Here is a 56,591-nt window from a genome sequence, read left to right as displayed (position 1 = left end):
CATATACGGCAGTTTTTTCCAGATATACCCAAAATTCCGGGGAAAACCGCCGGATTTTCCTTAAAGATCCAGATTTTTGGGCAGCAGCGCATAAACCTTCCCTTCTATGCCCAAAATCTCCCGATTTTTTGGGTATTGGAGAAAAAAGCACCGTTTTATGCCCAAAAGCGCCATCTATACCCCGTATAGGTATGTACAGAATAAACTTTCATCCCTGGCAGCCTGTCTGCCCCTTAGTCCATCGCCTGGAGCTGGCAGGCAGCTGCCGCAGTCCTCATTGGAGACGGCATGGAGCTGCACACAGCATCCGGTATGTATCCCAATTAGGGAAGGCTTTTCCATATTGCAAATAAAAAAGCCCTTGATCTTCAAGGGCTTCAGCGGAGACGGTGGGATTCGAACCCACGTGCCGGGTATTAGCCGGCAAACGCATTTCGAGTGCGCCGCGTTACGACCGCTTCGCTACGTCTCCGTATACTTATGGAACAGACGGCCCGGGGGCTCCAGACCGCTGTTCCCTATTATACACGATATTTCTTCTTTTGTGTAGTGGAAAATCGAATTTTTTTCATTTTTTATTCTGCAGCTCCCCCGAAATACGAATCCACAGCCGCCGCGATCCCGGCCACCAGCTTATCCTGGTAGCTTTCGTCCTGAAGCCACCGGTCCTCGTCGGGATTGCTTAAAAATCCCGTTTCCACCACAGCCACCGGGATCTGGCTCCAGTTGATCTCGCCGGAATTGTCCACCTCCTGGACGCCGCGGTTTTTCGTTCCCGTCTGGGCACAGATATTATCGATGATGGACTTGGCCAGCCGGTAGCTCTGGTCGTGGAGCTCCGCGTTATAGGGGTTCTGGGCCGTCATGCACATCCCCAGAGCACCGTATACGCTGGAGTTTTCCATGGAATTGGCATGGAGCCGGATGAAGATCTCCGCCTCACTGTCGTTGGCCATGGCTGACCGCTGGGAATTGCTTAAGTTTACGTCATGTCCGGTACGGATCATCACCGTATGGTAGCCCCTGGCCTTCAGCTCCTTCTCCAGCTTTTTTGCCAGCGTCAGGGTCAGCTCATATTCCTTTACGCCGGATACGGCCCCCACGCCGCCCTGGGGCATTTTGGCCTTCATGGTTTCAGAGCCTGGGCCGATGGGCTCCTTTTCTGCATTGGGCTTGGCCTGGTGTCCGGCGTCAATGGCCACCGTATGGCCATTCCAGGGCACCTCTGCCTGGGCCTCAGCCGCCCGGCCGGATGCATCTGCCGGAACCGCTCCGGCTCCGTCCGCCGCCGGCTGGGGATCTTCCCCGGAGCTTCCGGGTGCGCCCTCCGGCCCCGCCTGGGGTTCCGCAGAACTGTCTTTTGCCGTCTGGGGTTCTGCTTCCGGGGCATCCGTCTCCTCCACCCATACCTCTACCAGATCCGAGGCCACATAGGCGGTCTTGCCGTCATACTCCACCTGGCTCCACTCTTCGTTATAGCCAATCCGCCGGAGCTTTTCCCCATTCTTTAACTGGACGTAGATCCTGGCGTCGGCCCGGTCCTCTTTTCTCACATTTAAAAGGTCCGCCTTTACCACCACGGTCTCATCCACAGGCTGGTACTTTTCCGTCTCCGGTTCTGCTGCTGCCGCTTCCTCCGGGCTGCTCTCCCCGGCCTCTGTCCCGTCCTCTTCTGCCGCTGTCTCTCCCATGGTGATGACGGTCATATCCTCTGTCCCGGAAGCCGCTTCCGTTTCTGTTTCCAGCTCCATGGTCTGGTACCGGTTCATGCCGCCGCAGCCGGAAAGAAGAGCCGTCCCCAGGGCGCACACAAGAAACAGGCGGAGGAGTTTCCGCCCTTTTATACGTTCTTTCACAGGATGGTCCCTCCTCCGAATATATGATCATTTTCATAAAATACCACGGCCTGTCCCGGGGTGATGGCCCGCTGGGGCGTTTCAAACTGGCATTCCACGGTCCCGTCCTCCCGTTCCCGGATCAGACAGGGCGCGCCCTTATGGCTGTAACGGATCTTGGCCATGACCCGGCGCTCCTCACCGTGAAGGCCGTCCTCCGCCATCCAGTTGAGCCCGCCGCAGACCAGGAAATCGGAAAACACATCGTCCCCTTCCCCGATGACCACCTCGTTGGTTTCCGGACGGATCCCGGTGACAAATACGGGATGGCCCATGGAAAGGTTCAGTCCCTTTCTCTGCCCCACCGTATAATGGGTGATCCCCTTGTGACGTCCCAGGATCTTCCCTTCCTTATCCACAAAGTTTCCGGCTCCCGGCACCTCTCCGGCTGACCGCTCGATGAAGGCCGCGTAGTCGTTATCCGGGATAAAGCATATCTCCATGCTGTCCTTTTTCTTTGCCACGGGAAGCCCCATGTCCTCTGCCATCTGGCGGATCTCCTCTTTTGTGAAGTCTCCCACCGGCATCAGAGTCCGCGCAAGCTGGTCCTGGGTCAGGTTATAAAGGGCATACGTCTGGTCCTTCTGGGCCGTCACGGAATTTCTCACCGTGTACCGGCCGTTGGGCAGCTTAAGGATCCGGGCATAATGGCCCGTGGCGATATAATCCGCCCCGATCTCCAGGCTCCTGGACAAAAGGGCCTCCCATTTCACATACCGGTTGCAGGCAATGCATGGATTGGGCGTCCTCCCGTGAAGATACTCATCCACAAAGTAATCCATCACAGCAGCCTTGAATTCCTTCCGGAAATTCATCACATAATACGGGATCCCCAGGCTCCAGGCCACCTTCCGGGCGTCCTCCACGGCGGTCAGGCCGCAGCAGCCCCCGTTTTCCGCTGTCTCCTCCGGATCCTCATCCTGCCAGATCTGCATGGTCACTCCGATCACATCGTAGCCCTGCTTCTTTAAAAGGCAGGCGGCGACCGAAGAATCGACGCCGCCGGACATGCCTACTACTACCTTTTTTCCCATTCCTTAATATTCCTCGTCCTCATCGTGCTCGCTGATATCAGACTTGGGCTTTTCCAGACCCTGGATCTTAATGTCATGCTTCTCCGCATAATCCCACAGGGCCGCATGGATCGCCTCCTCTGCCAGCAGGGAGCAGTGTACCTTCACCGGCGGAAGACCGTCCAGAGCCTCCATCACCGCCTTATTGGTCACCTGCATGGCCTCCTCAATGGTCTTTCCCTTTACCATTTCGGTGGCCATGCTGCTGGTGGCCACAGCCGCACCGCAGCCAAAGGTCTTGAATTTGCAGTCCCGGATCATATGGGTCGCATCGTCGATATCTAAGTAGATCCGCATGATATCTCCGCATTTGGCATTTCCCACAGTTCCCACGCCGCTGGCGTTTTCGATCTCTCCCACGTTTCTCGGGTGCTCAAAATGGTCCATTACTTTATCTGAATACATATATTTTCTCCTTTTCTCTCCTGTTTTACTGATTTTCCTTCTTTTCTCTGCTCTTTACAAAGTCCTCGTAAAGGGGTGACATGGAGCGGAGCCGCTCCACGATCCGTTTCAGCTGGTCCACCGTATAGTCGATATCCTCCATGGTGGTCTCTTCCCCTAAGGTCAGACGGAGGGAGCCGTGGGCGATCTCATGGGGCAGTCCGATGGCTAAAAGCACATGGGACGGATCCAGGGACCCGGAGGTGCATGCCGAACCGGAGGAGCCGCAGATCCCGGCCATGTCTAACATGATCAGAAGAGATTCTCCTTCAATAAACTGGAACGAAAAGTTGGCATTGTTGGACAGTCTCTGGGACGGGTGGCCGTTGAGCCGTACATAAGGGATCTCCGTCATGACCCTATGGATCAGATGATCCCGGAGCTCTGTCTCTTTTTTCTTATTTTCTTCCATGGAAGCCAGGGAAAGCTCCACAGCCTTTCCAAGCCCCACGATCCCCGGCACGTTTTCCGTACCGGCCCGGCGCTTTCTCTCCTGTGCGCCGCCGTGGATAAAGGATCGAAGCTTCAGCCCCTTCCGGATATAAAGGAAGCCCACGCCCTTGGGGCCGTTGAACTTGTGGGCGCTGGCGCTGAGCATGTCGATATGAAGCTCATCCACGTTGATGGGCTCGTGGCAGTAGGCCTGGACCGCGTCCGTATGGAACAGGATGCCGTGCTCCTTTGCCACTTCGCCGATCTCCCGGATGGGCTCGATGGTACCGATCTCATTATTGGCGAACATCACGGAGATCAGGATCGTATCCGGACGGACCGCCTTTTTTAACGCGTCCACGCTGACAACTCCGTTCTCATCCACCGGAAGATACGTTACCTCATATCCCAGCTTTTCCAGATACTGGCCGGTGTGGAGGACAGCATGGTGCTCGATCTGTGTTGTGATAATGTGTTTCCCCTTGGAAGCGTAGGCCTCAGCCGCCGCCTTTAACGCCCAGTTATCGGCTTCGGTGCCGCCGTTGGTGAAATAGATCTCATTTTCACTGGCACCCAGGGATCCTGCGATCACTTCTCTTGTGTGGGCCATTGCCTTTTTGCACGGTGTGGAAAAATCGTACACCGAAGAGGGATTTCCATAGTGCTCCGTAAAATACGGGAGCATCGCCTCCACGACCTCCGGGCGCACCCGGGTGGTGGCTGCGTTGTCAAGATAAATTACCTTCTTCATAAATCCGCCTTTCCGTAAATACAGGTTAAAAGCCTCATCTACTCTATATTTTTTATTTCTGCCCCCGTTTCCGGAGGCTATCCTACATTATATATGATACTCTCTGGTTTTTTCAACTGATATTGGCAGATTTAAGAAAAAAATAATAATATCGAGAATCATTTTCACATATACTGTGGCAAATCTTCTCCTCGCGGAGCGCCCCATGCACTCTTATTTCAAAAACCATACCCTGGCGGCCGGAGCCCTCCTCCTTACCCTGACCGGCATTGCCTCCAGGATCCTGGGATTCTTTTACCGTATCTTCCTGTCCCGCACCATCGGAGCCGAGGGCCTGGGCGTTTACCAGATGGTCTTTCCCATCTACGGCATCTGTTTTTCCATCTGCGCCGGTTCCATCCAGACGGCCATCTCCCGTTTCACCGCTGCCGACCGGGACCGGGCTGGAAGGACTCTCCTTGCCGGATTTATCATCTCCTTTTCACTGGCCCTGGGACTGGCTGCCGTCATCATCCGCTTCTCCGGCTTCCTGGCGTCCCAGGTGCTGATGGAGCCCCGGTGCGCGCCCCTGCTCCCGGCCATGGCCCTGGCCATTCCGTGCACGTCCGTCCATGCCTGCTTATGCGGCTGGTATTACGGAAAAGAAAAGGTACAGGTCCCGGCCCTTTCCCAGATGGTGGAGCAGTGCATCCGCATCTTCACCGTCTTTCTCATTGCCAGGATCTGGGAGGAACAGGGGAGGCCGGTGACGGTCCTGGCGGCTGTGGCCGGCCTGGTGGCCGGGGAGGCCGGCTCCGCCCTTTTTACGCTGCTTTCCTTTCTTCTTTTTGGAAACAGGAAAAAAGACGGGCCATCCGTTTCCGGACGCCCCGCCCCCTCTTCTGTCCTCACAGCCGCAGCCCCGCTCCTGGCCATGGCCCTGCCCCTCATGGGCAACCGGCTGGTCATGAACCTTCTCCAGAGCCTGGAGGCCATTCTGATCCCCGTCCGCCTAGAGCTTTCCGGCCTTTCCCGGTCCCAGGCCTTAAGCGTCTATGGTGTCCTCACAGGAATGGCCCTGCCCTTTGTCATGTTCCCCTCGGCCATCATAAACTCTCTGGCAGTGGTCCTCCTGCCTTCGGTGGCCCGTCACCAGTCCCTGGGAAACCGCTCCGGGATCCTGAAAAATATCGCCCTGTCCTTCCGGTACAGCTCCTATATGGGGATCCTGTGCATCGGGATCTTCACATCCTTTGGAGATTCCCTGGGACTCCAGGTGTTTAAGAGCGCCGAGGCCGGAAGCTTCATCTCCATCCTGGCCTGGCTCTGTCCCTTCCTTTATCTGTCCACCACCATGGGGAGCGTATTAAACGGCCTGGGAAAGACCTCCGTTACCTTTCTCCACAACCTGGTCTCCCTGCTGGTACGCCTGGCCTTTGTGTTTTTCGGGATCCCCCGGGCCGGGATCCGGGCCTGCCTCTGGGGGATGCTGGCCGGAGAGCTGGTCCTCTCCCTCCTTCATCTGTACTCCTTAAGAAGGCTGGTCCGGTATGCTCCCAACGCCTGGGCGGTGATCGTAAAGCCCTCGTTCTGCCTGGCGTCAGCCCTGGGGATCTTCTCCCTGTTCCCGGATCCGCTGCCCCTTCCCGGCAGCCTGCCTCCCTTTTTCGGCACCGTCCTCCAGATCGGGCTGGTCTGCACCGGATATCTTCTATTTTTGCTGCTGTTCCACAAAAGGCCGGATCACTCGTCAAATTCCACAGTCACATAGAAGCCGCGGTCGTTTTCCACGATCTTTTTTACCACGCCCTGGCGGCTTTTTAACCGCTCATTGAACTTAAAAAGCCCCGACATGGCCACCGCCGGCTCGATCATATAGTTGACGTTCACCGGCGACACCGACTCGCTCACCTCCACGGTCTGGCCCTCCTCCACCAGGCCGGGCCGTTCCATTTTAAAAACGATCTCCCGCATCCTTATCCTTCCTTTCCACGATGTCCCTTATGGGTACAGAATACGGGCCAGGGGCGCTTTCCTCCTGCGCTCCTCCAGCCCGTCCCGCTGCTTTTACACGTTATTTTCCTTCATAGATAATGGCTGATTCCACATCATAGCCAGCCAGCTTTTCCCGGCCCTTGAGGCCCGCTAACTCCATGATGAAGCAGATCTTCACCACCTGGCCGCCCAGCTTTTCCACCAGCTTTGCAATGGCCTCCACTGTGCCTCCGGTGGCGATCAGATCGTCGATGATGACCACCTTCTGGCCGGGTTTAATGGAATCTGCGTGCATCTCGATGGTCCCTGTGCCGTATTCCAGCTCATAATCCATAGAAACCGTCTCCCGCGGCAGCTTTCCCGGCTTTCTTGCCAGGATAAAGGGCTTGTGGAGCTCATAAGCCACGGGCATCCCGAAAATAAAGCCACGGGACTCGGCTCCCACGATCACATCAAAATCCACATCCTTTACCATTTCCAGGAGCTGGTCAATGGCCAGATGAAGGCCCTCTCCATCCTGTAAAATGGATGTCACATCCCTGAAAATGATCCCGGGACTGGGAAAATCCGGGATGCTGATCACATAATCTTCCAGTTTTTTCATTGTTCCTTCCGTCCTTTCCGGGAGTCCCGCGTTCCTGCCGCCGGTTCCTCCTGCTACGCCCTATCATAGCACAATTCATTTTTCCTGACAACCGGCATATTCTCCGGCCTGTCCCCATATAATGTCTGCGGGGCGTTCCCTCCCGTTCTGCATCAGGGCCGGGAACTCTGCCCCGCAAATCCCTGGAGGAGAGTGTATGCCATGAAACCGTTCCATATAACAAAAGCGTCTGTCATCATCGTGATACAGCTTCTGGTCCTGTCCTTTCTCACCCTTTCCCTGGGCTTAAAAAGCCGGGAAGCAGCCTCGGAGACGTATTTCCTTTCAGAACAGGACGACAGCGCGCCCCCTGGGGAAGAAAAGGAAAAGGACTTCATCCGCTGGGTGGATTTCACCGTCCCGGCAGAGGTCATGGAAAAGGCCTTCCGCCTGGATATCAACACCTGTCAGGCTCCGGTCCACCTGGACTGGATCCAGCTCCTGGCATTTTTAGGCGCGCGGTACGGCGGCGATTTTTCCAGGTTCCGCCAGGCCGATCTGGATTCCCTGGCCGAAGCCTTAAAAAACGGCACATCCATGGATACGCTGGCAGAGGGCCTGAAATATTATCCCTATTATAAAGAAGCCTACGGCGCAGTCCTGGGCGGCATGGTGGGATATTTTGATCAGGAGGCAGGACCGGAAGAGGCCGCGTCAGAAACAGCCGGACCGGAGCAGGCTTCCACGGAAGAGACTGGATCCGGGACCTGGGTCACAAAATACGGGCTCAAGGCCTTTTCCCCCATCGCCAGAGACTTCCCATACAGCGACTATGACGACTTCGGCGTTTCCCGCTCCTACGGCTACAAGCGCCGCCATCTGGGCCATGATATGATGGGCCAGGTGGGAACTCCCATCATCGCCGTGGAATCCGGCACCGTGGAGGCCCTGGGCTGGAACCAGTACGGCGGCTGGCGCATCGGCATCCGCAGCTTCGATAAAAAACGGTATTATTACTACGCCCATCTGAGAAAAAATTATCCCTACCAGAGCTGTCTCTCAGAAGGCAGCGTGGTCACTGCCGGAGATGTGATCGGCTATCTGGGCCGCACCGGATACAGCTCCACGGAAAACACCAACAACATCGACACGCCCCATCTCCATTTCGGCCTCCAGCTGATCTTCGACGAGTCCCAGAAGGAAGGGAACAACGAGATCTGGATCGATTGCTATGAGCTGGTAAAATTCCTGCGGATGAACCAGAGCCAGGTGGCAAAGGTGGAGGGGACAAAGGAATGGGAACGGGTCTATGACCAGCGGGAGCCGGAGGGATAAAGCCCCTTAGCAGTCTCCCCGCTTAATGGCCTCCACCTGCTCTACCACCAGCTTTACATAATCGCCCAGGGGCAGATCCTGGCAGCCCACCACAAAATGCTGGCACCGGTTCACCGGGATCAGCACCTTTTTCGCCTGGCTCTGGCCCAGGGCCACTGCCATGTTCGGCGTGATCTCCCCCATCAGGGAATCGGCGATGACGATGCCCATGGGCCCGATGATGATATCCGCCCTCCGGCTCCCCACAATGGCCGGGTTCTCTCCTGTGGCTCCGGCGTCCGCCCCGGCCTTCAGCATGGCGGCAGTAGCGATACTGTTGGTTCCGATGGCCAGGATCTCGTCCTCCGGAAACCGTTTCCGGATCTGCTCCACCACGCTTTTTCCCATGCGGCCGCCCTGGCCGTCCATTACCATGATCGTCATATCCCTGTTCCTCTCTTTCCTGCTTTTAAAATTTTCTGCTCCCGCCTCCATGGCTTCTTCCGCTGGAGGACCGGTGGGTGGTGCTGCGGCCGCCGGAGGAAAGGCTCCTGCCTCCGCCGCTCCTTCCGCTGCTGCGGTGGTCCTGGGAGGCGATGACCTGCTGGGTCACATAGCTTCCGATCAGAAGATCCGTCACCCGGCTCCCCATACGGAAGGCGCTGTCCTTCCGGTAGGAAAGCTTAAAATTGGCCTCCATCCGGCTTTCCTCATCCCGCATATTATACTCTCTCACAACGCCCAGGACGGCAAAGCCGCCGCAGGCAGCCGCAGCCGCCAGGGCAAACAGGGCCTCATACCAGCGCACCGACCGGTAGCGGCTGATCTTTCCGGTCTCCGGGTCGTAATTATACTGGTCCGCGGCGATCCCGTTGTCGTAGCAGACCTCCAGATCCTCCACAAACGCTCCGGCTGCCTGGTAATAGTCTCCGGCTGCGGCATAGCCGTACATGTCGTCCAGCACCGCTTCGATCCGGCTGTCCGTCAGATACCGCACCATCTTCCCTTCCGTGGAGATACACAGCTCCCGGTTGTCCATGTCGATCAGGAGAAGCGCCCCGTCGCGGCCGCTTCCCGTACCAAAGCCGTGGGCCTCATAAAAATCGTCCGCATAGGCCTGGGCAGAACCGGGATTTTCCTCTGCGGTCACCACCGCCGCATCCATATCCATCTTTTCCCGGAGGGCGTCGATGGCCTGCTGGAGCTCTTTTTCCTCTTCCTCCAGAAAAAGATCCGCCTGGTCAAAGACCCTGACGTTTCCTGCCATCTCCCCGGAGCCCGCGGCCTGGGCGGTCATACTCAGTCCGCTCCCGGCATTCCCAGGGATCCCAACGGCCATAAACGCCGCCATGCCCAGGACTCCCATCCATTTTTTCATCCTCACAGAAACCACCCTCCGATCATAAGCGCTGCAAACACCGGGAAAAATACGCCGAAGAACAGCCCCGCCAGCTTCCTTTTATCCACCGGCAGCCGTCCCCAGATCTTTCCGGTCTGGCCGTTCATGGCAAAATAGTACGTTTTTCCTCCGGCCCTATGGCCATAGGTCATGACCCATACCGGCAGAAGGGCGTACTGCCACCGGGGATCCCGGATCTCCATGGAGGAATCTTTTATACGCACGCTGCTGTATGTATCCATGGAGGACCGGAGCCGGTCCAGGGTATACTGCTTTACCTCCTGCTCCGCCTCGTCTGCAAAGCTCTCCCCGTCCATGTCCCGCCTTTCCGCCTGGAAACCGGAGAGATACCCCATCTGGAAGGGCAGGAGCTTTTCCATATCAAAGGGCAGGACTCCCTCCACCAGCTCCTTATTGCTCTTTTTTAAAGCATTTCTTGTTAAATTTTTAACTTCCAGTGTGCCCGCCCGTTCCACCTGGTACCTTTTATGCTCTGTGTACCGGGTCCTGCCGGAGACCCAGGTGCGCTGTTCTTCCGCTTCCGCCTCTGCCTGGCCGTCCACCTGGCAGCTGTATATGAGGTAAGGGAAGTAGATCCCCGACAGCTTTTCGATCTGGTCCCTGGAGAAAAAATCCCCCGGCACAAACTTCTTTTTTCCGATCCAGCTTAAGAAGCGGGATGTGGCCTCCTTTTTATCTATGGCAAAGGGGATGACAAAGTCCGGCATATGGTCTCCCGAAAGGCGGCCGGAAAAGACCACCGGGTTATGGCAGTAATAGCAGAAGGAAGCCGCCGTGGTGGCGTCCGTGACGATCTGGGCCCCGCAGCTGGGACAGGTGTAAACGGCCGCCTCCCCGGTTTCCGGAGACTGGGACGAGTCCCCTTCCTGGGGAGCCGTCCCTTCCTCTTCCAAAACAGCCTTCTCTTCCTCTGCGGGAGAAGCGGACGCCTCCTCCATCCGCTTCATTTCCTCCTCTGTGAACTCTGAAAGGCAGTATTCACATTGGAATTTCTGGGAATCCGGATCAAAGACCAGGCCGCCGCCGCAGTTGGGACATTTATAAGACATCAGCGCCATATGCTCTCATCCTCCGTCTCTACTGTCTTGGTCTTCCGCACTCAGAGCAGAATTTCCCCGTGTTCACAGCGCCGCAGGCACAGGTCCAGGCTGCGGGCGCAGGTCTGGGAGAACCGCATTCGGGACAGAATTTTCCCGTATTCACGCTGCCGCAGGCGCAGGTCCAGGTCTGCCCGGCAGGCCCGTTCTGGCCTCCTCCTGCATTGGGGCCGGCGCCTGGCATTCCTCCCTGGAAATTCCCGGCGTTCTGGCCGTACATCCCGTTTCTTCCCTGGTTCATCATCTCCATCTGTCTTGTGTTGGCTGCCGAGGCTGCGCCCATGAAGCTTCCACCGCTCTGCATTCCGATCCCCATGCCCATGAATCCGGCCAGACTGCCGTTGGGATTGGAGCCGGCCGCATTTAAGCCCTCAGCGATCTGTCCCTGGACGTATCCCTCCCGGATGGACGGATCGCTTAACATGGCGCCCCGGTTCCTTAAGTTGATCAGCTTCTGGGATTCCTCGTCGTAGGAGATGCTTCCGATGCCCACGGCCTGGATCTCCATGCCGCGCAGCTGGTTCCATTCCTCGTCCAGGACATTGGCCATGTACCGGCCCAGCTCCCGGCCTTTAGAGGCCACAAAGGAGATCCGGATCCCGTCGGCAGACATCTGGTTGATGGCCGTCTGGAAAGCCTCCATATATTCATTGAGATACTGCTCGTTGATCTCATCCATCTCCACATGATCCGTATTCTTCGGGATCACTTCCCCGTAAAATTTCAAGGGATCTGTGATCTTCACAGAGTACGTCCCATGGGCCCTGAGGAACAGCTCCGCGTTATAAAAGCTGTCGAAATAGTTCACCGGCGTCCTGGTACCGAACTTCAGGCCCTTGATCTCCTGGAGGTTGATATAATAGACCCTCTGCTCCCCATAGGTCTGGCCGCCGAAACGGATCCGGTCAAAGGATTCCTTTAAAGCCTCTCCAAACTGGCCGTTGAACAGGGACGGGGCCATGGAATTGTTGACCGTGTAATAGCCCTCTTCTGCCGTGTAATCCACGACCCGGCCGCCGTCCACCAGCATCATGAACTGGTTGGGGTATACCCGGATCCTGGAGCCGTTGGATACCACTCCCGGCGTCCCCTTTGTATTCTGGCCCCTGCGGGTGGGAACTCCAGCAGAAAAAACAGTCTGGTCCCCCATGTTTCCCGGCTCGATGACCTCCAGCCACTGGTCTGCAAAAGCGCCTCTTACGGCATCCGCCGCTGCTTTGATGATTCCCATAGATCTATTTTCTCCTTCCAATGGATTTTCTGCCGTCAGCCTTCCGTTCTCAGCGAACGCAGAAGCCCGATCTCTCTTTTATATCCCTCCAGGTCATTGGGCGTTTCCAGACAGAAGGGGAGCTCACGGAGCGCCGGATGGTTCACCACCCGCACCAGGGCATCCAGGCCGATGTGCCCCTCCCCGATCCTTGCATGGCGGTCCTTTCTGGCCCCCAGAGGGTTCATGCTGTCGTTTAAATGGACAGCCTTTAATCTGGATAAGCCCACGATCCGGTCAAATTCTGTTAAGACCCCGTCCAGATCGCCTGCGATATCATAGCCGCCGTCCCAGACATGGCAGGTATCCAGACAGACTCCCATTTTCTCCGAAAGCTCCACCCGGTCCAGGATCTCCCTGAGCTCCTCAAACCGGCTTCCCACCTCGCTGCCCTTTCCGGCCATGGTCTCCAGAAGGACTATGGTGGACTGCTCCGGCTTTAAGATCGCGTTCAGCGTTTCGGCGATCAGCCGGATCCCGGTTTCCGTTCCCTGCTTCACATGGCTTCCCGGATGGAAATTGTAAACGTTCCCAGGCGTATGCTCCAGTCTTGCCAGATCGTCGGCCATGGTATTCCTGGCAAACTCCCGGACCTTTTCATCGGCCGAGCAGGCGTTTAAGGTATAGGGCGCGTGGGCCACCAGGGTCCCCAGCCCCTTTTCTTCCTTTCTCTTTAAAAATTCCCGGATATCCTCCAGGTCCAGGGCCTTTACGCTGCTGCCCCTGGGATTTCTTGTGAAAAACTGGAACGTGGTGGCTCCGATCCGTTCCGCATCCCTTTCCATGGCTGTAAAGCCCTTGGAGCAGGATAAATGGCATCCGATATAAAACATAGCGCCCTCCTATTTCTTCTCATTTTTCAGAGGATTTAAAAAATACACGGCTCCCCGTACCAGCCCGGCAGAAAACACGGTCTGGACCAGTATGCTGACCGGGATCCAGTGACGGATCACAAAATTATCCGGTCCGTTTCCAAGGAACCGGCGGATGGACAGGTCCGCGATCCCTCCCGTCACCTGCTTTTCCATGATCTCCCCAAAGGTAGCCAGGGGGTTCAGCAGAAGAAGGTAGACTGCGCTGCCGGACGAAGCCGCCGGCCGCGTCTCTCCCAGCTGGTAGATCTCCTCTGCAATCTGCATCTGGGACATATTAAGAAGAAAAATATTTAACATATATGTGCCCACCACCACCAGCAGAAGGATCCCGTAGGTACACACATTGGAAAAGGTGGACCGGCGCATCAGCGATGAAGAAAAAATCCCGATACCGCCGCAGAAGACCGCCGTCACCAGAAAACATACCATTAAAAACGCCAGGTCCATCAGATCCATACTGCCGTATACAAAGGTCAGCAAAAGGATGGGGAAGCTGGATACGATCAGCACCATCAGCTGGCTCAAAGCAGAAAACAGTTTTCCCATCACAATATCCTTCGGCGTCATCCTGGTGGTAAACAGAAGCTCCAGTGTCTGCCGCTCCCGCTCTCCGCTGATGCTGCCGGAGGTCAGCGCCGGCATGATAAACATTAAAAGCAGGAATTCCAGGGTCGCCACAAAGGCGTAAAGCTGAAGGAAGCTGGAATACTGGACGGAGGCTGAGATCCGCACCTGGGCCACTGCCGAATACATATTTAGCAGCGCCACCACCGCCAGGATCCCGTTGAACACCAGGATGATCAGGGGCATCCGGAAGCTCCGTGCCCGGACCGTCACCTCTCTTTTATAAACGGGATTACTCTTCACTGCTGAGCACCACCTTTCCCTTATCATGGCTTGTGATCTGCATAAAGATACTTTCCAGGTCTCCCTGCTCTCTGATGAATCCGCTGACTGGGATCCCCGCCTCCATGAGGCTGTATAAAAGCTCTGCCTCTGCCTGCCGGTTTCCGTGGAAATTGACGATGATGTCCTCGTCCCGGATGGCGATGGTCTGGACCCTGGGATCCTTTTTTAAGATCCCGATGGCTGTCCGGCTCTCGCCGCAGATCCGGATCAGCAGCGGGTTGGAATCATTGACCTTCTGGAGGATCTCCGCCATGTTGCCGGAAAGGACGATCTTTCCGGCGTCGATGATCCCGATGTCTGTACACATCTGGGACAGCTCCGAAAGGATGTGGGAGCTGACCAGAATGGTCTTCCCCTCGGCGCACAGCTCCTTTAACATCTCCTTAAATTCCATCCGGGTCCTGGGATCCATGCCTGAGGTGGGCTCGTCCAGGATCAGAAGACCGGGATCGTGGATCAGGGCCCTGGCCAGGCAGAGTCTCTGCTTCATTCCCCGGGAAAGGCTGTCCACAAAAAAGTCCGCCCGGTCAGAAAGCTTCACCTGGTCTAAAAGCTCCTCGCACCGCTTTCTTCCCATGAGGCCGGAGAGGCCGTAGCAGGAGGCAAAAAACTCCATATATTCCCGCACCTTCAGATTGTCATACATGCCAAACTCATCGGGCACATAGCCAAACTGATCCTTTGCCTCCTCCCGGAACCTTAAAGCGTCCTTTCCGCAGATCTCCACCGATCCCTCGTCCGGCTTTAAAAGCCCCGCCATGATCTTGATGGCTGTGGTCTTTCCGGCTCCGTTGGGCCCCACAAAGCCGTAAAGGGCCCCCTCCTCCACTTCCATATCCAATCCCCTCAGGGCTTCAAAATTCCCAAATTTCTTTTTTAAGCCATGGATCTTTAACATCAGCGTTTCCTCCCTGTCACCACCGGCACCGGCAGCATCGAGGTAACTCCCGAAGTGTCCCCTTCCTCCGCCGTATATTTTACCACCAGGCTGTTCTCCGCAGACAGGTAAGGCGCCAGCACGCTTTCCGTAAATCCGCCGCCGGAAAGGTCTACCGGGTCGTAATTCTTCGTTTCATTATTGTAAAAACAAGCCTCGCCCTCAAACGGCCGGATATAATAAAAATCCTCGCCGCTGAAAAATTCCGGAGAGATAAAGGTGAAGGCCACCTTTTCCACGTCCAGGTCTGTTCCCAGGAAGTATTCCACCGTCACTGGCTCTGTTCCATAAAGGGAGAGGCCGTCGCTGCCGTATCCCATGTTCCCGGAGACCACCTGCTGGGGATTATAAAGACCGCTCCTCCAGACGCTCCCGCCCTTTTCTGTGGTCATCTCCAGCTCCTGCGTATAAAGGACCTGGCCGTCTGCCGCCTGGCCGTCGGGTGAGACCCACTCCCAGAGCCCCTGCTCCGGGCCCAGGGCAGAAAACCGCGCGCCGGAAACGTAGGCGCCGCCGTAGGTCTGATCCAGATACCAGCCGTAAAGGCTCCGCCGGTCCGTATTCCGCAGAAGCTCTTCATCGTCCAGCTCCTTCCCGGCCGAATCCCTCTCCACCAGCCACTGGGCAGCCAGATAGGTCATGTTCACCGGCCAGTTTAACACAGGCTCCTCTTTAAGCTCCCGTACCTCCCCGGGCTCCAGATCTCCCAGCGGGCAGACCTGTCCGTAAAAGAAGACGGCGCTGTCGGTCAGGGGAAAATCATAGCCATTTCTGATATAGCCGGAAAGCTTTCCCTCGAACAGCCTCAGATCTCCTTCGATCCTTCCGGGAAACGTCCGTTCTCCCCTGGATTCCAGCTTAAAATACCTGGGATCGAAGGCCCTGGACCGGCTGGCTGAAAGGACTGCCGCATCCTCCTCCCGGGCGATCCTCACATCTGCCGCCTGTTTTCCGTCAAAGGCCTGGACCGGCTGCTCCTCATACTGGCTGGATCTGGTCAGGGGAGTAATGGAATACTCCGCAGGCACCCGCAGGGAAAAGGGACGGCTGTCCGGCGTCCGCACATCTAAAAAGGTGGTCTCCTCCACCGTGTCCCCGGAGGTACCCAGTACCGTAGCCAGAGTATAAAATTCCGACGTGAACCGGGTCCCCGTTCCCAGCAGATAGATGACCGCTGAGGCCGCCGCCGAAGCTATGACCACAGAAATTCCGTAGTACCGGCTCAGGTCCTTCTTTTTCAGATACAGGTAAAGCCCCGGCCCTGCCGCCAGGATATAGACGGCTGTCACTGCCATATAAAGCGGGATCCTGGGCAGCCGGTCCACACTGCCGGTGCTCACCAGGCTCTGGGCGCTCCAGTAGTCGTCGTTCCTTCCATAGGAGCTGTAATAGTAAAGCTGGGAGACAGCCTCCTGGCCCAGGGTCTTTGTCAGGATCTCCGCCACATAGCCAGGGGTCTTTTCTGCAAACCCGCGGATCTCCCCCAGATCATAGGAAAAAAATCCCATTTTTCCCTTCCCGCGCCGGATCACCGTTAAAAGAGGGATATCGTCTCCTTCCATGACCACTCTTCCGCCGGGCACAGAAAGCTCAGCGCACATCAGCTCCACCTGGGCATCCTCCGGGGAATCCTGGGCGTATTCCACCCCCAGGCCCACTTTCTTTTTTTCATATCCCCGGATCCGGACTCCGCCCAGATCTTCGGAAAATCCCCCCAGGACCTTCTCTGCTTCCTGGCCTGTGCCCAGCAGGAGGGTCCCGCCCCGTTCCACCCACTGAAGGATGGCTGTCCTCTGGTCCTCGGTGAGACTTTCCGTAGAAAAGCCGTTGATCAGAAGGATATCCAGAAGCTCCAGTCCCCTGGCGTCGGAGGGCAGGGCCTTCTGGTCCAGGAGGATCAGCCGGGAATCCACCATGCCGTATTCCAGGTGGACGCCGTCAAAGTATGAGAGCTCCTCTTCCTCTCCTGCCAGGCCTCCGATCAGCAGCCTTCCCATGTCCCGGGACACATCAAAGGAAAGAGAACAGGAATCCACCTCTCTTCCCCCCTGGTCGCAGAGGGCCACATGGATCCCGCTGCTCTTCTGCCCCAGGGGGATATAGATCTCCTTTTTTTCCGTCTCCGCCAGCTTCACAGAAACCGGGAAGCTGTACTGATAGACCTCATCGCTGTTATCCGGCGTGCTCTCCAGGGTCTTTACGTTCACCGTACCGTTAAAGGGCGTCTCCGACTGGCCGTAAAAAGTAATAACAAGGGGGATATGGCTCCCAAACTTTCCCATATCCCCATAGACTGTGGAAACCTCCATGGATACCGGCGCTCCGTCTCCCGCCCATGCCGGGCTTCCTGGAAGCAGGAGCGCAAAAACCAGTGCAAGGAACACCCTGACGCTTCTTTTTCCCATATGATTCATCCTATCGCTCTGAAATTTTCTCTGTTCACATCAAAATCGATCTTCAGCTTTACCTGGAACACCGTACCGTTTAAGTCGCTGGTGACGGAAATGGTCCCTCCATGCATATCCACGATATTTTTTACAATGGCCAGCCCCAGGCCCGTTCCTCCCGTGGCTGTGGACCGGGACTGCTCCACCCGATAAAATTTATTGAAGATCAGATGCAGCTCTCCCTCCGGGATCACATAGCCGAAGTTTACCACAGAAACGGATACCACTTCTTCCTCCGCCTCAACCTTTACCAGTACCTTCTTTCCCTCGGCCCCGTATTTGATGGCATTGTTGATCAGGTTGTCAAACAGCCGGGCCAGGAGATTTCCATCGGCGGTGATCTCCAGGGACGGCACATTGCTGGTCAGCTCATAGGTAAGCCCCTTATCGGCAAAGCTGGGATAAAACTCCTCCAGAAGCTGTCCCAGGAGCTTTACGATGTCCACCCGGCCCACGTGCATGGCAATCTTGCCGCAGTTCATCTTCGTAAAGCCGAATAAGTCCTCGATGAGCTTTTCCAGGCGCTTGGCCTTTGTATAGGCGATGTCAATGTATTTCTGCCGCATCTCCTCCTCCATGGGCATGCCCCTGGAAAGCAGCTCCAGGTAGCCGATGATGGAGGTCAGCGGCGTCCGGAGGTCATGGGCCACGTTGGTGATCAGCTCATTTTTCGTCCGCTCCGATTCCCGTTCCTTATCCATCAGCTCCCGGATATCGGCCTCCATCCGGTTTAAGCTGGCCGCCATCATGGCAAACTCATCGTCTCCCTCCACCTCCACCTGGATATTCAGATCTCCCTCGGAGATGTTCTGGATGGCTGCTGCGATCTTTCCTATGTACCGGATGGACTTTCTCTGCAAAAGCAGGAAGGTCAGGGAAAAGATCCCGATGCCGGCGATCACATAAAGGATCGTGGTGGCAGTCCCCATCCGGAAGATCTTAAGGGCAGGGGAAAGGCTTCCCTGGGTCTTTTCCAGATAATTGACGATCATATCCACGTTGGCGATCAGAAAGATCTCCACCAGACATGCCACCAGGGTGCTGTACAGGATATTGACCAGGACCTGTCCGTAAAACCGTCTGCTGAAATCACTTTTCAATTTTATAACCCACCCCCCAGACTGTGGTGATGATCTTATTCTGTCTGGTATCCTCCTTCATTTTTCCGCGGAGACGGCGGATATGTACCATGACCGTATTATTGGCCTCGTATACCTTCTCATTCCATACCTTTTCAAAGATCTCGTCAGTGCTGAACACCCGGCCTGGATTGGAGGCCAGGAGATAAAGGATATCGAACTCGATGGGCGTCAGCTTGATCTCCTCTCCGTATACCACCACCTTGTGGTTGTCCTTATTGATGGAGAGACCCTTGATATTGATCTCGTTTTTGGCAGCCTGACCGGTATTCCGGTTGGGATTTAGCTGGGTATACCGTCTCAGCTGGGATTTTACCCTGGCCGTCAGTTCCAGCGGGTTAAAGGGCTTCACCACATAGTCGTCCGCCCCGGTCCCCAGGCCCAGGATCTTATCCAGATCCGTGGACTTGGCGCTCAGCATGATGATCGGGATATTGTTGGTCTCCCGGATCTTCCGGCACATCTCCAGTCCGTCCATCCCCGGCATCATGATATCCAGGAGCACCAGGTGGATCTCCTCCTTTTCCAGGATCTCCAGTCCGTCCAGGGCATTGTTGGCCTTAAATACTTTATATCCGTCGCTGACCAGGTAGATCTCCACCAGGTCCGCGATCTCTTTTTCATCATCCACAACGAGAATATTGATCTGATCCATGAAACATCCTCCTCTGTCCGTAATATATGTACCATCATACCATACTTTGCCCACTTTTGCCTTACTTTTTTATGGAAAAAAACGGGAAGGGGCCTATGGCTCCTTCCCATCTCCATGACGGATCTCCTCGATCTCCCTGGCCAGCTCCTTTACGCTGTTTATCAGGGAATCGAAGGCCCCGTATTCATAAAATTTAATAAAGATCAGTCCCACCGGAACGGCCAGGATCATACCGGCCAGTCCCCGGAGCCTGTATCCCAGGAACAGGAAAAACAGGGTGGTCAGAGGCGGAAGCCCCATGCTGTCCCCCACGATCTTGGGCTGGATGATCTGCCGGACCGCCTGGGACAGGACGTAAAGCAGTCCCAGGCCGGCCGCATAGGCAAAATCCCCGGTAAACAGCTTCACCGCAGCCCAGGGGATCAGCACCGTTCCTGTGCCGAACATGGGCAGGAAATCCAGAATGGCAATGGCCACCGCCAGGACCGCCCAGTAATGGACGCCCAGGAGCATAAGACCTCCCATGAGCACCAGGGCCACCACGAACATGATCTTGAACTGGGCCATGAAGTAGCCGCCGATGACCTTCCTGACGTCCTTCTTTATAAGTCCCGCATACCGCTTCACCGCCCCCGGCATCACTTCCTTTATCCTCTGGACGATCACATCATGCTCCGCCAGGAACAGATAGGAGGACAGAAGGACCACAATGGTATGGACCAGCACATCCGGCAGGGTCCTGGCCACAGCTCCTCCGGCAGAGGCCGCCAGGTCCTGGAGAAAGCCGCCGATGTACGCTCCCAGCTGCTCGATGACCTGACCGAAGGAGTCCTTCACCTCCGGAGGCAGGAACGTAAGGACCTGCTCCAGCTCCGCATAGGCTTCGGCCACATCCTCCTGGACCTCCGCATAAAGCCCCGGAAGGGCCCGCACGAACAGCACCATCTCCTTAAGCCCCCGGCTTCCCAGGAAATACAGGCCAAAGATCACCAGAGCCAGAACCCCCACGATCAGGACCATGGAGCTGTGCCGCCTGACGATCCGTATCTTTTTTTCCAGGAACCGCACCAGGGGATTGGCGATCATGGCCACCACCCAGCCGATCACAAACGGTATGAAGAAACCAAGAAGCCGCGGTCCCCAGACACAGATCAGGTAGATGGTCATAAGGGGAACCGCAATGTTTAAAAAGATCCTCGCATATTTTCTGATATCCATTTCCTCCTCCATGAGGACCTGCGTCTGCCCTCTACTTTAACAGACCATATTCCCTGGCGATCTCCCGGAACGCCGGAAGGGAGCGCTCGATCTGCTCATGGGATACGCAGTAAGCGATCCGCACATAGCCCGGGCAGGCAAAGGAGCTGCCGGGGACCATCAGGACGTGATGCTTCTTTGCGGTCTCACAGAATTCCTTTTCATCCGCTACCGGAGACTTGACAAACAGGTAAAACGCGCCGTCGGGCTTTGCGCAGGTAAAGCCGTCTTCCTTTAACGCATGGTACAAAAGATCCCGGTTCTTCTCGTAGGCCTCCACGTTGACGGTCACCTTGTGCCGGATACAGTAGTGGATCACCTTCTGGATCAGGGACGGGGCGTTGACGCAGCCCAGGACCCGGTTGGCGATGGAGGCGGCAGTGATCAGCTCCCCGCTCTCATCCACCTCATCGGGGATCACCAGGTAGCCGATGCGCTCGCCGGGGATGGAAAGGGATTTGCTGTAAGAATACCCCACCACCGTATTATGGTAATACTTTGTCACATAGGGGACCTCCACCCCGTAGGCCAGCTCCCGGTAGGGCTCGTCGGAGATCAGAAGGATGGAGATGCCAAACTCCTTTTCCTTCTTCTCCAGGATAGCCGCCAGGGCCTTTATGGTATCCTCGCCATACACAACTCCTGTGGGATTATTGGGGTTATTGATGATGACGGCCTTGGTCCTTTTTGTGATCTTCTCCTCAAACTCATCCAGCTTTGGCATAAAGGTCTCTGTATCCGGGGAGATCCGCACCACTTCTCCGTCATAATTCCTCACATAGCCGTCGTACTCCACAAAGTACGGGGCGAATACGATCACCTGGTCTCCAGGGTTTAAGATGCTCTTTAAGATCACATTGAGGCCGCTTGCAGCTCCCACGGTCATGATCAGGTTTTTCTCAGAAAAACTGGTGCCGAACCGTTCATTGATGGACTGGGCGATGGTCTGGCGCACATCCTCAAAGCCGGCGTTGCTCATATAGCCGTGAAGGGCATTGAACGCCTCCTCTTTCACGATCTCCAGGATGGCCTCATTGACCTCCGGAACCGGCACATTGGGATTTCCCAGACTGAAATCGTATACGTTTTCCGCCCCATAGACGGCGGCCATTTTCTTTCCTTCCTCAAACATGGCGCGGATCGCGGAATTGTTCGCCATGAACGGCTTCATTTTTTCTGATACCATTTTCATTTCCTCCATCGTTTTCTTATTGTCCCCCAGATAAAACAGCCTTCCCCTTTTATGTCCTTTCCCCGGCTCCTGCCAGCCGCTTTATGAGCTCCACCCAGACCATCGCCGCTCCCGTGGCTGCAAAATAAAACCAGGTGGCCGGATTGGAATACCAGGTGGTAAAAAATGACAGCATGAAATAAAGCGCCGCCTGGGAATAAAAAAGCTGCCAGAACGGATTCTCTGCCCTCTCTGCCCGGTCCATGAGCCATGCGGCAAAAAGCCCCAGGGCCGCTGAGAAAAGGAACACGCCCACAACGCCAAAATCGTAGTAGGCGTCGTAAAACAGCGTCACCGTCGTCAGCTCCTCCTTGGTGGTATAGATGGGAAAATCCACCAGCTCCGGCTTTATTAACTTAAGCCCCGTTAAGGCCCATAAGGGAAACAGGCTCTTAAGCCCCATGGAATGGGCCGGGAGCTCTGTCACCAGACAGTTGAAATTATCATAATTATTGGCAATGTACATATACGGCTGGGTGATAAAAATAGGCGTCGCCGGGTCCTTCATCTCAAAAATACCGTTGAGATACGCCACATCGTGGCTCCTGGCAACAGTCAGGATCACATAGAGCGGCAGCAGCGCCGCAGCCGCTCCGAACAGATACCGCAGCCGCTTCTTTCCCGAGACCTGCATAAAAGTCAGCACCGCCAGGATCACCGCAAAGATCAGCTGGAACCGGGACACGCAGAGCACAGGGACCAGAAGGGATGCTGCCGCAGCCAGAAGCACCAGGACCGCCTGCCAGCGCTTCTTTACGCCTCCGCGCAGAAACCAGATCACTGCCATGGACGGTACCAGCACGCAGGAAACGGTGAAATAGTGGACGCCGGATATGTGGAAATGGGAGTAGGCATGGGGCACTCCCCGCAGGAAGAACGGCACATAGCCCAGGACCGCTGCTTCCAGAAGAAAAGCGGCCCAGGACACAGCCGTCAGAAGAAGGATGGCCGTGAGCATACCAAAGCTCCCGGCAGCCTCTGTTCCTTCAGATACGGCTTCCACGCCCTTCCTCCTGGCCTTTTCCTCTCTTTTATCCTTGCCCTCTTCCCGTTTTTTCCGGATCCGGGCCTCTGCCATTCCAAACACACTCCAGAAAGCGGCCAGGGCTATGAAAAAACTGGCCCAGGTCACCGGGTCCCAGTCGGTCTGGAGCCGGCTCAGCTTAAAGCAGGAGATCCCTTCCCCTCCTACCCAGAACAGGGAAAACATGGCCCGGAGATGGAGCGGGTTCCCGCTCCGCCTGTAATCATAAAAATACAGATACAGGGCTGCCAGGATCAGACTCATTCCCGACATATAGTAATGGGCGCTGGATGCAAAAAGCATACCGGCGCCATAAAGGATCAGATAAACTACCATATCCAGTTATTCTCCCAGGCCGCTTTCCACCAGGGCGACCATGTCCGCCAGGGCCTTTTCCTCATCCGGCCCCTCGCAGATAAACGTAATCTCATCCCCGCTTTTCACGCAGGCCCCAAGAACGCTTAAAACGCTCTTAGCATTGGCTGTGCTGGTACCAAACTGGAATTTCACCGAGGACTGGTACCGCAGGGCTTCCTTGCACAGGATCCCCGCCGGCCTGAGATGAAGGCCGGTGGGATTTTTGATCGTAACTCTTTGCTTTACCATATTGTAACTATACTCCATTTTTCATAAGATGCCGTGTCTTTACCGGTTTTCCTGCGCAGAAGAGGATTCCTCCGCCGGATGGACCTCTGCGCGGCGGCTCTCCTCCGTCTCATGGGAGGCGGCTGTCCCGGATACCTCCGTTCCATCCTGGGCTCCGGAAGCGTCGTCTGTTTCACCGGCTCCCGTACTGGTCTCCGCCGTGGTCTCTTCCGCCGTCCCGGCTGAAGGCGCGCTCTCCGTTGCCTCGGGCACCTTCATCACCTGGATGCTGCAGGAGGAGATATTCAGGACCCTGTATACCCGGTCCAGATCCAGCTTCAGCCCCACCTTCGCCTCATGGATCCCCTCGCCCATGGAGGAAACGTCCACCTGGATGTCCGAGGAATCCAGCGTAAGGCTGTCCAGCTCCTCAGCCAGGGCCTCGATACGGATATTCACTGTATCCGGCTCCGCCCGGTAGATGTAATCGTCGTTTTCTCCCGTAAAGGAGGCGTCGTTGACCTCCACCGTATAAACGCGCTCCTTTAACTGCTCCACAGTCAGGGTCACGTTGATCTCGTGGCGGCCCGTACCGGCCAGGGAAACTCCCACCGGCAGATACTTGTTGATGTCGATGGTCCGCACCATATTGGTCCTGGCTCCGTCCAGGTTCAGGCTTTCACCGGGGATCGTAATGGTATTTAAGGAAGCCAGCACCGATTTCAGGCCGATGACAGGAACGTTCTTCACATCACATTCCACGCCCGTGAACCGATAGCCGTCGGCCACCTGCCCGGAAACCTCGAAATCCAGCAGCAGGCTCTTTACCTTGAGGACCGGCATCGAGTAGGATACCGATTCACAGTCCACCTCCACCCGCTGGTCCAGAACGATCTTATTGCCATTGGCGTCGTAGAACTGCGGGGATGCCGTCCCCTCTGCGTCCATGGTCAGGCCGTCCAGGGAGATCTCGATCCCCACGCTGCTGATCTGGCCGATAGTGGATTCCGGCCCCTCCACATATAAATGGTCCGGAGAAAGCACCACGTCTCCCGCTTCGTATCCTTCCTCCAGGTCTCCCGCGTAAGAAACGTTGATATCGAACCGCTTCTTCTGTAAGGGCTCCGTCTCGATCTTGATGGTGGATACCCGGCTCACGGGGGCTGACAGCAGGTATTCGCTGTGGTTCAGCACCTCCACCTTTACAGGGATGGAGCCTGTAACAGACCAGAGATCCGTCATATCCGCATAGGCTCTGAAGTCTGCCGGACGGATCCGGTGGGCATTGGTCGTTTTTACCTCATACGACACGGTGGTCGTCTTTTTTCCTATGATCTCATACGTTAAGCCGCTGGCTTCCAGTACTTCTCCGTTGACGATCTCCACCGGCACTTCCACCGTGCTGGTCATCACCGGATCGGCCACGTTGACGACGCCCAGCCAGACCAGAAAGGCACATAAGACCGACAAAAGCTTCAGTCCCCAGCGCTTATTCTGCTTTTCTTTCATTTTTATGTCTTCCCTTCCATAACCGGAACCGTCCTGCCCCTGTATCCTCTCCCTTTTCCACGGAAATGGCCTGGCGCAGGGTTTCCTGATCGCTGATCCTTGTGAGCTGTCCGTCACGGGCCAGGGACACGCGGCCTGTCTCCTCAGACACCACCACCGTCAGGCTGTCCGAGGTCTCGCTGATCCCCAGGGCCGCACGGTGACGGGTCCCCAGGTCCTTGCTGATGCTCAGATTATCCGACAGCGGCAGATAACAGGTGGCCGCCGTCACCCGGTTTCCCCGGATGATCACCGCACCGTCGTGCAGCGGCGTATTATGTTCAAAGATATTGATCAGAAGCTGGCTGGTGACGATGCCGTCCACCTCGATCCCGGTCCTCTCGATCTCCGAAAGGAGCGTTTCCCTCTCAATGACGATCAGCGCTCCCGTCTTTACCTTTCCCATCTCATAGGCAGCCCGGACGATCTCGTTGACGGTCTTGTCCGTATAGCCCTCCGGTCCTCTCACATCCTCGGAGGAAAACAGCTCGGTGATGATATTTTTGCTTCCCAGCTGCTCCAGGGCCTTCCGAAGCTCCGGCTGGAAGATGATCAGAAGAGCGATCAGGGCTAACTGGCCCATATGGTTGATCATCCAGGTAATGGTATTTAACCGGAGAAGGGACGCTCCCAGGTAAAAGGCCAGGATCATCAGGCCGCCCTTCAACAGCACCCAGGCCCTGGTATTCTGGACCCAGATCAGAATCTCGTATATAAGGAAAGAGATAATCAGAATTTCAAACAGGTTTCCCAGAGTGATCTTTGGTATGAACGCCAGCCAGGAATATATGCGTCCAAGAAATTCTGTCATACTTTCACCTCCATCCCAGTTTTATTTGTTTAATTGGATTTTTCGTGTCTGGAAGATTTTCTCGAAGAGATCCGGTGTACCTTCACATCCGGCTGGGAGACGGTGATCTTCGGCACCGCCTTCACATAATAATAGTAGTCGTCGTCCTGATACTGTAAATATTCCGTCCTGGTGTAATCCACCGCAAACACGAAAAACTGGTAGACCAGAGCCAGGACCACAGACACCAGGATCCCCAGGATCATGGGACCGATGGCGACCGGCAGGTTAAAATAAAAGTCCCCGATGAAGATCACCACCAGCTGGGTGATCACTCCGGCGATGATGGCAATGGACCAGGAATAATCCACCGACAGGTTCCTGATCAGGAACACCACCAGCACACCGGCCGCAAAAGCCGCTGCCATGACCCACATCAGCTGGTTCCCGAAGAGGCTCTGGACAATGACGATGAAGCGCTCCGCCATTTCTGACATGGAGCTTCCCGCCAGCACGCCGGCGTTCTGCTTCAGATACATCATAATGTAATAAATGCATACGCCGCAGCTCACAGGGACAATGGATACCAGGCTGCCGGAAAGGCCCACGAACAGAGGGATCACATAGGGGACCCTTAAGAAAAACATCATGGGCGTCAAAAGCAGGAGGTAGCCGTCTCCCGGACGGAAGCCATAATAGAGCATCATGACCACCAGCATAAATACGGCAATGATCAGCGCCGCCTCCAGGGATACCTGGGAAACGTGGGCGATCAGAAAGCAGCCGGCGAAAAATGCTGTGACTCCGCAGGGCACCACTGCCGCCACCAGTCCCATCACCACCGGCACCAGGGGATTCTTAAGCCTGGCCATGAAGCCCACGTTGGAGCTGATCAGAAAGAAGGACGAAGCCCCCAGCAGGAACTTCACTGCCGGGATCATGTACCGGTTGTATTTTCCATATAGCTGCTTTAATTTTTCTTTAAATACCAAAAGGCCCATCATACGCGCCGTTCCTCCTCATTTTCTCCCTGTACAGAGGGAGCTTCATATTTTTTCTCCAGACGGCGCAGCTTGGCCTGATAGATCTTCATGCCTTTGCTGGCACGCTCATACCGTCGGGAATAGATCCAGTAAGTGACAGCCAGATAGACCAGAAGCCCGGCGGCATAGAATAAGGCCACATGCTTTGCCGACGCCAGGAGCGCGGTCACATCCATGGTGCTCATAATGTCCTCCATCTGATAAAGGACCCAGAGGGCCAGGCACAGCATACTGGAAAACGTGTAAAAAATGAAGGAGCGGATCATACGGCCTCCGACATAATCGCTCTTAAAATACCGGCTGGCAGGAAGGATGTCCCTCCCGGCCTTTTTTTCAAACATGGCGATCCCTGTCATGATCCGGATCTTTTCTTCGTTCAGCATATGGTTCTCCTTATCCTTTCTGCGAAACGGCGCAGGGCTACGCCGCCTCACAGATAATATATCACAATTTCTTCCTGTTGGCGAGCAGTTCCCATTTTCTTATGGAAATGTTAAGGATTTTGACAAAAATCAGCCGTTCACCGAATCCGTAAAGCGCAGGAACGCGGCTCTTCCCTCTCCGGTCCGCTTATAAACGCCGGCGTCCTCCAGGACCTCTGCAAATACGCGTCCTACCTCGGTCTTTAAAATATCCATCACATTCTCTTCTGTTACCGTTTTATATTTCGGAAGGAACTCCTCTACCCAGTCGGCGTGCTTCGCAATGGTCTCGCTGCTGCGGATATCCTTTCCTTCCGTCATATAGCCAGCCAGAAGGGCCAGCTCCTCCTTTAACCGGGCCGGGAGCACTGCCAGTCCCATGACCTCGATGAGGCCGATGTTCTCTTTTTTGATGTGATGCAGCTTTTCATGGGGATGGTAAACGCCCAGGGGATGCTCTTTTGTAGTGATATTGTTCCTCAGCACCAGGTCCATCTCAAACCGGCCGTCCCGCATCCGGGCAATGGGAGTGATCGTATTGTGGGGCTCTCCGTCTGTCTCTGCAAAGATAAAGGCCGCCTCATCCGTATACCCGCGCCATGCCTTTAGGATCTTATCCGCCAGGTCCACGATCCGCCCGCTGTCCGTCCCGTTTAAGCGGATCACGGACATGGGCCACTTGACGATCCCTGCCTTCACGTCCTCAAAGCCCTTAAACTCCAGTTCCTTTTCCATCGGGGCCTTGGCCATGGCAAACTCATAGCAGCCTCCCTGGAAATGGTCATGGGTCAGGATGGAGCCTCCCACGATGGGAAGGTCGGCGTTGGAGCCCAGGAAATAATGGGGGAACTGCTTTACAAAATCAAACAGCTTCACAAAGGTGCTCCTGTCGATCTTCATGGGCACATGCTTCTGATTGAACACGATGCAGTGCTCATTATAATACACATAGGGAGAATACTGGAAGCCGAACTCCTCTCCGCCCATGGTCAGGGAGATGATCCGGTGGTTGTCCCGGGCCGGATGGTCTGCCCGCCCGGCATAGCCCACGTTCTCCACGCATAAAAGGCATTTGGGATATCCGCTCTGCTTTGCCAGCTTGGCGGCGGCAATGGCCCTGGGATCCTTTTCCGGCTTGGAAAGGTTTACAGTCACGTCCAGGGCTCCATATTCCGTATCTGCCACCCACTTCATATCCTTACATACCCGGTATCTCCGGATATAGTCGGAATCCTGGCTCAGCTTATAAAAATACCTGGTGGCTGCCTCTGGATCTGCCTCATAAAGCTCTCTGAACCGTTTTGATACCTCGCTGGGCCTGGGCATCAGGCAGTTCATCAGCTTCGTATCAAAAAGATCCCGGTAGGTCACACTGTCATGCTCCAGGAGGCCGTTCTCTGCCGCATAGTCCAGAAGCGTCTTCAGGATATCCTCCAGACTGCGTTTTTTTTCCGGCTCTTCCGGCTCCTCATATTCGGTAAGGCCCAGAAGGCTTAAGATCTGGTTCCTGGCGTAATATCTGTCCTCTTCATCTAAAAGTCCTGTATCCAGGCCGTACTGCACCAGATCCCGGACTGCTTCACTGATCATTTTCATAACTTCCGCTCCCCGTAAAAATTTTATCTCTTTAATTATAGCTGTTCCCGGCAGACAATACAATCGTTAATTCCGGTTTTTCATAAATTGGGAGATCCGGTCTGCCAGGATCCCGCCCACCACGCCGATGACGGCTCCGGCCGCACAGCCGGCGGCCAGGAGCGCCGGCAGATAATAAAAAACGCCTGCTGTACGGACGATAAAAGCCGCAAAGGAGACCTGTCCCACATTATGGGCAATGCCCCCCAGGATGCTGATTCCCACTGGAGAGAACCACTGCCGTTTTTTCGCTGCCCCCATGACCAGCAGGCTTAGAAGGCTTCCCGAAAGGCCATAGGCCATACTGTACGGATTTCCAAAGGAAAGGCCCGTGAGAACGATGCGGAGCACCGTCACCGCCGCCGTTCCCCGGATCCCCACCAGGTAAAGCCCGGCCACCGTCACCAGATTGGCAAGTCCCAGGCGGATCCCCGGCACCGGGAACGGAATGGGGATCAGGCTCTCCACGAAGCCCAGGACCATGGCCAGGGCAGTGAGAAGCCCGTAAAGAGCCGCCCGCTCCGTTCTTTCTGACGTATTTTTCTTCAATCTCCCCTGCTCCTCCCGTCTTGACTTTGCATGACCCATTTGCTAGAATGAGACCTGTTCCAAATCTATAATAGAAAGAATGGTATCTTTTATGAAAAGGTTCCCCCATCTGGTGCCTGTGCTGGGGGCTGCCATCCTTCTGGCGGCCCTCTGCTTTATAAAGCCGCCGGGCGGCTCTCCGGCAGACGTTCCCATCCACCGCTCCGATTTTCTCCTGAATACCTTTGTGGATATCGCCATCTACGATTCCAGGGACGAGTCCATCCTGGACGGAGCCATGGCCCTCTGCCGGGAATACGAAAACCGTTTCAGCCGCACTCTGTCCGGAAGCGAGGTGTACCGGCTGAACCACCGGGAGGACGCCACGGGAACGTATCCCCTGTCTGACGACATGACGGATCTCCTGGCCACAGCCCTCTATTACTGTGAACGTTCCGGCGGGGCCTTTGATATCACCACCGAGCCCTTAAGCTCCCTCTGGAATTTCAGCGGGACGTCCCCGTCGGTCCCTCCGGCGGAGGCCATTGAGGAGGCCCGGAAAAAGGTGGACTATAAAAAGCTCCGGCTGGACGGGACCCGGAGCACCCTGACCTTCCTGGATCCCGGCACCTCCATCGATCTGGGCGCCATCGCCAAGGGCTACATTGCCGATCAGCTGAAAGCGTATCTCCTGGACTCCGGCGTGGAAAGCGCCATGATCAACCTGGGAGGGAACGTCCTCTGCGTGGGAAGCCGGCCCGACGGCACGCCGTTTACCGTGGGGCTCCAGAAGCCCTTTGCGGACCGGAACGAGACCTTTGCCCAGGTGGAGGTCTCTGACCTTTCCGTAGTGGCCTCCGGCGTTTACGAGCGCCATTTCGTGGAGGACGGAAAAAATTACCACCATATCCTGGATCCCTCCACCGGCTATCCCTATGACAACGGCCTGATCTCAGTGACGATCCTGTCGGAGCGGTCCGTAGACGGAGACGCCCTCTCCACCACCTGCTTTTCCCTGGGACTCTCCAGAGGCATGGAGCTGGTGGAATCCATGGACGGCGTGTATGCCTGCTTCATTGATGAGGATTATCAGATCCACTATTCCGACGGAATGGAAAAATTTTTACGAAAGGATTAGATCCTATGGACCAGAAAAACAGACAGGCAGGGAAACGGGAGCTTTTCCTGACCGGAGCCGTACTCCTTACAGCGCTCCTTTTCTTTCTCGTGAACCGGGCCTTCCACTCCGGACCGGCAGCGTTCCTGGAAATTTCTGTGGACGGGACCGTGGTGGAGACCCTGGAGCTTCATAAGGACCAGGAATACACGGTAAAAAATGACCAGGGCGGCGTCAATGTCTTTGTGATCCGGGACGGAAAAGCCTGGGTCACCGAAGCCTCCTGCCCCGATAAGATCTGTATGGACCAGGGACAGGTCAGCCAGGAGGGAGAGATGATCGTATGTCTTCCCAACCGGATGACCGCCCGGGTCATGGGAGCCCCTTAGGATCTTATCCCCGGCTGCTCCTCTCTTTTACGCTTCCAGGCCCATGGCTTCCATTTCTGCCTGCACAGACTCCTCACAGGAGCGCATGGCCAGGATCGTCCGCTCCATCAGCTCTGCCAGATCCCAGCCCAGCTGCTCTGCACCCTGGGCGATGATGTCCCGGGAGCAGCCCGCCGCAAACCGCTTATCCTTGAATTTCTTCTTCAGGCTGGAGACCTCCATATCCTGGCAGCTTCTGGACGGACGCATCTTTGCAGCCGCTCCGATGAGGCCCGTCAGCTCATCGGCCGCATAAAGGACCTTTTCCATTTCATGATCCGGGCTGGCAGTGATCTCCGGATGGTGGCCGTAGCAGTGGCTGCAGACCGCATGGATCACTTCCTCCTCTGCTCCGCCTTCCCTTAAAAGCCTGGGAGCTGCCAGGCAGTGCTCCTCCGGATACTGCTCAAAATCGATGTCGTGGAGGATCCCGCAGATCTCCCAGAAGTCCGCCTCATCCCCATAGCCCAGCTCTCTGGCGTACCATTTTAAAACGCCTCCCACGGTCAGCCCGTGAAGCACATGGAACGGCTCCTTATTGTATTCTCTTAAAAGTCCGATGGCTTTTTCTCTTGTAAGCGCAGTCTTCATGTATTCTGCCTCCTTCATCTGATAAAACTTCATCCATTATAACAGAATAAAAATCCATTTAAAAGGGTTTTCACACAAAATTCCAGATCCCATTTTCCCACCGTCTCTGAGGCTGTCACAGGAAAGCTGGCCACCAGATCTTCCCCCACATAGTAATCCACCTGGCCCACTGCCATTCCGGCTGCCACCGGAGCCGTAAGCTCCTTTGCCACCTTCTTTTTTATGGTCACCGGCTCGTTCTGGTTCATCAGTATTTTTAGGGAAGCCGGCTCCGGGTATCCCACCGTAAGCCCGGTCTGGCTCCCGATCCCGTTTTTTACAGGTATGGGAGGAAGCTCCGGTGTTTCCTTTAATAGTTCATAAAAATCATAGTTTTCATCCCCAAAGGCCAGAAGCCTTCCCATGTCCTCCCATTTGTATGTTCTGTGGGGCGGCCATCCGCAGCCCAGGAGCGCTGCGATGAACGTTTTCTCCCCCTTTTTTACGGCTCCCACGTAGCAGTAGCCGGCCCCGGCTGTGAAGCCGGTCTTCCCGGAAATGGCCCCCTTCGTGGTGGTCAGCAGGGCATTATGATTGACGCAGGAAAAGGTCCTGGTCCCGGAGACGTCTGAAAAGGCGTGGGACGGCGCCCGGGTCACCCGTAAAAACCCCTCCCGCTCCGGAGACTGGAACAGACAGTACCTGAGGATCCCTGCCAGCTCCGCTGCCGTGGTGCTGTGGATGCGGCCGGTATCCGGGTCCTCTGCATCCAGACCGTTGGGCGTGATGAAAAAGGTATCCCGGCAGCCGATGTCCCTGGCCTTCTGGTTCATCATGTCCGCAAAGGCCTCCCTGGTCCCGGCCACATGCTCTGCAATGGCCGCCGCTGTGTCGTTGTGGGATTCCAGCATCAGGGAATACAAAAGATCCCCCAGCCGGTACTGTTCCCCCTCCCGGATATTTAACTGCACATCCGGCATGGATGCTGCATAGGAGGACACCTCCACCACATCGTCCAGGGAAGCGTTTTCCAGAGCCAGGATGCACGTCATGATCTTGGTGGTGCTGGCCATGGGGAGGGTCTGGTCCTGGTTTTTTCCATACAGGATCCTTCCCGTATCCCCATCCATGAGCACTGCCGCCCGGGCCCTCAGCTCCAAAGGCGCAGGAGCCTCCTCCCCCGGAGCCTGGACCGCCTCTGTCTGGATGGGCCACAGCCAGAGCGCCAGGGCCAGGAGCGCCGTCAACGTCCGTATGTATGCTTTTCTGATCCTCATATATCCTTCTGCGGCCTCCCTTTCCGGCCGCATTCTCCGCTGCTCTTTCTGCAACTATATGCCGCCCCCCGGCCTTTCTTTACAGAAACAGCGGTCTGTGGTAAAATCCCTCCTATGGAAAATACATTTACTTACGGGATCACCGGGAATGAAGCCGGCATGACTGTGGCGGAATACCTGAAGTCCAGGGGCTATTCCTCCCGCCTGGTGGTCCGATTAAGAAACACTCCCGGCAGCTTTTTTGTGGACGGGACCGCCGTTTTTTCCACCTGCGTGCTGAAGGACGGAAACCAGCTCCAGGTACGTGTTGCGGAAAAAAAGAGCTCCGCAGCTGTGGAGCCCGTTCCCATGGACCTGGACATCCTGTATGAGGATACACACCTCCTGGTGGTAAACAAGCCCGCTGGAATGGCCGTCCACCCCTCCCAGGGAAACCACGGCAATACCCTGGCCAATGGCCTGGCGGACTATTTCAGAAAGAAACAGGAAGCCTTCGTGTTCCGGGCGGTCAATCGTCTGGATAAAGACACGTCCGGCCTTCTCCTGGTGGCAAAAAACGGGCTCAGCTCCTCCCTTCTCTCCGGCCAGGTGGAGCGCCGGGAGATCTGCCGGGAATATCTGGCCGCTGTCTGTGGGAAAACAGATGCCTGCGGAACGGTCTCCGTCCCCATCGGGCGGAAGGAGGGCTCGGCCATCCAGCGGATCCCGGACCCGGACCATGGAGAGGCCGCGTCCACCCGGTATGAACGGCTTCTGTATAATAAAAACACGGATCTGTCGCTCCTGCGTCTCCGTCTTGAGACAGGACGCACCCACCAGATCCGTGTCCATATGAAATATATCGGCCATCCCCTTCCCGGGGACTTTCTCTACAATCCCGACTTCCGGTACATCCGCCGCCAGGCCCTGCATTCGGTCAGACTTTCCTTTTCCCATCCGTTCACGGGAGAGGTCCTGATCTTTTCTGCCCCGCTGCCGGAGGATATGGCCTGCCTGTTTCCGGGACAGGAGCTTCCTTCTTTTTCCCGTCCTGGGGCAGACCCAGATCTCCCTACGGCCTCCTTAAGCCCTTGGGATAATGATTTTTAAGGACTCCCCGGTCCGCCTTGGCAAATCCCAGGGAAAAGCCGTCCACAGTCATCAGGACCCAGCCCTTTAAATCCCCTCCGGAAACGGCCTCCAGCTCCCCGGCTCCTATGGCCTCGCCCCGGAGATACTTTGCCGCGGTCTCTCCCGTCCCAAGCTCTGCCCACTGGAAGACGTCTTCCTTTTTAAGAAACAGGGCCAGGGCATGGGCCGGTTCCATACGGCCTTTTTTTAAGGTCCCCGCCTGGAGTCCCGGCCGGAGCACCCGGATCTTTGTAAGCTCCGGCGTTTCCTCCGGGACCAGGTATACGTTGTCCCCAAAGGTGAGGAACCGTCTTCCAGCCAGGAGACGGTCCGGCTCCCGCACGTTCTCCTTAAGGAAGCGGGCTGCCTCCATAAGCTCTCCCTGATCCTTTCCGGCTCTCTTGTCCTTCTTTTCTCCTCCCCTTTTCTTCCTTCCGTCCTTCTGTCTGCGGTCCGGCTCCATTCCACCGGAATCTCCTGCCCCGTCTCCGTTTTTTACAAAAAGCGCCATAAAATGGCCCTCCCCACCGGTCTCATGGGGCCAGATACGGACCGTTTTTCTAAGCTCGTCCCTCTGCTCTTTCAAGCCCACAGACTCCGCCCACTCCGGCCTGCCCTCAGAAAAAAATCCGGCGGCACGGGGCCTCTCTAGGCAGAATTCCGGGTGACGCTCCAGAAACCGGGCCGCTGTCTGTTCGTTTTCCTCCGGGGAAAAGGTACAGGTGGAATAAAGGATCCGTCCGCCGGGCCGCACCATGGCAGCCGCACAGTCCAGGATCTGGTCCTGACGGGCCGCGCACACGGCTACCTGGGCCGGGCTCCATTCCAGCCTTGCATTCTCATCCTTCCGGAACATCCCTTCCCCGGAGCAGGGAGCGTCCACGGCGATGCCGTCGAAAAACTCCCGGAACCCAGGGACCAGGCCCGCAGGCTCCATATTGGTGACCACTGCGTTTCCGATCCCCATGCGCTCGATGTTCTGGGACAGGATCTTTGCCCGGGCCGGATGGATCTCATTGCACACCAGAAGCCCCTTCTGTTCCATCTTTCCTGCCAGATGGGTACTCTTTCCGCCTGGAGCCGCACAGAGGTCCAGGATCCGTTCTCCCGGCCTGGGATCCAGGGCCTCGGCGCACGCCTGGGCGCTGGGCTCCTGGATATAATAGGCTCCCGCCTCATGGAGCGGGTGCTTTCCCGGCCGGAGCTCCTCCGGATAATAAAATCCCTCCCGGCTCCAGGGAATCCGCTCCAGACCCGAAAGGAGCCCTGGCAGCCGCTCTCCGGCCTTTAAAGGATTTACCCGCAGGCCAAAGCTCCGCTCCCTTTCGTAGCTCTCAAAAAAATTTCCGGCCCCGTCTCCCAGGAGCCTGCTCATCTTTTCCACAAATGCCTCCGGGAGGCTTATGTTTTCCATTTTTTTCATCGTATCCTTTCCCGCCTTCCGCGCATCCTAACAGGAGGAGGAAGTTTATGGCAGCAATATTTTCCTGGTTTCTCATTCCTGCCGCAGCCGCTCTGGCCGCAGGCAGTTCCAACTGGCTCACATCAAACTTTTCCGTCGCAGGAAGCGAGAGCCCCGGTTCATTTTTCCTGATCCTGTGGGCCCTCCTCACCGGAGGCTTTTTCCGCTTTCTCATCCGACGGGCCGTTTCCATGGCTGGAGCCGGCCTGGCTTCGAAGCGGGAAGCGGCTCTGACAGACCTGGCGCTCCTTCTCCTGCTGGTTTCCGTTTTCATTCCTTACAGACCTGGAAAAATGAAGCTCCTGGCCTCTGTCCATGTGGCCCTGGCCTTTTTGGCCACAGTGTTTTTTTATCTGGCCATCACCAGCCTGGATCTGAAGCTGTATTTCCAGTATCCCGGCCATTTTTCCCTGTGTACGGGCCTTCTGGGCTTTGCCATCGCCGCCACCGCCGCCCTCCTGGTCCTTTCCGGCTTCATGATCTCCAGCGCCCTGGAATTTTTTCTTACTGTATTTGCCGGACTGTGGCTCTGGCTTTTCTGCCGGAGGATCCGGATCTTAAAAAGGCACTGGCTTTAAAACCAGTGCCTTCCCATCCGCCGTTTTTACAGCTGGATCTTAAATTCATCGGAGCCCTGGCCGTTTACTGTATAGTAAGCGACACTCTCCTCCGGCTTTACATAAATATCAATGGTCCGGATATCCTCCGCCCTGTTTCCAAGAGCCGTATACGCTTCCTTCACAGCCTCTGTCAGGCTGCTCTCAGAAAATTCCTTTCCTGCAAACTGTACGTAAACGCTGCTCTTTACCTCCACAGGCTTTGCAGCCGGAGCTTTTCTGGCAGCCGTCTTTCTGGCGGGAGCCTTCTTAGCTTCCTTAGCCGGCTCTGCGGACTTGCCTTCGGAAGCCGTCGCCGGAACCTCTTTTACCGTTGTTTCTTTCACAGCCGCAGCCTTTGCGGCCGTTGTTTTTGCAGTTGCCTCTTTCACAGCAGCATTCGTTTTTCTTGCCATGATCCATCCTCCTATAATCATACGCCATCTGACTTATACCAAGCTGTCGTCTTTCTAATTAAATGCTGTCAGTGATCGGCTTATTTCAAGCTCCGATTATAGGCTACTGCCGGAAATTTGTCAATAAACCGGCCGAATTTCCACGTTTTCTACAATTTCCCAAAAATATTTTTCCGTTTATTGGTATTGTTTATTGGTACTTTTCCGGATCAAATCCAGGGATCACCTCGCTCCAGTCGGAAATTCCCACAATGGACTTTGCAAACTCCGAATACCGCAGGGATTTCCTTGTATCGATATGTTTAAATACCTGGTAGATATTCTTCGGCATTACGGCGATCACCTTATCCGGCCTGGACATATCCACGGTCCAGAGCCCGAAGGCACAGGAGGTCTCCACCTCCGTGATGGCGTCCACCTGACGGTTTAATATAAAGGCGTCGATATAGGGGTTATTGTCCACCAGATAGTAGGCATAGGCAAAGGCCGCCGCCTGGATATCGTATACCTTTCCCCTGGAAATGCTGTCAGAGGTGAAGCCCTCCTCGGAAAGGATGATATGGCGCACCTGCCCTCCGGCCGTCCGCATATGGGCCTGCTGGAAATAATCCGTCAGAACATGGAGGTTCTTGAAATTGACCACCGGGGACTCGAAGGTCTCGTTTACCATTCCTGTCTGGTCGTCGTCCCAGAATTCCGGCTCCGTCATAGGATACGGATACGGGTGGTAGGCCAGGCCCCATTCAATATTTCCCTCAGCGCTGATCCCGGCGTTGAAAAGGTCGATGAAATCCTTGGCCGCATACTGGAGGTTCGTATTCTGTTTTTTCCACTCATAGTCCGTGGAAAAGAACACGCGGGCATTCTTACTGCGGCTCTTGATGGCCGTATACGCCACACGGAAGTTCTTTTCATAAAGCTTCGTGTAGGACGCCAGATCCATGGGCCCCACGTAGTTCCAGTTTTTATTATTGTTTACCTCATTTCCCACGATCCAGTTGGACACCCGGCCATGCTTATAATCCACACCGGAATACCGCTCTGCCATAAAGGAGAATAAGGCCCTGGTGGTCTCATAGCCCTCCGGCGTGGACACGTTGAAGCCGTAGTAAAAGGCGCTGCTGCTCTTTGCCAGGCCGGCCTCGTGGAGCTCTGGGTGGGCGTCGTTCCAGCCGTTTAAGAGGATGGCCGTGACGATGATCCCTTTATTGGAGAAGGAGCTGATCATCTTATCGTAGCTGGCGATCAGTTCCTCATTGAAATAATAGTCCTTTCCGTTATAGCGGTATTTCAGGTTCCCTCCGATGATGTGGTGGTAGGGGATATTGATGGTGGTGTGCTTTACGCCCAGCTCCATGGCGTCTCCCAGCATATCCAGCTCGATCAGAAGCCCCTTTTTGCTCATGGCCTCCGGATACTCCTCGGTAAAGGAAGCCACGTCGCCGGGATTGGTCACATAAATGGGAGCGCTGATGGCCTGGTAGGTATCCCCGATCTTAAGGGCCACCACAAACCGGGAATACAGCCTAGGATCTGAGTCTCCGCCGGAAAAAGGAAGGCTGAATTTCAGCTTTTCCGTTTTATCGCACCAGGCCGCATAGTCCGTCCGGGATCCGATCCCTGTTTCATAGGGCTGCAGCTCAAACAGATAATAATAGCCGTCGTCGGGAACCTCCGTCTCCGGAGGCACCACGGTCCCGTCCTCTAAGGTCTCTGGGACCGTCTCCTGGGGCACGTCTTTTTCAGCCGTTCCGGTGATCACCACCGTATTCCGGTTCTCCACTGTACACGTCTTTAAGGACGCGCTGTCATATGCAAAGCTGGCAAAGCAGCCCATAGCCGCCGTCAAAAGGAGCGTGAGGAGCCCTGCTGCGCCGCCTTTGATCAGATTTTTCTTTTTCATGTCGCATTTCCTTCCTGTCTTTATGCTGCTGATTATCCCCTCCGGGGGAATGAAGCGCCTGGATCTCTGCGATAAACGCAGAAACCAGATGCGCAATGGTATAATGTCTATGATATTATACCATTGCCTCATTACGTTATGATTATGATATATTTACGTTTCTCTTACGACTTTATGGCAGATTTACGGCTGCCGCCAGAAGTCCCGCCAGATTGGCAGCCATGTGGACCACCACCGGCGCTTTCACCGTCTGGGTCCTTTCCATGGCCCAGACCAGCGCCAGTCCCATGAAAAATCCATAGATCCCCTGGGTGAGAGTCCCATGGTACAGGCCGAATACCAGGGCAGAAACCACTGCCGCCGCCTTCACAGACATCAGCTCCTTCAGCCGCTGGAATAAGATCCCCCGGAAAAAGATCTCCTCCAGAAACGGAGAAGCCGCCAGGAGCACCGTAAGCTCCAGCCACAGCGGACCCGACAGCAGGTTTTCCTCCACCATGGACATATCCGCCTGGAGACCGGCCCGCGAAAGGACCTGGACTACCAGGGTCCCCAGAAGAGAAAGGCCAAAGCCCGCTGCCGCCCAAAGGGCAGCCTCCTTCCATCCCCAGCGTTCCTTTCCTCTGAACACCGCGTCCTCCCTGTAAAAATGGATCAGCACCGGGGAAGCCGCCACAGCCCTGAAAAGTGTGTCCCAGAGGATCACATCCTCTCCAAAAATTGTGGTCTGCCCCAGGGGAAGCTCGATCAGGCAGGCCACAGCCAGCAGCCAGAACACCGGCACAAGAAGTCTCCGAATCCGTATCTTCATATATTCTCATCCTTTCTGCCCGCTTATCTTACCACATTTTTCCGTCCGTTTCCACTGGTTTCCCGGCATTTCCCAGCACTCCCCGTCATATGCTCCTAGAAAGATCTGTATAGGATGGAGATACTTTCATGAATTTCAAAAAAATGATCTCTGTTCTCCTTTTATTCTGCTTCTCCTTTGGAGCCGGATCCCTGGCCGCTTCTGTAAAAGAACAAAGGTGCGGGCCGGCCGCCCCTGCGGCTGCCAATGCCGACGGGAACTGGGGCCTGAGCTTCCAGGCTGAAGGCAAGCCGCCGACAGCCAATGCCACCGCCGACGAGCTTATGCAGTACAACGCCTCCTATGCCCAGATGACCGATGAAAAGGTCCTCTATCTCACCTTTGACGCCGGTTATGAAAACGGCAATACTCCGGCGATCCTGGACGCCCTGAAAAAGCACCGGGTCCCGGCAGCCTTTTTTGTGGTGGGAAACTACCTGGAGACCAGCCCGGACCTGGTGAAGCGCATGATCTCCGAAGGCCACATCGTAGCCAACCACACCTATCACCACCCGGACATGTCAAAGATTGCTTCAAAGGAAGACTTTCAGAAGGAGCTCACCAGCCTGGAGGAAAAATTCCAGGAGATCACCGGCCAGGCCATGCCAAAATACTACCGGCCGCCCCAGGGAAAATACAGCGTGGAAAACCTTCAGATGGCAAAGGACCTGGGCTACCACACCTTCTTCTGGAGCCTGGCCTACGTGGACTGGTACCAGGATAGGCAGCCTTCAAAAGAAGAGGCATTTAAAAAGCTCCTGGGCCGTATCCACCCAGGAGCCATTGTCCTTCTCCACAGTACCTCCTCCACCAACGCCGCCATCCTTGACGAGCTTCTGACCAGCTGGGAGGAAATGGGCTATACCTTCCGTTCCATCGATGCCCTGGCCGCCCCTTAATCCGGCTCCACGATCCGGTAGCCCACGCCCACCTCCGTGAAAATATACTGGGGCTCCGCAGGATTTTTTTCGATCTTCCGGCGGATATTGGCCATGTTGACCCGAAGGATCCGGTTGTCGTTTTTCATGTTGGGCCCCCAGATCTCCTTGATGATGGAATCATAGGTCATCACCTTCCCGGCATATTTCCCCAGAAGGCTGACGATCTTATACTCGTTCTGGGTCAGTCCCGCATCGGTCCCGTCCACAAATACCCGGTGCTTATCATAGTCGATGGTGAGTCCGCCGGATACAAAGGTGCCCGTGGGCGCGCCGCCCTGGTTTAAAAAGGCCGCCCGGGAATGGCGGATGGCCGTGCGGATGCGGGCCAGAAGCTCCGACGTTCCGAAGGGCTTGGTGATATAATCGTCAGCTCCCAGATCCAGGGCCTCCACCTTGTCCTTCTCATGGGTCCTGGCGGAAACCACGATCACCGGCATGGAGGACCACTCCCGGACGCTCCGCAGGATGTTCATACCGTCCATATCCGGCAGTCCCAGGTCCAGGATCACCAGATCCGGGCACTGGGATGTGATCAGGCTGTACGCCTCCGAGCCGGTGGACGCCATGATCACGTCATAACGGTTGGATTCCAGAACGGTCTTAAAAAAGCTGCTGATCCTCTTGTCGTCTTCTACCACTAAAATCCTGTCTTTTATCTCCACTGATCTGTACCTCTTTCCATGGGAAGCCAGAAGCTCAGCCTGGCTCCTCCTTCTTTCCTGTTTTCTGCCTTCATATCTCCCTGGTGGGCCCGGATGATGCTCATGCACACCGAAAGACCGATGCCCATATTCCGTCTGGAATCGCAGCTCTCCTCATCTCCCTGGCGGAAGGTGCCCTCAAACAGCTTCGGAAGGGCCGATGGACGGATCCCTGCCCCGTCGTCATCCACATAAAAGACCACCCGGTCCTTCTCTTCTTCTGCGGAGACCTCCACTTTTGAGGTATGTTTTCCATGGAGGACGGAATTCTCCATCAGGTTCACCAGCACCTGCTCGATGAGGATGCCGTCCATGGGCACCAGCAGGGGATCCTCCGGGAGCCGGACGGCCACCTCCACATCCGGATAACGCTTCCGGAATTTCAGCACCGCGCTGCCCACGATCTCCTCCACCATCTCCTCCTGCTTATCGATGCTGGCGCTGCCGCCGTTATCGCCGATCCGGGTGATGGAAAGGAGGTTTTCCACGATCTGGATGAGCCACTGGGACTCCTCCCGGATGTCCTTTAAAAAGTCCATCCGCTTTTCGTCAGACAGCTCCCCGTAATTTTCCAGGACCACAGACGCGGCCCCCATAATGGAGGTCAGGGGCGTCCGTATGTCGTGGGATACGGCCCTTAAAAGGTTCCCCCGCATCTTTTCCTTTTCTGCCTCCAGACGGATCTGCTCCTGCTTTTTGATCTGGGTCGTCAGAGCACTGACGCTGCACGCCACAGCCAGCATGGCAATGAATGTCACCGGGTATCCGGTTATGGTAAAATCAATGGCAAAATACGGATAGGTGAACACATAATTGACGCCCACCACCGCGATCATGGACGCCACGATCCCATAAATATATCCGTCTGTGAACCTGGAAATAAAAAGCACCGCCAGGACGAACAGAAGGGGCACATGGGTGTCGGATTCCGCCGCCTCCTGGATCAGAAAGCAGAAGCCGGTGGCCGCCCCCAGGATCCCCGCCGTGATCAGGCTGTTTTTTATAACTGTATGCTGTTTCATGAAACGCTCCATTTCTATTTTTACAAGTATACCATATGCCATCGTATTTTTATGTTAAGATTCCGTTAAATTTTTTAGAAAGAAAAAAGTCCGGCCTTTTGGCAGGCCAGACTCTTTTCACAAGGAGTTTTCACATTTATTTTAACGATAGATGGAATAGCCGAATTTTACCTTCCGGTAGATCTTCCACACGATCATCACCGGAATGCAGGCCGTGATCGCCAGGGTCGGGACTCCTCCCACCAGCCCGATTAAGATCATCATGATCACACTGATCGCACTTGCCATATCTCATACCTCTTTTCCTTAAGCTGACAGCATCATAACACAGCTTTTTCCCGGAATCCATAGAGAAGGGCGCATCTTAACCGGCACTTAATTTTGAATTTTATTTTTTTAACAAATTTTTTGCACAATTCCTCTTGTATAAAAAAACATACTTTTTCCGTTTTCCTTGAACGCCCTCTGCCCCGATGCTATAATTATAAGCAATACAGCCGGTCTTCGCCGTCCGGCATCTGCCCTGCATAAAGATACAAAGGAGAAGATCCCCATGAACCATCGTCCCTCTGTCCCCGCCTCCAACAGCCGCATCATCAACGGCACTGCCCTGGGCTTTTCCATCCTCTTTCTTCTGGCTTCCCTGGCCACCGCCTGCTTCGTGGGCGAATGGGGCCACGTCTTCCTGGACTGGCGCAGGATCATGATTTCTCCCTGCCCCCTGGTCACTGACTATCTGGCCATCGGAGGGCTGTCCAGCGCCTTTCTCAATGCCGGAGCCTGCGGCCTGGCCTGTTTTTTCTTTATGGTGCTGTTAAAATTCCCACGCCAATACCCTGGCAGGCTACTTTCTTGTGGTGGCCCACTGTTTTTACGGTCTGAACTTTTTAAACATGTGGCCGTGCTTTCTGGCTCCCTTTCTTTATATGAAGCGGAAGGGGCTGGATTTCAAGGAGAACCTCCACATCTGTATGTTCGCCACCTCCTTTGCCCCCTTTATCAGTGAATTCCTGTTCCGCTACACCCTGGGAGACGATTTTGTATACGGACAGGTCCGGCTGACGGTCTCCGGAGTGGTCCTGGCCATCCTGTTTTCCATTCTGCTGGCCTTCGTGCTCCCGGCCATCCTTCCCGGAGCCAGGGCGTGGCACAAGGGCTATAACCTTTACAACGGCGGCCTTGCCTTTGGGATCTTCGGCTTTTTTGTATTTAATTTCATGTACCGGACCATGGGAATCGAGCCTCCCCAGGCTCTGACGGCGGACAACGTCATTTACGACTACTTTAACCGGTCTTACCGGAGCTTTGCCACCCTTTTTTTCCTGGCGGCATTTTCTCTCTGCACCATAGCCGGATATATCCTCAACGGAAGGAGCTTTAAGGGCTTCCGCCATCTGGTGACGGACACGGGCTACTCCAGCAACTTTGCTGAAAAATACGGCATGCCCCTTTGTCTCATCAACATCGGCTGCTATGGCTTCCTGTTCCTTCTTTACATCCACCTGATCACCCACTTTACCGAGGGGGCCGGCTTCACTGGCCCCACCATCGGCGTCACCGTGGCAGCCCTGACCTTTTCTGCCATGGGACAGCATCCCAGGAACGTCTGGCCCATTCTGGCAGGATATCTGCTCCTGTATCTGGTGACCCTGGTGCTCTGCCGCATGGACGGCCGGGAGATCGCCTGGACCATCTCCACCCAGGGCTACATAAACGGCGTGGCCTTCGCCACCGGCCTCTGCCCCATCGTAGGACGCTATGGGATCCGTGCCGGACTGGCCGCCGGCTTCATGTGCGCCTCCATGTGTACGGCCACCAGTGCTCTCCACGGCGGTCTGGTGCTTTATAACGGCGGCTTCACCGCCGGGACCACGGCTCTGATCCTCCTGCCGATCCTGGAACACTACATCCCCTCCGCCAGAGAACGTCTCAAAGACCAGACCATCCGCATGAATGATCTGATCATCGTGGAGCTGCCGGGAAAAGAAAAGAGGAGAAGAAAAAATAAAAAAAACGGCCCTCTGACGAAGACCGGCATCTCCCGGGATCCCTCCTAAGGCTCAGCGGAGCTCAATATCCGTGACCCGGAGGATCCCATTTTCTACCATGAATTTAATTTCATATCCTGCAAATTCCATGCCATATACCCGCTCCGGGTCGTCCTGGTAGGACGGCCTGGGATCGTGGGCCAGCACGGCCTTCAGGCTTTCTCTCTTTTTCTCCTGGATCCTTTCAAGCAGCATTTCCGGAATCTCCACAGAAAGACCGTATTTCCGGGTCTGGTCCGTAAAGCCCCCCAGGGCATCCGGGTGGCTGTCTGCAAAGGCCAGATACGGCTTGATATCGTAAATGGGCGTCCCGTCCATAAGGTCTGCGCCGGAAACATGGAGCACCGGCCCCCGGTCCGTGTGAAGCTCCACGGAATCCAGCTGCACGGAGGAAAGCCCCACCGGATTGGGCCGGAAGGGAGACCGGGTGGCAAAAACGCCCATCCGCGTATTTCCTCCCAGCCTGGGGGGCCGCACCGTCGGGGACCATTCCTTCCGGACAGCCCCGGAAAATTCCCAGATGAGCCACAGGTGGGAAAACTCCTCAATGCCCCTTAGGGCATCCGGATTCCTGTACTCCGGCTCAAAAACGATCTCCGCCTTCAGATCCGGGATCAAGCCGCTCTGGCGCGGGATCCCGAACTTGGTGGGAAAATCCGTATGGATCCGCGCGATCACCTGGAAATACCGGCCATCCATCAGCCCTTTCCTCCCTCTGCCAGCTTCCGGGCAATGGCATCGCCCACCTGGGACGTGGAAGCCGTACCGCCCAGATCCGGCGTCAGGATCCTTCCGTCCTCTAAAACTGCCTCCAGCGCCTCCAGGACCCGTGTTCCCCAGTCCTCATGGCCAAAGAAATCCAGCATCTGGGAGGCGGCCCACACAGAGGCCATGGGGTTGGCGATCCCACGGCCCGCAATATCCGGGGCCGAGCCATGGATGGGCTCAAACATAGACGGATACTTCCGTTCCGGATTCAGGTTGGCTCCCGCTGCCAGTCCCATCCCCCCGGCGATGGCTGCCCCCAGGTCTGTCAGGATGTCTCCAAACAAATTGCTGGTGACCACCACCTGGAATCTGGATGGATCCTTTACCATAAACATACTGGCTGCATCCACCAGATAGGAGTGGGTCTCCACATCCGGATACTCCGCGGACAGTTCCTGAAAGATCTGGTCCCAGAATACCATGGAATAGTTTAAGGCATTGGCCTTGCTGATGCTGGTCAGGCTCCGTTTTTCCTTCCTGGCCGTCTCAAAGGCATAGCGGATGATCCGCTCGCAGCCGGTCCGGGAGAACACGCCGTCCTGGATCACCACCTCATTGGGCTTTCCCTTAAACAGCCAGCTTCCGCTGCCCGCATACTCTCCCTCGCTGTTTTCCCGGATAAAGGTCATATGGATATCCTCCCGGGCCGCATCCTTTAAGGGGCAGGGAGCTCCTCTAAGGAGCTTTACCGGCCGCAGGTTCACATACTGGTCAAAGCTTTTCCGGATCTTCAAAAGAAGATCCCACAGGGAAATATGGTCCGGCACCCGGGGATCGCCCACCGCGCCCAGATAAATGGCGTCAAAGCCCTCCAGGATCCGGATCCCATCCCCGGGCATCATCTGCCCATGCTCCAGATAGTACCCGCAGCCCCAGGGAAACCAGGTATCCTCAAAGGAAAAGGCTCCGGAACACTCCGCTGCCTGCTTCAGCACCTTCATTCCCTCTTTTAAAACCTCCGGCCCTACGCCGTCACCGGGGATCACAGCGATCTTATAGGTCTTCATCTTACCTGTCCTCCTTTATATGCTCCAGGGACCAGACGCGGCTGTTGATGACCTCCACCGCTGATCCACAGTATTCACAAAATTTCGCTCCCAGATTTTTAATGGGCGCGCCGCAGTTGGGGCAGCTTACTCCCACAGCTCCCCCCGCAGCCTGTCCGTACCGCTCCGGATCCTGAATATAGATCCATTCCATATCATACCGGGTCTGGATCCGGTCCGGCATTACTTCCTTTTCTCCGTTCCTGGTCCTTCCATAAACGTACTCCACAGCGGACTGGAAGGTCACCGCACAGCAGCCGGGACGCTTTTCATACCGGGAAATGGCTGTCTGGTGGATCTTCACGTTCCGGAACTGCTCCCGGATCCCCTGGCGGTCCTGGTCATCGATCCGCAGACGCGCCTGGTTCCTCAGGCTTTCAGAGATCCCGGCCAGAGAAGAAAGCTCCTGTGTCTCCAGAGCAGACAGGAACGCGTTCAGGCTGTTTTCTGATTTTTTCCGAAATTCCTCCAGGGAAAATTCCGGAAAATCCTTTGCGATCTGGGGCAGGTATATGCTTGTCATGGAGGATACGGACCTGGGCGTTTCCGCGATCCGCTCCTCCTGCTGTTCCAGGCCCTCCAGAAGGGAATCGGTCCCGAACATGGATCTGGAGACCTGCCTCAGCTTTCTCTGGATGATCCAGACGCTGACGGCTCCCGCTGCTGCTAACGTTCCTAAAAAGATCAGAAGAAAGATCCATGCCTTATCCATTGCTTTTCTCCCCCAGCCATAGCTTTAAAGCTTCCAGAGCCTTTTTCGCGTCCCTCCGGCCCAGCTTATACGCTTCCACGATCTCCTCCCGGTCATGGGACATACGGCCGATCTTTAATGCCTCTGACGGCCGGATCACAAAGACCTCCCCGGCCCGCTCCATTTCCCCGATCTCCCGCACAGTACGGTTATACGTTTCCGGCCTGGACTCCAGGGCCTTCACAAAGGCCGGATATCTCCGGTAGAAGACCCGGGCCAGCCCCCGCCGCTCCGGCTTTTTCACATAGCCCTCCGGCCGGGTCAGGACTACCACATTCCTCCCGTAACCCAGCCTCTGGAAGGCCCGTACCGGGATGCTGTCAGAGCAGCCGCCGTCCAGCAGCTTTTTTCCTCCGGCCTCCACGATCCTGGAGGCGTATGGCAGCGAAGCCGACGCCCGCATCAGGTCGATCTGCTTTTTCATGTCCGTGATCCGCAGGTATTCCGGCTTTCCGGTCTCCACATTGGTGCAGGTCACATAAAAAGCCGTATCTGAAGCGTTGAAGGCCTCATAATCGTAGGGATCCAGCCGCTCCGGCAGGTCATGGTAGCAGAACTTTTCATTTACCACGTCCCCGGTGCGGAAAAAATTCTGCCAGCTCATGAACCGCTTGTCCCGGCAGTATTTTTTATAATAGCGGATACTGCGGCCCATCTGGCCGGATACCAGGGAGCAGCCGTGGACCGCTCCTGCGGAAACTCCCATGACCCCGTCAAAGCCGATGCCGTTTTCCATGAACACGTCCAGCACCCCGGCGGTGTAGATCCCCCGCATGCCGCCCCCCTCCAGCACCAGTCCGGTCCGGCCTTCCTGGGCTCTGGGCGCTTTATAAACTGTTTCTTCCATATAAACGGACTCCTTTTTATTCCTGTCTTTCCACCGGAATAAACACCCGGGACGGCGTTTCGCTTCCATTTTTCTTCCTGGCCTCCGCCGCTGCCTTCACAGCCAGGGCGCAGAGAGCCGCCTGGGAGCCCACCGGCGCTTTTCCCCTGCGGTCGGGCTTTTCAAAGGTCCCGTCGGGCTGCAGCACATGGGCCTTTAAATTATCCTCCAGCTCCAGCTCCATGTAATTCCGGATCCGGTCCTTCAGGGCTTCGCAGACCACAGGGAACAGGATCTCCACCCGCCGGTCCAGGTTTCTGGGCATCCAGTCGGCGCTTCCCATATAGATCTCTTCCGCGCCGTCGTTTTCAAAAATAAAGATCCTGGCGTGCTCCAGGAATTCTCCCACAATGGACCGCACCTCAATGTTCTCTGAAAGTCCCCGGATCCCGGCCTTTAAGCAGCAGATGCCCCGCACCACCAGACGGATCTTTACTCCGGCGCAGGACGCCTCGTAAAGGGCGGCAATGATATCCTTATCGCAGAGGGAGTTCATCTTGGCCGTAATAGAAGCCGGACGGCCCTCTCTGGCATGTCTCGTCTCCCGTCCGATGAGCCGCAGGAACTTATTTCTGAGCCACAGGGGAGCCACCGCCAGCATATTCCAGGTCAGGGGCTCTGAGTAGCCGGACAGCATATTGAACACGGCCGTGGCGTCCTCGCCGATCTCCGGGTGGCACGTCATGATCCCACAGTCCGTATACAGCCTGGCCGTGGAGTCGTTATAGTTTCCTGTACCCAGATGTACGTACCGGCGGATGCCGTCCTCTTCCCGGCGGACCACCAGCGTGATCTTGGAATGGGTCTTTAAGCCCACAAGGCCATAGATCACATGGCAGCCGGCCTTTTCCAGCTTCTTGGCCCAGAGGATGTTATTTTCCTCGTCAAACCTGGCCTTCAGCTCCACCAGCACGGAAACCTGTTTCCCGTTTTCCGCCGCCGCAGCCAGAGCCGCGATGATGGGGGAATTTCCGCTGACCCGGTAAAGGGTCTGCTTGATGGCCAGCACATCTGGATCCTTTGCCGCCGTCCGGACGAAATCCACCACCGGATCGAAGCTTTCATAGGGATGCATCAGCAGGATATCTCCCTTCCGGATATTGGTGAAGATATCGTCGTCATTCATCAGCGCCGGTACTGGCTGGGGCGTGTATCCCGGCGTCTTTAAATGGTCAAAGCCCTCCATCCCGTACATTTTCATAAGGAAAGTCAGGTCCAGGGCGCCGGGGATCTGGAAAATATCCTCCTCGTTGACCATCAGCTCCTTTTTTAATACCTTAAGGAGCCGTTTATCCGGCTTTTCCTGGATCTCCAGGCGGATCACCTCGCCCCACTGCCTCTTTTTTAACTGCTTTTCGATCTCCTCCAGAAGATCCACCGCTTCCTCCTCGTCCAGGGAGAAGTCGGCGTTCCGCATGATCCGGAAGGGATGGGAGGTGATGATATCATAATTTAAAAAGAGCTGCTTCATGTTCCGCTCGATGACCTCCTCCAGGAGGATCACATGGCGGAGGCGGCTTCCATCCGGTCTCTCTGTTTCCGGAAGGACGACGATCCTGGGAAGCACCGACGGCACCTGGACCATGGCGAACTCCAGCTCCCTGTCTCCTTCCTTTTTCCGTAAAAGCGCCGCGATGTTTAAAGATTTATTGCGGACCAGGGGAAAGGGACGGGAGGAATCCACAGCCATGGGCGTTAAGACCGGATATACCTCTTCCTTAAAATACCGGTCCACAAATTCTCCCTGCTCCTTCGTCAGATCCTCGTGCTGTCCGATCACCTCCAGCCCCGCCTGCTTTAAAGCCGGGAGCAGGGCCCGGTTGTAGGTGCTGTACTGCTGCCCCACCAGCTCATGGGTCCTGGCGCTGATCTTTTCCAGCTGCTCCACCGGCGTCATGCCCGCGATGTCCGGCTTTGTATAGCCTGCATGGACCATGTCCTTTAAGGACGCCACCCGGACCATGAAAAACTCATCCAGGTTGGAGGCCGTGATGCTTAAAAATTTCAGACGGTCAAACAGGGGCGTCGTCTTATCCCTGGCCTCTCCCAGGACGCGGTGGTCGAACTCCAGCCAGCTCAGCTCTCTATTTACGTAATTGGACGGATCTGTAAAACAGGTCTCTTTTGCTGCCATTTTATACTCTCCTTTTCTGCTTCAGCACCGGGCGGATCCCAAAGATCTCTTCAAAGAAAGCCGCCTTCTGTTCAAAGGAAACCGCCTCCAGGGTAATATCCCCGGAATATTCCGCAGACACCGTAAGTGTCTTATCCTTCACTGTGATCCTGCAGTCCTTAAGCTTCTGCCCGTGGCTCCTGTCCATGGAATTGGCCAGCCGGAGCATGGCCGTGAGCTTCGCGGTCAGGATCGTGGCGTCGCTCTGGTCGGGAAGAGAGCCGGAGGACAGCTCCGGACCGGCCTCCATGCGGACCATGTTATAGTCGAAATCCCGGATGTTGTAGCGGACCACATTGGCAACGATCTCCCGTTCCAGGTGGGAGAGGCCGATGATCTCCGTGGACATGATGATATTATATGCACATTCATTGGCATTCCTGACACTGATGAATTTTCCGCAGGAGTGGATGATCACGGCGATCTGCAGGAGCAGCCGCTCTCTGCTTCCCATTTTATGATAGCGCTTCATGGCGTCGAAGATCTGGAGCACATAGGACTCCACCAGGTCTGAATGGCTGCCCTGGCACCGGTAGCGCCTGGCCATGTCCCGGGATGCGCTTATGATGTCGTTGTCGAAATTATGCTTCAGCTGGATCAGCTTCTTATCCAGGGCATATTCGGCTGCGATCCCGTCGCAGAGCCCGGTCCCCGGGATCCAGATGGCCTCGGCCCCGGTCATTTCCAGGAACTTTTTATAAATGACAGTGCTGGGAAGAAGCAGGGGCGCATACTCTGCGCTGACGCCGAACTGCTCCTCCACCGCTTCTGGATCCATCCCGGACAATCTTTCATAAAGGCGGTCGAACTGCTCCCTGGTGACCCACTGGAGCGGTTTTCCCCCGTCCTCGTACCGGAACAGGTACATGATATTCTCTCCAGTTCCGATGACATGCTTGATCCGACGCTCCTCCAGGTACATCTTCTGGTAGTTGGAGAGCTCGCTTTCCACCATTTCCCCGATGATCCGCCGGGTCCCCTCTGCGGTGGAGCTTACGTTCTTTAAAAGCTCTCCGATCCTTAGGACACCCAGGGGAAGGTTTTCTGTGGATACCAGGAGCTTTTCGTCAAACAGGGAGATCTGCATGCTTCCAAACCCCACGTCCAGGATGGCCGTTCCCTTGCGGATATTCCGGTCAAACTCATCGTCTGCCACAGCCAGGGCCTTATAGGTCAGAAGTCTCTGCTCTGAGTTGCTGATGATCTGGACCGTAAGCCCGGTGCGGACCCGGATCTGCTCCAGAACGATCCGGCTGTTCTTCGCCTCCCGCATGGCGCTGGTGGCATAGGCCCGGTATTCAGTGATCCGGTAGCCCTTCATGATCCTGGAAAAGTCCTCCAGCACCCGGCACAGCTCCTCCACCATTTCGTAGCTGATTTTCCTGTCATTATATGTATCGCTTCCCAGGGAGATCACATGACGGACGTGATCCACCTGCCGGATCCTGTTTTTCCCGGAGATCTCGTAGATCCCCATCTCCAGCTCAAAGGACCCCACCTCAATGGCTGCAAACATACGGACTGCCATTTTACGCACCCCTCCTAATAATTGCCCAGAATCTTCATGGACGAGGCCTCGGCCTGGATCCCTGCCAGGGCGTTATGCACCGGAGCATGGCTCAGATTCCCTTCGATATCCACAAAAAACCGGTATTCAAAGGGCTTGTCGGGGATGGGCCTGGACTCGATCATACGCATGTTGACTCCGTTGAAGATAAAATTTCCAAGGATCTTATACAGGGAACCGCTGACATGGGGGACTTCAAAGGTGACGGTCACCTTAGACGCCTTTTTCTCATAGACCGGCTCTCTGGAAAGTACCAGGAACCGGGTGGTATTTCCCCTCTCATTGCTGATGGAGGTCTTAAGCTCCGCAAGGCCGTAAAGCTCTCCGGCGGTACGGCTGGCCACGGCCGCCTGGGTCTTATCCCCTTCCTCCATGACCTTTTTTGCGGCAGCCGCCGTATTTAACACGCTTACCTGGTTCCAGTCCCCGTGGCTGTCCAGATACTCTGAGCACTGCATCAGCGCCTGGTTATGGGAATACACCGTCTTCACATCTGAGACTGACGCTCCGGGGACCCCTAAGAGCACATGGTCCACAGGCACATAGATCTCTCCCACGATATAATTGTCATATCTGGATAACAGGTCATAGTTGGTGATAACGAAGCCGGCGGTGGAGTTTTCAATGGGAAGCACTGCATAATCCGCCTGCCCCCTCTCCAGCTCCCTGATCGTGTCCTCGAATTTTTCCACATGGTAGGCGTCTGCATCCTCCCCGAAATACATGCGGACGGCCGCGTGGCTGTACGCGCCCTCCACGCCCTGGAACACCACCCGGACGTCCCTTTTCCGGATCTCCTCCACCTCTGTAAAGCCCAGGGGCGGTGTTTTTTTCCTGGCGCACAGAAGGCTGTACTGGTATCTGCGGCTCATGGTCATGAGCTGTGTGAACAGCTCCTCCACCGCCTCCTTATTCTGGTCTCCCGCTGCCATCTCCCGGACTGCGGCAAGCTTCTGCTTTTCCCGCTCTCCGTCGTAAACGGCCTTTCCTGTCTCGATCTTATACTCTGCCACCTGGCCGCAGACGGCCATGCGTTCCTCAAACAGCCGGACGATCTCCCGGTCGATCCCGTCCAGCTTTTCTCTGCATTCCTTCAGATCAGGCGTTTTCATTCTGTATCTCCCCCAGCATTTTTACGATTTTCTCTCTTGTGTAGGCTCCGGCGTGCTTTCTCTGGTCCGGCTCCAGCTCCTTTATATAAAACGGCTCTCCATAATAAACCGTCACATGGGACGGACGGATAAACGGAAAATGGCTTTCAAAGGCCTCTGCCGTTCCCACCATGGCCACAGGAACCACCGGACAGCCGGATTTTTCCGCGATCTTAAGACTCCCCTCTTTAAATACCAGAAGCTCCTTCAGATCCTTATTCCGGTTTCTGGTACCCTCGGGAAAGATCCAGACGGAGATCCCGTTTTTTACCTTTTCGATCCCCTCCAGGATCGTTTTTAGACCGGCCTTGATATCCTTTCTGTCCAGGAACAGGCAGTTGACGTTCTTCATCCAGCTCCTTAAAAGGGGGATCCTCTCCATCTCCTTTTTCGCCACAAAACCCACGAAGCCCGGTACTGTGGTGTAGCCCACCAGGATGTCAAAATAGCTCCTGTGGTTTCCCACAAAAAGCACCGCCCTGTCTCTGGGTATATTCTCCGCCCCTTTGACGGTGACAGTGATCCCCGCCAGCTTCAGGATCAGGGAAAACATATACTGGACGATCTTAAGGCTCTCCACGTCCCTGGCATGGGGATCCTTTTTTCCAAGAGAATTCTGGGCCGCCAGAAGCGGATATCCCAGGGTCAGAAAACCGATCAGCGTCACAGCCACTAAAATAAGTCGAATCATAATCCTCACCTTTTTCGTATTTTTGACGGTTTCCAGGCGGCCGCTTTTGTCCTGTCCCGGCGGCCCCGGCGTCATCTTCCTATTATATAAAACTATCCTGCCGATTGCAAGAAAATCCCCGGGATTTCCCGCCGTTTTACATCTTCTTTACGCAGGATTTACCGGGGATTTATAAAGCGGTTCTTCTGGAAAAGGTCTGGGCATGACGGGTTTTCAAAAACGACTTGACCGAATCACGCTACCTCCCTAGTAAGCAACTAATAAACTGAGTATCCTCAAGCTCCTTTGCCTATAACCTAGCAGAAGCAATCCGAGAAAATAGCCTAATTTCCCGATATTCAATAAATATAAGCATCTTTTTTATTTAACACCTGCAAGCTTTCATCTGTTAGCAATGTATGCCACCAGGAGTGCTAAAAAAGCCATGCAATAGTTCTATCACAATCCTTTTATTTATTACCCCCCCCTCCAGTCTAACAAACCACTATAAAAGAACTTACAAGTTTTATCTAACTATACGTATTTTAAACCTTATATTATGAAAATTCACTCAATTTATTGCTATGTCTCCTCGCATTTAACAACTTATGGCCTTTCTACTGATAGAACTGCTCTGCATACACTTCGGTCACTTTTTCTAATAATTTAGAGTTCTTATATGCGGAGGCTGTTAATCGTATACGATAACTGTAATCTTTCTCAACCATATATTCCTTCGTATACATAATTTCGGGCGAATTCCTGGTTTCTGTCCAAGTCTTAATTGTTTTCCATCCTCCTTTGTACTGCTGTAGTTCACATTTCAAAGTCATTTTATCCACGTCGTTAACATCAGCATCACTCATAACATCAACATAGACAACGTTATTATCCTCAAAATCTAAATTTCCTCCCATAGTCATCAGATAATCCCATCTAAGAGCAGCAAAAGCTGGAACTGTCCAAACCGTTAATACTATCATTACCAAAATAACAAAAAGTACTTTTTTTTCACGCTTCATAGTAATCTCCATTCTTCCGCCTTTCAGTTGGCAGAACAAATAGTAATGAAAATGTTTCACACCTTCAAATTTTCGTGTTACAATAGACTTAATCATTAAGGCATCCCGGCATCAGTATCAAGTACACCCACCCTTTTGTTTATTGATGTGCAGGTACGCCTCTCTGCTTGGGTGGGAATGCTCTTAAATCGGTTCACTGTGTGAGCCTGTTTTTGTGTCCATTCCACGATTTTGGATTAATTTACTTTCTTTCACAGTATACCTCCTCGTATAATAAGTTTGTAAGCAAGAAAACAGCTTACAGACTTATTCTTTTTTGTGTATAAATGGTAAGGGCATCTAAGAGGAATTCCCCTCATCCCAATTCCCATCTATACAGTTGATAAGTTACATTTCAATATAGGTAGATTCTGTGGTATGATATCAAGTAAAGTCTGATGTCCGAAGGCACTGCTGTCCCTCCTCGTACATGTTTATTTTATATTTAAACGAACACAATGTACCTAATATAACAAAATTTTAAATTTTTATACTCTCTACAATCTTTATGGCCTCATCCATTGAAACCGTTCCATTCAAATAAATTCTACTAGTGCCAATATTGATATTGATTTTCACTTCATTTCCCTTTTGTACAATAACTGCCGGATAACCATTAATCTCAGTTTCACTAACTATTCCCTCCTCGCTATCCAAGCTTACTTCCTCGAATTTGTCCCAATAATAAATTCGATACCAGGAGTCCCCTTCTGTCTCTTCATACTTAACCCAGAAATTTTTGCTTGATTTTTCTACCTCAACAACAACAAATCCTCTTGGCACATATGTCGGCTCAAATCTTGCATATTTTTCGGGCAAATTAAGACGATTTTCCTTGTATATTCCAACTAATGTAGACTTTTCTTTGATTTCCATAAAAAAACGCCCCATCGGAATACGAAATGCCTCCACTTGTGTCACCGCCACTGTACTAAAACAAAAGAAAAAGGCAATACCAGCTGCGATTTGATATCTTTTACGTTTATACCAAAATTTTCTTTCAACTCTATCCGCCATTTTAAAAATTTTCTTCATCCTCTTCTCATGTTCTAAAGAAAAAGTATACGGGTATTTTTCCTCTACATCATCTCCATACTTTATCATATCAGGATCTTTCTCCAAACGTTCTTCAAGGGCTAATTCTAGTAAATAATCTCTTTTCTTTTTATAAAAATCACTCTTCATCTCTTCTTTTCCTCCCACTTCTTTGCAAGCTTTTTTTTTGCTCGTAAAAAACGCATATTTACGTTCACTTCACTTATATTCAATATTTCTGCGATATGTTTAGAGGATAAGTGATGTAGAATCTTCAAATTTAAAACATCCAAATAAATGTCATCCAGTTCACTAAGACAAAGAAGTAATTCTTTAAAATTTTCAGTATCAATATATAGCTCTTCCACATTTTGGCAAGTATCTTCTATCTTCGTATCTTCTATCGGCAAAGGAATTCTTTGCAATTTTCGCCAATGATCAATTGCTGTATTTTTTGCAATAGTAATCATCAAGTTTTTACATTTTTTCGTTTTTATCGAGCTTTCATGAATTTCATCCAAAATACGGATTACTTTAATAAGCGACTCCTCCAAAATATCTTCCGCCTCATGTGAATCTTTAATAATATCAACTGCTACAGCATACATAGTTCTGCGATACAGATTATAAATCTGCCTAAATTTTTTCTGCCCACCTTCGCTACCAATCATGTCACAAAAAACTATCATACTTATCCCCTCATCTTTTTGATTTTAATCAGTATACTAGATTTTTCCTACTTAGGCAAAACTATCTTTCATAACTTTTTCTTATTCTAGTATAAATTTACAAAACTAGCCAATATAACAATATGCTATTAATTTAATTGCAATTATAGTCTTATTATAACTTTTATCTACAGCAAACCAGAAGCTGCCATTTTATGATGTTTAATCTCCAAAATGACAGCTTCCATCAACAAACTTAATATTGCTTAGCCACAAAACTCATTAGCTTTACTTAGTTTCTATCAGTTCACGTATCTGCTTTAAGCTATATTCTCCCATATAACCAGAATATTTTTCATTTTCTTCTTTTATTTTCATATCATCTGATAAAAGCGAATTACTTTGAGATAATATATGAGATTTACTAATATCTGATATGCTTCCAAGCAGTTCTCCCATCTCAGCCCCTACCCTCCAGTAATCGTTTTCGTCATCACTAAAAACTCTACATTTAGTCAAAAAAACAACTTCATTCTGTCCGATTTCTATATCTCCGGCATCATTAAAAACCTGTTTGATCAAATCTTCATTGTTATATTTTTTATATCTTTCTTGCATCTCCTTCTGTACAACTTCCGGATAAGAGCCAATATAATCTTGAAGTGATATACTGCCACCCATGCGATATATATTAATATTCTGTCCAACATCTATATCACCGAGCAAACTCTCCTCCACGAAAAAATTTTGTTTCGTCCATATAATTCCATTCTCAACCACAAAATATTCTATTTCTACTGTCTTCCCTTTTACAATTGCCTCTGAATTTTCTGCAATTTCACCTAGGCTTTCATAATAGATTGCGAGCTCTGGGGCGAAAGTTTGAGTCTCTATTACTTCTTGGACATGCTCTCTGCCACATCCGCATAATAAAACGAACACTAAAACCATTATCATTTTCTTCATAACTTTTCATAAGCGTTCTCAATCTTTAGATACGCTTGTCCTCCTCCTAATATATAAGTGTAGGATTTCAGTACCCAACAGCCAGTTGGGTCTTAATCCACTCATTGTTTAAGCTGTATAATGATTAGGC

General features: G+C 54.3%; 56 protein-coding genes, 1 tRNA gene and 1 pseudogene. 9 read left to right on the top strand and 49 right to left on the bottom strand.

Features of this window, described 5'->3' with window-relative positions; all coding sequences use genetic code 11:
• Positions 1-381: 381 nt before the first annotated feature.
• The 5 genes from OCV69_RS09730 to nifS all read right to left on the bottom strand — a co-directional run bounded on the left by OCV69_RS09730 (position 382) and on the right by nifS (position 4,595).
• Positions 382-472 (bottom strand) — tRNA-Ser (locus OCV69_RS09730).
• 103 nt (positions 473-575) lie between these two features.
• Positions 576-1,856 (bottom strand): N-acetylmuramoyl-L-alanine amidase, encoded by a 1,281-nt coding sequence (locus OCV69_RS09725; protein ID WP_158358770.1) that lies wholly within the window; start codon positions 1,854-1,856, stop codon positions 576-578.
• Entirely contained in the window at positions 1,853-2,929 is a 1,077-nt protein-coding gene (gene mnmA, locus OCV69_RS09720) for a tRNA 2-thiouridine(34) synthase MnmA (RefSeq protein ID WP_158358771.1), read from the bottom strand. Before mnmA ends, OCV69_RS09725 begins: the two co-directional genes overlap by 4 nt.
• 3 nt (positions 2,930-2,932) lie before the next feature.
• Complete coding sequence (gene nifU / locus OCV69_RS09715) at positions 2,933-3,373, bottom strand: Fe-S cluster assembly scaffold protein NifU (protein WP_158358772.1); 441 nt, start codon at positions 3,371-3,373, stop codon at positions 2,933-2,935.
• A 25-nt stretch (positions 3,374-3,398) separates the two neighbouring features.
• Complete coding sequence (nifS, locus tag OCV69_RS09710) at positions 3,399-4,595, bottom strand: cysteine desulfurase NifS (RefSeq protein ID WP_022273435.1); 1,197 nt, start codon at positions 4,593-4,595, stop codon at positions 3,399-3,401.
• A gap of 205 nt (positions 4,596-4,800) precedes the next feature.
• Between nifS and OCV69_RS09705 the strand changes: the two genes are divergently transcribed.
• Positions 4,801-6,345: a polysaccharide biosynthesis protein gene (locus OCV69_RS09705; protein ID WP_158358773.1), complete on the top strand. Its 1,545-nt coding sequence runs from the start codon at positions 4,801-4,803 to the stop codon at positions 6,343-6,345.
• Here OCV69_RS09705 and OCV69_RS09700 read toward each other — a convergent pair.
• Together OCV69_RS09700 and OCV69_RS09695 are read right to left on the bottom strand one after the other, a co-directional pair.
• A complete protein-coding gene (locus tag OCV69_RS09700) occupies positions 6,318-6,548 on the bottom strand; it encodes a hypothetical protein (protein WP_022273016.1) in 231 nt (76 codons plus the stop codon). The two genes, OCV69_RS09705 and OCV69_RS09700, sit on opposite strands and share 28 nt — an antisense overlap.
• A gap of 100 nt (positions 6,549-6,648) precedes the next feature.
• Positions 6,649-7,173 carry an adenine phosphoribosyltransferase gene (locus OCV69_RS09695; RefSeq protein WP_022273017.1) on the bottom strand — a complete coding sequence of 175 codons (525 nt, stop codon included), beginning with the start codon at positions 7,171-7,173 and terminating at the stop codon, positions 6,649-6,651.
• 201 nt (positions 7,174-7,374) lie between these two features.
• Between OCV69_RS09695 and OCV69_RS09690 the strand changes: the two genes are divergently transcribed.
• Entirely contained in the window at positions 7,375-8,487 is a 1,113-nt protein-coding gene (locus OCV69_RS09690) for a M23 family metallopeptidase (RefSeq protein WP_158358774.1), read from the top strand.
• Between the two features lie 6 nt (positions 8,488-8,493).
• Here OCV69_RS09690 and OCV69_RS09685 read toward each other — a convergent pair whose 3' ends face one another.
• From OCV69_RS09685 to OCV69_RS09590, 20 genes are all read right to left on the bottom strand, one after another.
• Entirely contained in the window at positions 8,494-8,910 is a 417-nt protein-coding gene (locus tag OCV69_RS09685) for a DUF3842 family protein (protein WP_158358775.1), read from the bottom strand.
• Between the two features lie 25 nt (positions 8,911-8,935).
• Complete coding sequence (locus OCV69_RS09680) at positions 8,936-9,844, bottom strand: TPM domain-containing protein (protein ID WP_262427984.1); 909 nt, start codon at positions 9,842-9,844, stop codon at positions 8,936-8,938.
• Between the two features lie 2 nt (positions 9,845-9,846).
• A complete protein-coding gene (locus OCV69_RS09675) occupies positions 9,847-10,944 on the bottom strand; it encodes a TFIIB-type zinc ribbon-containing protein (protein WP_158358777.1) in 1,098 nt (365 codons plus the stop codon).
• Positions 10,945-10,963: 19 nt separating this feature from the next.
• Positions 10,964-12,214 carry an SPFH domain-containing protein gene (locus OCV69_RS09670; RefSeq protein ID WP_158358778.1) on the bottom strand — a complete coding sequence of 417 codons (1,251 nt, stop codon included), beginning with the start codon at positions 12,212-12,214 and terminating at the stop codon, positions 10,964-10,966.
• 35 nt (positions 12,215-12,249) lie between these two features.
• Entirely contained in the window at positions 12,250-13,086 is an 837-nt protein-coding gene (locus OCV69_RS09665) for a deoxyribonuclease IV (protein ID WP_158358779.1), read from the bottom strand.
• A 9-nt stretch (positions 13,087-13,095) separates the two neighbouring features.
• Positions 13,096-13,995: an ABC transporter permease gene (locus OCV69_RS09660; protein ID WP_022273025.1), complete on the bottom strand. Its 900-nt coding sequence runs from the start codon at positions 13,993-13,995 to the stop codon at positions 13,096-13,098.
• Entirely contained in the window at positions 13,985-14,935 is a 951-nt protein-coding gene (locus OCV69_RS09655; RefSeq protein ID WP_022273026.1) for an ABC transporter ATP-binding protein, read from the bottom strand. Before OCV69_RS09655 ends, OCV69_RS09660 begins: the two co-directional genes overlap by 11 nt.
• Positions 14,935-17,379 (bottom strand): hypothetical protein, encoded by a 2,445-nt coding sequence (locus tag OCV69_RS09650; protein WP_158358780.1) that lies wholly within the window; start codon positions 17,377-17,379, stop codon positions 14,935-14,937. Before OCV69_RS09650 ends, OCV69_RS09655 begins: the two co-directional genes overlap by 1 nt.
• A 5-nt stretch (positions 17,380-17,384) precedes the next feature.
• A complete protein-coding gene (locus OCV69_RS09645) occupies positions 17,385-18,521 on the bottom strand; it encodes a sensor histidine kinase (RefSeq protein ID WP_158358781.1) in 1,137 nt (378 codons plus the stop codon).
• Positions 18,511-19,215, bottom strand: coding sequence for a response regulator transcription factor (locus tag OCV69_RS09640; protein WP_022273029.1), 705 nt, complete (start codon positions 19,213-19,215; stop codon positions 18,511-18,513). The genes OCV69_RS09645 and OCV69_RS09640 overlap by 11 nt, the downstream gene beginning before the upstream one ends.
• Before the next feature lie 93 nt (positions 19,216-19,308).
• Positions 19,309-20,445 (bottom strand): sporulation integral membrane protein YtvI, encoded by a 1,137-nt coding sequence (gene ytvI / locus OCV69_RS09635; RefSeq protein WP_158358782.1) that lies wholly within the window; start codon positions 20,443-20,445, stop codon positions 19,309-19,311.
• 19 nt (positions 20,446-20,464) lie between these two features.
• Positions 20,465-21,658, bottom strand: a complete 1,194-nt coding sequence (locus OCV69_RS09630) for a pyridoxal phosphate-dependent aminotransferase (protein ID WP_158358783.1) — start codon at positions 21,656-21,658, stop codon at positions 20,465-20,467.
• Between the two features lie 55 nt (positions 21,659-21,713).
• On the bottom strand, positions 21,714-23,063 hold the full coding sequence (locus tag OCV69_RS09625; protein WP_158358784.1) for an O-antigen polymerase: 1,350 nt from the start codon (positions 23,061-23,063) through the stop codon (positions 21,714-21,716).
• Positions 23,064-23,069: 6 nt separating this feature from the next.
• Positions 23,070-23,333, bottom strand: a complete 264-nt coding sequence (locus OCV69_RS09620) for an HPr family phosphocarrier protein (protein ID WP_158358785.1) — start codon at positions 23,331-23,333, stop codon at positions 23,070-23,072.
• A 39-nt stretch (positions 23,334-23,372) separates the two neighbouring features.
• A complete protein-coding gene (locus OCV69_RS09615) occupies positions 23,373-24,821 on the bottom strand; it encodes a CdaR family protein (RefSeq protein WP_158358786.1) in 1,449 nt (482 codons plus the stop codon).
• Positions 24,802-25,671: a diadenylate cyclase CdaA gene (gene cdaA / locus OCV69_RS09610; protein WP_158358787.1), complete on the bottom strand. Its 870-nt coding sequence runs from the start codon at positions 25,669-25,671 to the stop codon at positions 24,802-24,804. Before cdaA ends, OCV69_RS09615 begins: the two co-directional genes overlap by 20 nt.
• Before the next feature lie 29 nt (positions 25,672-25,700).
• Positions 25,701-26,654 carry an ABC transporter permease gene (locus OCV69_RS09605; RefSeq protein ID WP_158358788.1) on the bottom strand — a complete coding sequence of 318 codons (954 nt, stop codon included), beginning with the start codon at positions 26,652-26,654 and terminating at the stop codon, positions 25,701-25,703.
• Positions 26,651-27,076, bottom strand: coding sequence for a hypothetical protein (locus OCV69_RS09600; protein ID WP_022273037.1), 426 nt, complete (start codon positions 27,074-27,076; stop codon positions 26,651-26,653). The genes OCV69_RS09605 and OCV69_RS09600 overlap by 4 nt, the downstream gene beginning before the upstream one ends.
• 129 nt (positions 27,077-27,205) lie before the next feature.
• Positions 27,206-28,705, bottom strand: a complete 1,500-nt coding sequence (gene galT, locus OCV69_RS09595; protein ID WP_158358813.1) for a UDP-glucose--hexose-1-phosphate uridylyltransferase — start codon at positions 28,703-28,705, stop codon at positions 27,206-27,208.
• Positions 28,706-28,777: 72 nt separating this feature from the next.
• Entirely contained in the window at positions 28,778-29,299 is a 522-nt protein-coding gene (locus OCV69_RS09590) for a Gx transporter family protein (protein ID WP_262563075.1), read from the bottom strand.
• Between the two features lie 91 nt (positions 29,300-29,390).
• Here OCV69_RS09590 and OCV69_RS09585 point away from each other — a divergent pair, with 91 nt between their 5' ends.
• Entirely contained in the window at positions 29,391-30,416 is a 1,026-nt protein-coding gene (locus tag OCV69_RS09585; protein WP_022273040.1) for an FAD:protein FMN transferase, read from the top strand.
• A gap of 5 nt (positions 30,417-30,421) precedes the next feature.
• Positions 30,422-30,784 (top strand): NusG domain II-containing protein, encoded by a 363-nt coding sequence (locus OCV69_RS09580; RefSeq protein WP_022273041.1) that lies wholly within the window; start codon positions 30,422-30,424, stop codon positions 30,782-30,784.
• A gap of 27 nt (positions 30,785-30,811) precedes the next feature.
• Here OCV69_RS09580 and OCV69_RS09575 read toward each other — a convergent pair whose 3' ends face one another.
• A complete protein-coding gene (locus OCV69_RS09575) occupies positions 30,812-31,414 on the bottom strand; it encodes a hypothetical protein (protein ID WP_022273042.1) in 603 nt (200 codons plus the stop codon).
• Between the two features lie 29 nt (positions 31,415-31,443).
• The gene (locus OCV69_RS09570; RefSeq protein WP_158358790.1) at positions 31,444-32,670 is read right to left on the bottom strand and encodes a D-alanyl-D-alanine carboxypeptidase family protein; all 1,227 of its coding nucleotides are present in this window, start codon (positions 32,668-32,670) and stop codon (positions 31,444-31,446) included.
• Positions 32,671-32,784: 114 nt separating this feature from the next.
• On the opposite strand from OCV69_RS09570, the gene OCV69_RS09565 reads away from it, so the two are divergent.
• Entirely contained in the window at positions 32,785-33,759 is a 975-nt protein-coding gene (locus tag OCV69_RS09565; protein WP_158358791.1) for an RluA family pseudouridine synthase, read from the top strand.
• On the opposite strand, the gene OCV69_RS09560 is transcribed toward OCV69_RS09565, so the two are convergent.
• Positions 33,722-35,203 (bottom strand): RsmB/NOP family class I SAM-dependent RNA methyltransferase, encoded by a 1,482-nt coding sequence (locus OCV69_RS09560; protein ID WP_158358792.1) that lies wholly within the window; start codon positions 35,201-35,203, stop codon positions 33,722-33,724. The two genes, OCV69_RS09565 and OCV69_RS09560, sit on opposite strands and share 38 nt — an antisense overlap.
• 47 nt (positions 35,204-35,250) lie before the next feature.
• On the opposite strand from OCV69_RS09560, the gene OCV69_RS09555 reads away from it, so the two are divergent.
• Positions 35,251-35,820: a hypothetical protein gene (locus OCV69_RS09555; protein WP_158358793.1), complete on the top strand. Its 570-nt coding sequence runs from the start codon at positions 35,251-35,253 to the stop codon at positions 35,818-35,820.
• 26 nt (positions 35,821-35,846) lie between these two features.
• Here the strand turns inward: OCV69_RS09555 and OCV69_RS09550 are convergent, their stop codons facing one another.
• From OCV69_RS09550 to OCV69_RS09540, 3 genes are all read right to left on the bottom strand, one after another.
• Entirely contained in the window at positions 35,847-36,254 is a 408-nt protein-coding gene (locus OCV69_RS09550) for a DUF6465 family protein (protein WP_158358794.1), read from the bottom strand.
• Between the two features lie 190 nt (positions 36,255-36,444).
• Complete coding sequence (locus tag OCV69_RS09545) at positions 36,445-38,157, bottom strand: DUF5722 domain-containing protein (protein WP_158358795.1); 1,713 nt, start codon at positions 38,155-38,157, stop codon at positions 36,445-36,447.
• Positions 38,158-38,329: 172 nt separating this feature from the next.
• Positions 38,330-38,968 carry a CPBP family intramembrane glutamic endopeptidase gene (locus tag OCV69_RS09540; RefSeq protein ID WP_158358796.1) on the bottom strand — a complete coding sequence of 213 codons (639 nt, stop codon included), beginning with the start codon at positions 38,966-38,968 and terminating at the stop codon, positions 38,330-38,332.
• 128 nt (positions 38,969-39,096) lie between these two features.
• Here OCV69_RS09540 and pdaA point away from each other — a divergent pair, with 128 nt between their 5' ends.
• Positions 39,097-39,906, top strand: a complete 810-nt coding sequence (gene pdaA, locus OCV69_RS09535) for a delta-lactam-biosynthetic de-N-acetylase (protein ID WP_158358797.1) — start codon at positions 39,097-39,099, stop codon at positions 39,904-39,906.
• Here the strand turns inward: pdaA and OCV69_RS09530 are convergent.
• The 4 genes from OCV69_RS09530 to OCV69_RS09515 form a co-directional block, all read right to left on the bottom strand.
• Positions 39,903-40,610: a response regulator gene (locus OCV69_RS09530; protein WP_158358798.1), complete on the bottom strand. Its 708-nt coding sequence runs from the start codon at positions 40,608-40,610 to the stop codon at positions 39,903-39,905. The two genes, pdaA and OCV69_RS09530, sit on opposite strands and share 4 nt — an antisense overlap.
• Entirely contained in the window at positions 40,601-41,671 is a 1,071-nt protein-coding gene (locus OCV69_RS09525) for a sensor histidine kinase (RefSeq protein ID WP_022273053.1), read from the bottom strand. The genes OCV69_RS09530 and OCV69_RS09525 overlap by 10 nt, the downstream gene beginning before the upstream one ends.
• A gap of 141 nt (positions 41,672-41,812) precedes the next feature.
• The gene (locus tag OCV69_RS09520; RefSeq protein ID WP_022273054.1) at positions 41,813-41,959 is read right to left on the bottom strand and encodes a hypothetical protein; all 147 of its coding nucleotides are present in this window, start codon (positions 41,957-41,959) and stop codon (positions 41,813-41,815) included.
• 108 nt (positions 41,960-42,067) lie between these two features.
• Positions 42,068-42,376, bottom strand: coding sequence for a hypothetical protein (locus OCV69_RS09515; RefSeq protein WP_262563074.1), 309 nt, complete (start codon positions 42,374-42,376; stop codon positions 42,068-42,070).
• Here OCV69_RS09515 and OCV69_RS17125 point away from each other — a divergent pair.
• Both OCV69_RS17125 and OCV69_RS09510 read left to right on the top strand, forming a co-directional pair.
• Positions 42,375-42,434: pseudogene (locus OCV69_RS17125) on the top strand (hypothetical protein); the annotation flags it as partial. The gene OCV69_RS09515 and the pseudogene OCV69_RS17125 sit on opposite strands and share 2 nt — an antisense overlap.
• Positions 42,435-42,507: 73 nt before the next feature.
• Complete coding sequence (locus tag OCV69_RS09510; RefSeq protein ID WP_262563077.1) at positions 42,508-43,728, top strand: DUF1576 domain-containing protein; 1,221 nt, start codon at positions 42,508-42,510, stop codon at positions 43,726-43,728.
• Positions 43,729-43,731: 3 nt separating this feature from the next.
• Here the strand turns inward: OCV69_RS09510 and tsaA are convergent, their stop codons facing one another.
• The 12 genes from tsaA to OCV69_RS09450 form a co-directional block, all read right to left on the bottom strand.
• Entirely contained in the window at positions 43,732-44,418 is a 687-nt protein-coding gene (tsaA, locus tag OCV69_RS09505; RefSeq protein ID WP_022273056.1) for a tRNA (N6-threonylcarbamoyladenosine(37)-N6)-methyltransferase TrmO, read from the bottom strand.
• Positions 44,418-45,494, bottom strand: a complete 1,077-nt coding sequence (locus tag OCV69_RS09500) for a tartrate dehydrogenase (protein ID WP_022273057.1) — start codon at positions 45,492-45,494, stop codon at positions 44,418-44,420. The genes tsaA and OCV69_RS09500 overlap by 1 nt, the downstream gene beginning before the upstream one ends.
• Position 45,495: 1 nt before the next feature.
• A complete protein-coding gene (locus tag OCV69_RS09495) occupies positions 45,496-46,245 on the bottom strand; it encodes a zinc ribbon domain-containing protein (protein WP_158358801.1) in 750 nt (249 codons plus the stop codon).
• On the bottom strand, positions 46,238-47,131 hold the full coding sequence (locus tag OCV69_RS09490) for a patatin-like phospholipase family protein (protein ID WP_158358802.1): 894 nt from the start codon (positions 47,129-47,131) through the stop codon (positions 46,238-46,240). Before OCV69_RS09490 ends, OCV69_RS09495 begins: the two co-directional genes overlap by 8 nt.
• A 16-nt stretch (positions 47,132-47,147) precedes the next feature.
• Positions 47,148-49,304 carry an RNA degradosome polyphosphate kinase gene (locus OCV69_RS09485; protein ID WP_158358803.1) on the bottom strand — a complete coding sequence of 719 codons (2,157 nt, stop codon included), beginning with the start codon at positions 49,302-49,304 and terminating at the stop codon, positions 47,148-47,150.
• Between the two features lies 1 nt (position 49,305).
• Positions 49,306-50,871, bottom strand: coding sequence for a Ppx/GppA phosphatase family protein (locus tag OCV69_RS09480; RefSeq protein ID WP_158358804.1), 1,566 nt, complete (start codon positions 50,869-50,871; stop codon positions 49,306-49,308).
• Between the two features lie 14 nt (positions 50,872-50,885).
• Positions 50,886-52,022, bottom strand: a complete 1,137-nt coding sequence (locus OCV69_RS09475) for a bifunctional chorismate mutase/prephenate dehydratase (RefSeq protein WP_158358805.1) — start codon at positions 52,020-52,022, stop codon at positions 50,886-50,888.
• Positions 52,009-52,752, bottom strand: a complete 744-nt coding sequence (locus OCV69_RS09470; RefSeq protein ID WP_158358806.1) for a lysophospholipid acyltransferase family protein — start codon at positions 52,750-52,752, stop codon at positions 52,009-52,011. The genes OCV69_RS09475 and OCV69_RS09470 overlap by 14 nt, the downstream gene beginning before the upstream one ends.
• A 596-nt stretch (positions 52,753-53,348) precedes the next feature.
• Positions 53,349-53,753: a hypothetical protein gene (locus OCV69_RS09465; RefSeq protein ID WP_158358807.1), complete on the bottom strand. Its 405-nt coding sequence runs from the start codon at positions 53,751-53,753 to the stop codon at positions 53,349-53,351.
• A gap of 519 nt (positions 53,754-54,272) precedes the next feature.
• Positions 54,273-54,977, bottom strand: a complete 705-nt coding sequence (locus OCV69_RS09460) for a DUF4367 domain-containing protein (RefSeq protein WP_158358808.1) — start codon at positions 54,975-54,977, stop codon at positions 54,273-54,275.
• On the bottom strand, positions 54,974-55,516 hold the full coding sequence (locus OCV69_RS09455) for an RNA polymerase sigma factor (protein WP_158358809.1): 543 nt from the start codon (positions 55,514-55,516) through the stop codon (positions 54,974-54,976). Before OCV69_RS09455 ends, OCV69_RS09460 begins: the two co-directional genes overlap by 4 nt.
• Positions 55,517-55,783: 267 nt before the next feature.
• A complete protein-coding gene (locus OCV69_RS09450) occupies positions 55,784-56,461 on the bottom strand; it encodes a hypothetical protein (protein WP_158358810.1) in 678 nt (225 codons plus the stop codon).
• Between the last annotated feature and the right edge of the window lie 130 nt (positions 56,462-56,591).

Origin of the sequence: Alitiscatomonas aceti, from assembly GCF_025567195.1 — a bacterium.
In the GTDB taxonomy this organism is placed as follows: Bacteria; Bacillota; Clostridia; order Lachnospirales; family Lachnospiraceae; genus Alitiscatomonas; species Alitiscatomonas aceti.
The sequence above is the reverse complement of the archived record's forward strand: the minus strand, read 5'-3'. Positions and strand labels throughout refer to the sequence as shown.

Coding starts and splice junctions, on each gene's coding strand:
- OCV69_RS09650 (WP_158358780.1), bottom strand. CDS start 17,379: ATGGGAAAAAGAAGCGTCAGGGTGTTCCTTGCACTGGTTTTTGCGCTC.
- OCV69_RS09465 (WP_158358807.1), bottom strand. CDS start 53,753: ATGAAGCGTGAAAAAAAAGTACTTTTTGTTATTTTGGTAATGATAGTA.
- OCV69_RS09685 (WP_158358775.1), bottom strand. CDS start 8,910: ATGACGATCATGGTAATGGACGGCCAGGGCGGCCGCATGGGAAAAAGC.
- OCV69_RS09550 (WP_158358794.1), bottom strand. CDS start 36,254: ATGGCAAGAAAAACGAATGCTGCTGTGAAAGAGGCAACTGCAAAAACA.
- OCV69_RS09655 (WP_022273026.1), bottom strand. CDS start 14,935: ATGTTAAAGATCCATGGCTTAAAAAAGAAATTTGGGAATTTTGAAGCC.
- OCV69_RS09665 (WP_158358779.1), bottom strand. CDS start 13,086: ATGTTTTATATCGGATGCCATTTATCCTGCTCCAAGGGCTTTACAGCC.
- ytvI (WP_158358782.1), bottom strand. CDS start 20,445: ATGGAGGAGGAAATGGATATCAGAAAATATGCGAGGATCTTTTTAAAC.
- OCV69_RS09615 (WP_158358786.1), bottom strand. CDS start 24,821: ATGAAAGAAAAGCAGAATAAGCGCTGGGGACTGAAGCTTTTGTCGGTC.
- OCV69_RS09630 (WP_158358783.1), bottom strand. CDS start 21,658: ATGGTATCAGAAAAAATGAAGCCGTTCATGGCGAACAATTCCGCGATC.
- OCV69_RS09565 (WP_158358791.1), top strand. CDS start 32,785: ATGGAAAATACATTTACTTACGGGATCACCGGGAATGAAGCCGGCATG.
- OCV69_RS09480 (WP_158358804.1), bottom strand. CDS start 50,871: ATGGCAGTCCGTATGTTTGCAGCCATTGAGGTGGGGTCCTTTGAGCTG.
- OCV69_RS09470 (WP_158358806.1), bottom strand. CDS start 52,752: ATGATTCGACTTATTTTAGTGGCTGTGACGCTGATCGGTTTTCTGACC.
- OCV69_RS09515 (WP_262563074.1), bottom strand. CDS start 42,376: ATGATCCTGCGCCAGTCCAGGAAGACGTGGCCCCATTCGCCCACGAAG.
- nifS (WP_022273435.1), bottom strand. CDS start 4,595: ATGAAGAAGGTAATTTATCTTGACAACGCAGCCACCACCCGGGTGCGC.
- OCV69_RS09600 (WP_022273037.1), bottom strand. CDS start 27,076: ATGCTGAACGAAGAAAAGATCCGGATCATGACAGGGATCGCCATGTTT.
- OCV69_RS09545 (WP_158358795.1), bottom strand. CDS start 38,157: ATGAAAAAGAAAAATCTGATCAAAGGCGGCGCAGCAGGGCTCCTCACG.
- OCV69_RS09485 (WP_158358803.1), bottom strand. CDS start 49,304: ATGGCAGCAAAAGAGACCTGTTTTACAGATCCGTCCAATTACGTAAAT.
- OCV69_RS09525 (WP_022273053.1), bottom strand. CDS start 41,671: ATGAAACAGCATACAGTTATAAAAAACAGCCTGATCACGGCGGGGATC.
- OCV69_RS09690 (WP_158358774.1), top strand. CDS start 7,375: ATGAAACCGTTCCATATAACAAAAGCGTCTGTCATCATCGTGATACAG.
- OCV69_RS09700 (WP_022273016.1), bottom strand. CDS start 6,548: ATGCGGGAGATCGTTTTTAAAATGGAACGGCCCGGCCTGGTGGAGGAG.
- OCV69_RS09450 (WP_158358810.1), bottom strand. CDS start 56,461: ATGAAGAAAATGATAATGGTTTTAGTGTTCGTTTTATTATGCGGATGT.
- OCV69_RS09570 (WP_158358790.1), bottom strand. CDS start 32,670: ATGAGGATCAGAAAAGCATACATACGGACGTTGACGGCGCTCCTGGCC.
- OCV69_RS09620 (WP_158358785.1), bottom strand. CDS start 23,333: ATGGTAAAGCAAAGAGTTACGATCAAAAATCCCACCGGCCTTCATCTC.
- OCV69_RS09575 (WP_022273042.1), bottom strand. CDS start 31,414: ATGAAGACTGCGCTTACAAGAGAAAAAGCCATCGGACTTTTAAGAGAA.
- OCV69_RS09460 (WP_158358808.1), bottom strand. CDS start 54,977: ATGAAGAGTGATTTTTATAAAAAGAAAAGAGATTATTTACTAGAATTA.
- mnmA (WP_158358771.1), bottom strand. CDS start 2,929: ATGGGAAAAAAGGTAGTAGTAGGCATGTCCGGCGGCGTCGATTCTTCG.
- OCV69_RS09605 (WP_158358788.1), bottom strand. CDS start 26,654: ATGATGGGCCTTTTGGTATTTAAAGAAAAATTAAAGCAGCTATATGGA.
- OCV69_RS09680 (WP_262427984.1), bottom strand. CDS start 9,844: ATGAAAAAATGGATGGGAGTCCTGGGCATGGCGGCGTTTATGGCCGTT.
- OCV69_RS09640 (WP_022273029.1), bottom strand. CDS start 19,215: ATGGATCAGATCAATATTCTCGTTGTGGATGATGAAAAAGAGATCGCG.
- OCV69_RS09495 (WP_158358801.1), bottom strand. CDS start 46,245: ATGGATAAGGCATGGATCTTTCTTCTGATCTTTTTAGGAACGTTAGCA.
- OCV69_RS09500 (WP_022273057.1), bottom strand. CDS start 45,494: ATGAAGACCTATAAGATCGCTGTGATCCCCGGTGACGGCGTAGGGCCG.
- OCV69_RS09695 (WP_022273017.1), bottom strand. CDS start 7,173: ATGAAAAAACTGGAAGATTATGTGATCAGCATCCCGGATTTTCCCAGT.
- OCV69_RS09490 (WP_158358802.1), bottom strand. CDS start 47,131: ATGGAAGAAACAGTTTATAAAGCGCCCAGAGCCCAGGAAGGCCGGACC.
- OCV69_RS09585 (WP_022273040.1), top strand. CDS start 29,391: ATGAAAAGGTTCCCCCATCTGGTGCCTGTGCTGGGGGCTGCCATCCTT.
- OCV69_RS09555 (WP_158358793.1), top strand. CDS start 35,251: ATGGCAGCAATATTTTCCTGGTTTCTCATTCCTGCCGCAGCCGCTCTG.
- OCV69_RS09475 (WP_158358805.1), bottom strand. CDS start 52,022: ATGAAAACGCCTGATCTGAAGGAATGCAGAGAAAAGCTGGACGGGATC.
- pdaA (WP_158358797.1), top strand. CDS start 39,097: ATGAATTTCAAAAAAATGATCTCTGTTCTCCTTTTATTCTGCTTCTCC.
- OCV69_RS09455 (WP_158358809.1), bottom strand. CDS start 55,516: ATGATAGTTTTTTGTGACATGATTGGTAGCGAAGGTGGGCAGAAAAAA.
- OCV69_RS09675 (WP_158358777.1), bottom strand. CDS start 10,944: ATGGCGCTGATGTCTTATAAATGTCCCAACTGCGGCGGCGGCCTGGTC.
- nifU (WP_158358772.1), bottom strand. CDS start 3,373: ATGTATTCAGATAAAGTAATGGACCATTTTGAGCACCCGAGAAACGTG.
- tsaA (WP_022273056.1), bottom strand. CDS start 44,418: ATGGATGGCCGGTATTTCCAGGTGATCGCGCGGATCCATACGGATTTT.
- cdaA (WP_158358787.1), bottom strand. CDS start 25,671: ATGACAGAATTTCTTGGACGCATATATTCCTGGCTGGCGTTCATACCA.
- OCV69_RS09705 (WP_158358773.1), top strand. CDS start 4,801: ATGCACTCTTATTTCAAAAACCATACCCTGGCGGCCGGAGCCCTCCTC.
- OCV69_RS09540 (WP_158358796.1), bottom strand. CDS start 38,968: ATGAAGATACGGATTCGGAGACTTCTTGTGCCGGTGTTCTGGCTGCTG.
- OCV69_RS09560 (WP_158358792.1), bottom strand. CDS start 35,203: ATGAAAAAAATGGAAAACATAAGCCTCCCGGAGGCATTTGTGGAAAAG.
- OCV69_RS09520 (WP_022273054.1), bottom strand. CDS start 41,959: ATGGCAAGTGCGATCAGTGTGATCATGATGATCTTAATCGGGCTGGTG.
- OCV69_RS09670 (WP_158358778.1), bottom strand. CDS start 12,214: ATGGGAATCATCAAAGCAGCGGCGGATGCCGTAAGAGGCGCTTTTGCA.
- OCV69_RS09625 (WP_158358784.1), bottom strand. CDS start 23,063: ATGGTAGTTTATCTGATCCTTTATGGCGCCGGTATGCTTTTTGCATCC.
- galT (WP_158358813.1), bottom strand. CDS start 28,705: ATGATCAGTGAAGCAGTCCGGGATCTGGTGCAGTACGGCCTGGATACA.
- OCV69_RS09580 (WP_022273041.1), top strand. CDS start 30,422: ATGGACCAGAAAAACAGACAGGCAGGGAAACGGGAGCTTTTCCTGACC.